The organism is Vreelandella maris, from assembly GCF_013371085.1.
Lineage (GTDB): Bacteria > Pseudomonadota > Gammaproteobacteria > Pseudomonadales > Halomonadaceae > Vreelandella > Vreelandella maris.
Genome location: NZ_JABWCV010000005.1, coordinates 57672 through 115342, shown reverse-complemented (window position 1 = coordinate 115342; position 57671 = coordinate 57672). Strand labels below are relative to the sequence as shown.

Below are 57671 nucleotides of genomic sequence, written 5' to 3'. Positions count from 1 at the left end.
ACATCAAATATAGCGACGCCATTTTTAACCTCATCGCCTTGGCCATCAGCCACAATCAAATAAGTAGAATAACCGTGATTGGCAAGAGAACTACATTCCTTAAGGAAAATACGAGTATCAGTACGCTTATGGACTGAAGACAAATGTGCAATTTTAGTCATTTTTATAACAACAAGTTTTATTTAGATTAGACGAACGCCTAAATAGCATAACCATTAATAAACTAATAGCTAAGCCATGTGTAAGCATAGTGGTTAATAGGTCAGATGAAATTAAAGCTGCCCGAAGTGGAACAATTGTCATACACAATGCCAACCATATAGGAACATCTGATTTAATTACTAAAGAGTCCAACACTTTTAGGAAGTAAGAAAAAATGAATGTATATATAGCAACACCTATCAAATTAGCATGTGCATACCCTGCTGAAATGAAGCCATTATTTGCCGAGAACCCACTCCCATTATATTCACCAATCACTTTACTTATTGTCAGATCATAAGGATATTCTATAAATCTAGATAGAACCGAGTTACTCCACCAGACAAGCTCATTCGCTGAAAAAAAAGAAAAATAGTCTAATGTTAATTTAGCTGGTACAAAAAAAACTCGCCTAATGAAAAGTGACCCTGCGATCAAATGATCAAATGCTAAGTAACTTAATAAGCAACCAATGAAAATCACCGAGAAACCTAAAGGTACTACAGAAATTGCTCTAGTATATCTAAAGTAAAACCAAATGACTAAAATCATTACTGGATAGAGCAGCACAGACTTATGATTTGAAACCCCATAAAAAAACAGCTGTATTAAAAAAAGAATCAAAAACCCAATATAGCTTTTCCTATACAAACAATAGCTCATTAAAAACACTGAAAAAACACCAAAAACCCAATTATTAAAATAGCTAAAAAAGCCAACATTTGCCAGCTGCGCACTCTGGGATCTAAAATCATAAACTTTAAAAATATTCAAGTTGAAAAACTGAAATGCTCCAGAATAAAAATACCAAAAGATGAGAATACACACTGAAACAGTTGAAAATATCAATAAGAAAGCACGCCCTTCTGAGACTTTCATAACACCAGGAACAGGCATTAGCTTTGACAGTAAACTACCATGTTGGAAAAGTCTGAAAAATAAAAATACAAATGCAGTAATAAACAGTGAAAATTGGTCAAGGTTTGATAAACCTACAAGACTACTTAAAGGAGCTATAATAGTTAAAAGAAAAGATGTTATAAAGTAATCCGAGACTTTATTAAGAAGGTGTGGAGACAGCATTAAACAGAATAAATAAACCAACCAGGACAAAGAATAGCTATAAAAAGAAAAACTGAGAGGAAATCCAGAATACTCATACAAAGGGTATACAAATAAAACATAAGAAAAGTCAACAACGATTCTAAAAATCAAGCAAACACTTAAAAAAAACATTCTATTAGACAATAACTTTATCATCATTACAATCTCATGTGAGTCTTCATTTACATAAAAAACGCGGTTTTAAATTAAACTTCTAACTAGATATCTAAGAATTTAGACAAAGCAAGAAAATTTGCTCAGACTATCATCAATGATATTATTATTTCAGAGATCGAGCTGACATTTTCTTAATTGTTAGAGAAATAACTAAGAAATAAACGATATAAGCCAAAACCATGCCACTTGACAGAACGTCTACGAAGTTTATCAAATCAAGTTTATTTTCTCTCGCTAAAAAAAATGCTACTAAGACAACACTTAAAGCAGAAGCATCATATAGAAGCTTCCATTGCTGCTTCTGGAGGACTGATAAGGCACGACTCATACTTCCCACAACTAATGACATAAACATCCAAGGAGCCATGTGAGCAACGATATCCCCCATGCCAGACCAATCCTTGCCGAATATATAAGGAACGAAACGAGGAGCTAAAAATATTGCTAGTAAAAGCGGGACCAATCCGACACAGGTCAATCGAATTGAGAATTTATAGAATAATTTTTCACCTTTTTTATAGTCACCCTCTCGAACGAGGCTTCCAAGTTCCATTTGAAAGACATCACCTGCAGTTTTCCCGATCTGCCCGTTAGGTATAGCGTAAAGTAGTCTCGCTAATCCAAACCAACCAGCAGCACTAGCTCCATAAAGCATACCAACAATCGGAACAGGCAGAGCTATAGCCATTTGGTTTACTACCGCTGATGGCATCTCATACTGAGCAAATTTCTTGTAGCGTATAGCAGCTTGTTTTAAGCTGCCTAAACTCCAAATTGGAATTGGTGTTTTGAGTAACTTCTTAGTTTTCTTTCTTACAGCACCTAAAGCTGACCATGAGCCAAGTACTTCGGCAATAAATAGACCATACATACCAAAACTTAAGCCACCTAAAGCTATCCTAGCCCCAGCGTTAGCACCTGCACGAGCGATAGTTGACATAGTGATAATTCGAACTTCTTGTAATCTCAACAACCAACACCGATAAAGCATGAACCAACCGTAGCCTAATAATGACATAAACAATACTAAAGGTGCCCATGGCGGTAAAACTTCAAACCCCAGCGTTCCAGTGTATTGCAGCCCACTTAAAACAGGAATAGCCAAAAGAGCTGTTATAAGCGCTAAAATGGCTCCCAGCCTAAAAATATGATGTGACTCTTGCTCATCTTCTGCAATTAGTAGAGCGCTTTCATATCGCCAAGTTAAAAGCGTTAACCAAAAGTTAAAAAAAGATAGGTACACAGAGATTACACCTATCATTTCAGGCGTATAAAGTCTCGTGACAATAGGCATAGATACTGCTGTCATTGCCTGTGCTACAGCTGTGCCACTCATTAATACAGCAATACTACGCCCAATACGGCTTTTAGGAAGAAGTCGATAAACATGACGCTTCATAAAAAAATAAAAATCAGTCTGTGTTGATAGATCATCATTTATCTTAATGTTGTATTTTGAAGTTTAGATTCGAGGCGCCAATCAACGTAACTACTAAATATTCAATCTGACTTTCCTCTATATAAGGATGCATCGGTAAACTTACGACCTGGTCAGCCATTTTATCCCCAACGGGTAATTGCACTAAATCATCAGCTACGGCAGGCTGCCTATTTAGTGGTATAGGGTAATGAACAGTCGTCGGAATTCCGAGCTCTTTCATCTTCATTTGAAGTTTGTCTCGATTTTCCACACGAATTGTGTACTGAGCCCAGGCTGAAACATTGTGTTTCTCAATGATGGGTGTTGTTGCAACGCCCGCCTCATTTAATAGGCGGGTATAACGCTTGGCTGCTTGATTACGAAGCTCGATCTCTTCCTTAAAGATTTCAAGCTTTGGAATCAAAATGGCTGCTTGTAGCGTATCCAAGCGACTGTTAACGCCGACTCGAATATGGTGGTAGCGTCGGTCTTGCCCGTGCCGGGCGATCTGGCGAAGGATGGTTGCCAGTTCTTCATCGTTAGTAAAGATTGCCCCACCGTCGCCATAACATCCCAATGGTTTTGAAGGAAAGAAACTCGTACAGCCGATAGTACTCAGGTTGCAGGATTTCTTGCCCTTGTAACTGGCACCAAAGCTTTGTGCGCCATCCTCAATGACTGGGATGCCATGCTTCTCTGCAATAGCATTAATGGCATCAAAATCTGCACACTGCCCGTATAGCGAGACAGGAATGATCGCCTTGGTACGCGGGGTAATGGCGGCTTCCAGCTTTGCCGGGTCCATGTTGTAAGTACGAGGATCTATGTCTATATAAACCGGTTTTGCACCCAGAAGAGCCGGAGTTTCTGCGGTGGCAATATAACTAAAACCAGGTACGATCACTTCGTCACTAGGCCCTATGCCAAGTGCCATTTGGGCGATCTGAAGAGCGTCGGTGCCATTGGCTACGGTTATGCAGTATTTTGCGCCAGTAAATTCAACTAGCTTCTCTTCTAGCTCTGCCACTTCCGGACCTAAAATATATTTTCCGTGCGCCAGCACCTTCTGGATATTGGCATCGATCTTGTCTTTGATTCTGGCTTGCTGGGCGGCTAGGTCGATAAACTGCATGCTTGGTTAACCTTCGAATAAAGTGATATGCAAGGGCTATCTACTGTTCAAGCTTTGGAGAGCTGCCCGTTTTTGAGCTGATACTTTGTACCAGTGTGAGCGCAAACCGTTTCGCCTTCTCCGCTAACAGGCAAGTTCAGCTGTTCACCAAACTCGCTCATCCAGCCAATCTGTTTGGCTGGCACGCCTACCACCAAAGCATAATCGGGTACATCTTTGTTAACGACTGCACCTGCGCCGATAAAGGCATAACGGCCGATGGTTACGCCGCATACGATAGTACAATTGGCACCTAAGCTGGCCCCTCGGCGAACAATGGTATTGAGGTATTCGTCCTTGCGCTCAATCAGCGAGCGGGGGTTATAGACGTTAGTGAACACCATGCTGGGGCCACAAAATACACCTTCTTCCAGGTGGACGTTGTCATAAACCGAGACGTTATTTTGAATTTTACAATTATCACCAATGGTGACTTTGTTACCCACAAACACGCCTTGGCCCATGGAAACGTTTTTGCCTATTTTGGCGCCGCCACATACGTGTACAAAGTGCCACACGCGGGAGCCTTCACCAATTTGGGCGCCTTCGTCGACAATTGCGCTAGGGTGAATCGTTACAGGCATTTTTAATAGTGCTCCATTTTTATTTTATGAGTCTATTTAAAAAAGGGTGGCCTTCATTTGGCTCAGGCTTTTGCGGCATTGCGTTGCGAATAACATTAACTGTTTCGACACAATGACGGGCATCTTCTATTCCGTAACCCCGACCTGCCAGGATTTCTTGGTAGCTGATGGTATGTAAATCAGTAAAGCCACCGGAGAACTCAATCTGGTCACCCTCGCAGGTAATAGAACGATAGGTAGGTTGTTTGCCTTTTACGCTGTCGGGTAAGTCATCTGCATCAATAGAGAGAAACCAAGGCACTCTGGCTTTTTCGTACTCTAAGTAACCTGCGGCTTTATAGTCATTGGCATAGTGCAGTACATTCTTTTGCAGCTTGCCGAAGATAAAGTGCAGCATATCGAAAAAGTGAACGCCGATATTGGTGGCTACGCCGAATGACTTGCGTGGGTCGCCTTTCCAGCTTTCCATGTACCACTTACCGCGTGAAGTAATGTAGGTGAGTTCCACCTCATACTTCTCCTGGCGGTTTTCACTGGCAACTTTTTCCTTCAGATCCAGGATGGCCTGGTGGTGCCGTAACTGCAGAATGTTGTATACCCGTTTGCCCGTTTCTTTCTCGATCAGCGCTAGTTCGTCCAGTAGCTCCGGCGTTGGTACCAGAGGCTTTTCACAAATTACATCACACCCCAGGCGTAGACCCGCCGCGATGTGGGCATGGTGAAGGTAGTTGGGTGAGCAAACGGCCACATAGTTTAGGGCGGTTTCAGGGTTGCGCTTAAGCTGCCAAGCGTGCTCCTGAAAGCGTTCAAACTCGGTGAAAAATTCACTGGCTGGAGAAATACTGTCGATAATTCCCACCGAATCATTAGTATCGTACGCGATGCTTAGATGATTCTCGGTTTCTTTGATAGCCTTCATGTGGCGAGGGGCGATATAGCCCGCTGCGCCGATCAATGCAAAATTCTTCATGTCTTTTTCCAATTTGGATCAGGCTTTGATGACGTTGGCGGCGGGTTCGCGATACTTGCCGCGGCTATCAATGATCAGCTGTGCCTTTGACTTGATCAGGTCATAGTCGAAGCGTTCGTGATCGGTAGCCAGCACAACAGCGTCATACTCTGCCAACGAATGCTCCGTTAGCTCAACGCTGGAGAGATCAAAATGGTGTTCGCGCATCTTGGGGAAAATGGGTACGTGCGGGTCACTGTAGGCGACCAATGCACCCTTGGCCTGCAACAGCTCCATAATGGTGACTGATGGCGACTCTCGCATATCATCTACGTTCTTTTTGTAAGCGATGCCTAGCACAAGAACTTTGCTGTTCTTGAGAGGTTTACCTGCGTCGTTAAGCCCATCCATGAGTTTATTCACCACGTATTCAGGCATCGCTTGATTAACTTCGCCCGACAGTTCGATGAAACGCGTATGAAGGCCATACTCACGCGCCTTCCATGTCAGGTAAAACGGATCAATCGGAATACAGTGACCGCCAAGACCTGGCCCTGGATAATAAGCTGTAAAACCGAACGGCTTGGTAGCGGCAGCATCAATGACTTCGAACAAATCAATGCCCATACGATCCGCTACGATTTTCATCTCGTTGACTAAACCGATGTTGACTGCACGGTGAATATTTTCCAGCAGTTTAGTCATTTCCGCCGCTTTAGTGGTGCTTACAGTTACGACTTGATCAATGGCTTGTTCGTAAAGTGCCTTTCCAGCCTCAAGACAATTAGGAGTATGCCCGCCCAAAACCTTGGGTATAGTGCGGGTCTCAAAATCAGGATTGCCTGGGTCTTCACGCTCGGGCGAGTAGATCAAGAAGATATTTACCCCCACGGTAAGAGTATCATTCTGAATGCGTGGAAGTAGTTCCTCTTCGGTAGTACCTGGGTAGGTGGTACTTTCTAGTGACACCACCTGTCCTTCGCGGAAGTAGGGTTGAAGTGCCTCGGTTGTATTAACCACGAAACTGATATCTGGCTCGCGGTATTTATTCAGCGGCGTGGGCACGCAAAGAATAAGAGCGTCGCACTCACTGGCCCGCCCAAAATCAGTGGTAGCTTCAAAGCCGGTTTCTCGAGCTTTCGCTAACTTATCACTTGAAATGTGCTCAATATAGCTTTTTCCCGCATTCAGGCTATTGACCTTTCCAGCGTCAATATCAATCCCTAAAACGCGGAAGCCTATCTCGTTATAACGAAGCATAAGCGGCAAACCAACATAGCCTAAACCTACTATACCAATTATAGCTTTTTTACTGTTTAGCTTACTTACTAATAAATTTTTAGGATCTGACATTTTTCTCACACTTTATTAGATGTAATTATAAGCAGAAGATATTGAGCAATCATTCACTCCGTATAACATCTAACTTCATACTCCCTCTAACCCTTACAACAAACTCAACAAAAAATGCAGCAATGACACCAGCGACACCACCAAATATAATTCCGAGAACAATTATCATACTACTGCTTAACGTGGGTTCTAGAACATCTCCACTAACGGCATATTCAAGCACTTCTCCTTTCGCTAGGTCATCAAGCTCACTTTCAAGCTTAAAAAGCCTATCAGCATAGTTAACAGCCATCTCAACAGCGGTATATGAATCTCCACTCTCAACACGCTCCATCAAAGTAGAAGTTAGCTCAATGTTGCCTTCCAGCTTGAATTTTAGCTTTTCCAGTGAATTCTCATCGTGTAATACCACACTATTTAATATAGCTTCATGCAAGCTAATCACTTGCCCCTGAACTTCCTCTTCTGCAATGCTGCGCAACGTAATTAGAATAGTATTGCCTGGATTACTTACTTCCAAGTCAAATGGTAAGACGCTAACATTATTTTCTTCTTTATAGCTACGCTGATAATTAGGCCAATATAGATTCTCAACTTGCTGAACAAGAGACTCTGAGTCATTTAAAGGTATACTAGGTTTTTTTTCAGCTTGCTGATAAATAGAAGTATATTGATAAAGCGCCCCATCTTGAAGAAGTAATGTGGACATCACCGCCAATAGAAAAACAATCACACTTGTACCGATCAACCACCAACGGCGGCGTATAAGAATTTTGGCTAGATCAACTAATGAAACTTCATCGTCTTGGTAAGTACTGCGTGGGGGTTGCTCCATGCTCACTGCTTTAACCTCACTAGATTACGTTTAGGCACGCTACCGCCCTGAGATGTTCCGGACGCTTTCCCATGCCCTTTTTAGGTATATGCTTCATGCTTCAATTTCGCTAGCTAACTAGTTATTGGCGCATGAGGCAGTTGTAAATTAACCGGCATGATACATTTTCTTAATAGCAGGCACCACGTGGACAAAGGCTAGGCTCTGTGCTGCTGCGGGTGAATATCTGTAGATAGAGTGGGCGGCAGCGATGACCAGTCCTTGAATCGCAACAATTTTTGCCTTGCCGCACTTTACAGCTGAGTAAAAATAGCCGCGCCCCCCATAGCTCTGCGCCTTAAAAATCTTTCAGGCACGCTACCGCCCAGGGATTGTTCCGGACATTTCCCTTGCCCTAGTCTTATTTAGCATTTGGCGTGCCGACGGCGCCCTTAATGCATCGTTTGCTGCGCTCGGTCACTGCGATTTTGTTACAATGCGCGCTTACCCTGAGCTTAGTCAGCCTCCTGGGTTAACTCATTCTACCGCAAGGAGCGACATGGGCCTTTACGATAGCCAAGCCAGCGCAGAGTGCGCGCAATGGTACCTTATCCAATGTAAGGGGGGCGAGTCTTTCCGCGCGGCGAGCCATTTGGAAAACCAGGGCTATCATGTTTTTCACCCAGTGTTGGCGGTGCAGCGTAAACGGCGCAACAAGCTGGTGTGGCTCACCGAACCACTCTTCCCACATTACTTATTTATTGAGCTTGATCAGGTGGCCAGTAACTGGCGGCCGATCCGTTCTACACGGGGTGTATTGCGCCTTGTGACCTTTGGCAACCAGCCCGCTGCCGTACCCACTTACATCATGGAAACCTTGCTCCAGAATAGCGTTCAGGATGAAGCATCAAAAGAGGTGTATTTCCACGTTGGCGATGCCGTGGAAGTCACCGAAGGACCGTTCAAAGGTCAGCTTGCACAGCTCACCGAACTAAAAGGCCAAGACCGCGCCCTTCTCCTACTCACGTTATTAAACCGCCCCCAGCAGGTGGAAGTTCCCATTGCGCATTTGCAGAAGCCATAAACGACAAAGCCGCCGAAGATGATTATCTTTCGACGGCTTTATCGAACGCTAGGCTAGCGACTTACAGCAAGCGTCGCTTATTTGTAAACCGGTAGGCGCGCGCAAATCTCAGCTACTTTATCCAGCACCTTCGCTTCAATGGCGCTGGTGTCTTCGCCTTTGGCCAGCACGTCCAGAATGTCACAGATCCAGCCAGCGAGCTGGGTACACTCTTCTTCGCCGAAACCGCGCGTGGTGACTGCCGGGGTGCCAATGCGCAGGCCAGAGGTGACGAACGGGCTTTGCGGGTCGTTAGGCACGGCGTTCTTGTTCACGGTGATGTGGGCACGGCCAAGCGCCGCATCAGCATCTTTACCGGTTACGCCTTGCTTGATCAGCGAGAGCAGGAAGAGGTGGTCTTCGGTGCCACCGGAAACGATGTCGTAACCGCGGTCGATAAACACCTTGGCCATGGCTTTGGCGTTCTTCACTACCTGCTGTTGGTAGGTTTTGAACTCGGGCGACATGGCTTCTTTGAAGCAGACTGCCTTGGCCGCGATCACGTGCATCAAGGGGCCGCCTTGGCCGCCGGGGAATACCGCTGATTGCAGCTTCTTCTCGATATCGGCGTCGTTTTCAGCAGAAAGAATTACACCACTACGCGGGCCGCGCAGCGTTTTGTGGGTGGTAGAGGTGACCACGTGCGCATGGGGCAAGGGGCTCGGGTAAACACCCGCCGCTACCAGACCCGAGACGTGGGCCATATCAACCAGTAAGTAAGCGCCTACTTCATCGGCGATTTCACGGAACTTGGCCCAATCCACAATTTGTGAATAGGCTGAGAAACCGGCAATGATCATTTTGGGCTTGTGCTCACGAGCCAGCTGAGCCACTTGGTCGTAATCGATCAGCTCTTGATCATTCAATCCGTACTGAATGGCATTATAGTGCTTGCCCGAAAAGCTCGGCTTGGCACCGTGGGTCAGGTGACCGCCAGCATCCAGGCTCATGCCTAAAATGGTGTCGCCTGGCTTGACCAATGCCTGGAAAACGGCGCTGTTGGCTTGCGAGCCCGAATGGGGCTGCACGTTGACGTAGGTAGCGCCGAACAGCTCTTTGGCGTAATCGATCGCTAGGTTTTCAGCGATATCGACGAATTCACAGCCGCCGTAGTAACGCTTGCCGGGGTAACCTTCGGCGTATTTATTGGTCAGCTGGCTGCCCTGGGCTTCGAGTACGCGGGGGCTGGCGTAGTTTTCTGAAGCAATCAGTTCGATGTGGGCTTCCTGGCGCGCCACTTCTTTCTGCATGGCATCAAACAGCACATCATCGAATCCGGCAATTGACATATCACGGCTGAACATCGGCGGGAACCTCGTAACGAGAAAGGGTCATCATGGAAGAAGCGAGGCCGGTATCATAACGCAGCCTGACACTACTTTCATCGCATCCGTGTCAGGTCGTGCATGAGCGTGCTTCATGTTGTGTTGGTCATTAAATGCTGACCGAATGGGCAATAACGCTTTTCGGTGTCATTCCGAATAGCCTCTTCTTTGTCATTGCGAATGACTTCCTCTTTGTCATTGCGAACGCAGTGAAGCAATCTCGGGGTTTGGTGCTTTGTCCTCGCGAGCGGAGCGCGGCGATCTCGGGTTGGAGTGCCGCCGATGGTTGAGATTGCCGCGTCGCTGCGCTCCTCGCAATGACATGGGGAACGCAATGGCATGTGGGCGGTGTCATTGCGAATGACTTCCTCTTTGTCATTGCGAACGCAGTGAAGCAATCTTGGGGTTGCCCTTGTTTGTCATCGCGTATAGGGACTCCTCCTCGGTTGCAAGCGACGATGATGGAAAAACATAAGCCGATGCGTGCGTATAGTCGGTCTCTTGATGGGGACGCTATCCCCTGACCCTGATGAACGTCGCGCACCTTCTCTCCTCAACGAGCGGGAGGCTTCTTCAGCCATCGCGATGATCAGGTTTTGAGAAGGTCGGTCTGACCTGTTTTTCATCAATCGTTGCCCGGCAACAAGGTAGTCGCCTCTCGGCGCTTAGGCGCTGGTGGTGCTACCGCTTAGCTCGCCATCAGCGCTGAACCTTCGTTAAACTCTCTACAATAGGACTGTCCGCTGTGCAGAACCGCCCAGGCGGTTCGCACTGTCTTGTTCGCTAACGCGACAGCCGCTTTGTTCTTGCCAACGCGTGCGACCAGCGCGCGTAGCCAACGGCTTTTGGCATCCTGCTTGTCACCCACGGTGTTGATGGCCGAGTGTGCGCCGCGTATCAGGGCGGCTTTCAGCGAGATTTGCCCCGTTCGGCCAATGCCCTTGATCTTCGCGATGCCACCACTGCTGTGTTGTGTCGGCGTTAACCCCAGATAGGCTGATGCTTGGCGACCTTTCTTGAAGGCGTCGCCGTTACCGAGGGCGCTATAGAGCTGGGTGGCGACCACCGGTCCCACTCCCTCAATCGCCAACAGTTGGCGACAAGGCATCACCGCACGGCTCATCTGCTCCACCCGTTTATCCAGTGACTGAATACGCTCGTTGAGTCGATCCAGCTCCGCCATTTGCTCGGCAATCAAGTCACGCATCAGCATCGAAAGCTCGTTATCGGCATCTTCCAGGGCGAGCCAGACACGTTGCTTTAACGCTTTCTGTCCCCGACCGCTGATCACTCCATATTCCTGCAATAACCCATGAACCTGATTGATCAACTGGGTGCGTTGATGAATATACCTTTCCCGAATGCGGTGCAGGCTCTGAATATCCTGTTGCTCGACGCTTTTGAGCGGCACGAAGCGCATATCAGGGCGCAACCCGGCCTCAACGATCGCGAGCGCGTCATTGGCATCGGTCTTGTGCCCCTTGCGAAAGGGCGTCACAAACTGGGGTGAAATGAGCGCAACGCTATGGCCGAGGGCCTGCAGCTGTCGGGCCCAATAATGCGATCCACCGCACGCTTCCATGAACACCCGACAGGCCGGTTGGCGGCGCATAAAATCCAAGACCTGATGCCGTTTAAACTCTTTGTTGACCTGAGCACGCGGGCGGCGGGTGTCGACAACACACACTTGGAAAACACGCTTTGCCAGATCAATACCTATTGTCTTATGCTTGTTCATGACTCTTCCCCTCCGCATTGAAGTGGTTCAACTATCAATGTAGCTCTTTGAAGCTTCGAGAGGGGAGGAGTCCCTTTCATTGAGCGGAGCGCGGCGGTCTCGGGTTGGAGTGCCGCCGATGGTTGAGATTGCCGCGTCGCTGCGCTCCTCGCAATGACATGGGGAAAAATAGAGTTCTTTGCAATGACATGGGAGTAATAGAGCTCCTCGCGATGGCATGTGGCGGTGTCATTGCGAATGCCCCTTCTTTGTCATTGCGAACTCAGTTAAGCAATCTCAGCACTGCCCGCCTATTTGCATTTTCCTTCACTCTGAAAAATACTGTATATTCATACAACACTTTAAGAGTCAGGATGCCGACAATGCCGGGCCAGTCTTTTCATTTTACCCCCGCCTTGCCGTTAAGCGCCCAGCCGCTGCCGTATTTAACCTTTTTGGGCCGTGCTGGTTTTAGTGGTTTTCCTTCGCCTGCGCAGGATTACGAGCCGTGTACGCTGGATCTCAACATCCGGCTGGTTAAAAACCCTACCCAGACGTTTTATGTCACCGCTACCGGTAACAGCATGGAGGGGTGGGGGATTTTTGAGGGTGACCTGCTTATCGTCGACCGCGGTATCGAGCCTCGCTTGGGCCACATTCTGGTCGCTATGCTGGAGGGCGAAGCGTTGATCAAACGCTACGCGCTTTACCAGGGAACGCCCCACCTCTGCTCCACCCATCCCCATTACCCGCCCTTGCCTCTTGAGGGCAGCGACTGCCAACTATGGGGTGTGGTGCGCGCCGTCATCCATGAGTACGTGCGATGATTGGCCTGGTCGACGCCAATAACTTCTATGTCAGCTGCGAGCGGGTATTTCAGCCTAAGCTGGAAGGTAAACCCGTTGGGGTGATGTCCAACAACGACGGTTGTGTGATCGCGCGTTCCGCAGAGTTGAAGGCGCTGGATATTCCCATGGGTACGCCCGCCTTCAAACTCGAATGGCTGCGCCAGCGTGGCGAGATTCACCTGCTATCTTCCAATTACGAGCTTTATGGTGATATGTCGGCACGGCTGGCCCAACTGCTGCGCGATGCCTGCCCAGAGATTGCGCCCTACTCCATTGATGAAATGTTCGTCTATTTAGAAGGTTTCACCACCGAGCAGTGTGAAGCACTGGGACGAAAGCTGCGTCAGCGTATTCGTCGTCATTTAGGATTGCCGGTGTGCGTGGGACTTGCCCCTACCCATACACTTGCCAAACTGGCTAATCACCTTGCCAAGCAAGACCCTCACTACGAAGGTGTTTGCTTATTAAGCGGGCAGGATCACACCACCGAGGCGCTGCTAAAGCGCACCCCGGTGGGCAGTGTGTGGGGCGTTGGGCGTCGGCTTGCCGAGCGTTTGGCGATTGGCGATATCAACACCGCCTGGGATTTGCGCGAAAGCGATGAAAAATGGCTGCGCAAGCGCTTTTCAGTAGTGCTGGCCCGCACGGCGCTTGAGCTGCGCGGCACCTCTTGCCTGGAAATGAATGCGTTGGACCAGCCGCGCCAGCGCATTATGACCTCGCGCTCGTTCGGCCAACCGACCGGCGTGTTTACCGAGGTGCACAACGCGCTGCGCCGTCACGCCCAGCGTAGTGCTGAAAAACTGCGTGAACAGGGCAGCATGGCCCGAGCGGTGATGGTGTTTCTAAACACCAACCGTCACCGCCGCGACCAGCCGCAATATTTTCCTCAAGCGCTGATCCCGCTCCCCTCGCCCAGCGACGATACGCGTGTGATTCTTGATGCCGTACGCCAGGGGCTGGAGCAGATTCATCGCCCCCGCTTTCGTTTTATGAAGGCGGGCGTGATGCTGCTTGATTTGGTGGACGCCAAAGAGCACCAGCTTTCGCTGCTGCATCCCCCGGCCCGTGATCGCCACCCGTTCTTGATGGCCACGGTCGATCAGATTAATCAGCGTATGGGGCAAGGCACCATCAACTTTGGCATGACCGACGCGCCTGCTGCCTGGCAGCTACGCTGTGCTCACCGTTCCAACCGCTTTACCACGCGCTGGGATGAGCTGATGAAAGTGGGCACTCACCCCGGCGCGGTGGCAGCGGCCGAGGCGAAGGAGCAACAGCGCAAGCAGCAAACGCTAGCCAGCGCGAAGCGCGTGACGCAGCCGCGGGCTTAGGGTTTCCCCAAGCGCCGCCATGACCACCAGTATCGCCAGCAGCCAGGGCCAGTGCGCTGCAAAAGAGACCTGATAAACACCCAGCGCATCGACAAAAATCACCACAATGCCGAGCGGGCTAACGTAGCGCACCATGGCCAGCCACAGCGCATACGGCAGCGGAGCCAGCCCCAGCTCTTCGCGGAAGGTGTCACTCTTCAATACAAAGCCTGCCAATATCACCATGCCCAGGCCGCCCAGCGGCATCATCCAGCGTGAGGTCAGGTAATCCAGCCAGTCGAAAAAGGTCTTGCCTGCCAGCGTCCAATCCGCGCCCAGATTGAATGACAGCATCGCCAGGGTGCTGATCAACCACAGCACAATGCCCGTGCCCCAAGCAGCTGCCGGGCGCGAAATGCCTTTGTTATCGCACAGCCAGGAAACCGTCGCCTCGACCATGGAAATGGCAGAGGTCAACGCGGCCATGGAGAGCATGAGGAAGAACAAAATGCCAAACAGCGTGCCCAGCGGCATCGCCTGGAAGGCCAGGGGCAGGCTCATGAAAATAAGCCCGGGGCCTTCGCCGGGGTCCATGCCGTTGGCGAAGATCACCGGAAAGATCGCCAGCCCCGCCATCAGCGCCACTACCGTATCCGCCACGGCAACACTGACCGTGGTCCGGCCAATCGAGGCACCTTTGGGCAGGTAGCTACCGTAGGTAAGAATCGCCCCGGAGGCCAGTGAGAGGGTAAAGAAGGCATGCCCCAGCGCTGCCAGCAGCCCTTCGCTGGAGAGGCTGCCCGCGTTGAACGAAAACAGGAAGTTAACCGCCGCGCCAAAGCCACCGGAAAACAGGCCAAAGCCAATCAGGATCACCAGCATGATGACCAAGCCGGGCATCATCCAACTGACACTCTTCTCGATTCCCTTCTGTACGCCCTTGCCCACAATCAGCATGGTGAGCAGCGTCACTAAGGTACTCCAGAAACCGAGATTCAGCGGATTAGCGTTGTTGGCCCCAAACACAGCAGCCATATCGTTAACGCTGCTGCCGGACAGGCCACCGGTCAGCATCTTCCACAGATACGAGAACGACCAGCCCGCCACGACGACGTAAAATGACAGCACCATAAAGCCGCAGAGCATGGCCATCCAGCCAATCAGCGACCACACCGACGAGCGGCCTGATTCATTGACCACGCGGCGAATGGCATCCACTGGGCTGCCCTGGCCGCGCCGTCCAAAGGCGATCTCGGTCATCATGACCGGCACACCCACGGCAAAAATACAGGCCAGGTACACCAGCACGAAGGCACCGCCGCCGAACTCCCCGGTGATATAGGGGAATTTCCAGATATTGCCCAGCCCAACCGCCGAGCCGGTTGCTGCCAACATAAACCCCCAGCGGCCTAGCCACTGGGTGCGAGGTTGCCCAGAAGAGGTCATTTGCCCAGTTACCCTGTCAGAAAAAGGCGCTCATCCTATAGGATTTCACGGGCAATGCCCAACAGCATCTAGGCGTATACGGCGGCCTTGGCGGCAGCATCCAGGCGCTGGGCGGTTTGATCCACACGGCGTAAACAGGCCAGCAGCACAGCGCCCAGGGCCACAAAGCCGCCTGCCAACCAAAGCCCTAGGCTGTAATTGCCAGAGGCTTCGGCCAGCATGCCGGTCAAGGCCGGGGCGCATATCTGGGCAACGCCGTAGGCCAGGGTCATCTGCCCCATTAACCGCGCTGGGCTTGAAGGATAAAGCCGCCCCGCCATGGTTAACACCAGGCTGACGCAGCCGAGGAAGGTACCGCCGTAAAGCACGGCGCTGAGCAACACCGCCGCCGCGTTCGCGGTAATCGCAGGCAGTACGATGCCCACTACCTGAATGCACATGGCAATAATCAGCGCCCCCAGGTACCCGACTCGGCGGGCGACTAAATCCCACAGCATCACCGCGGGGGCTGCGGCTAAACCGGCCAGGGCGAAGGTCCAGTTGCCCATTCCCGCCAGCAGCGGCTCACGCTCGACAATCGCGACGAGAAAGGTAGCGCTGATCACATAGCCGTAACCGGCGCAAAAATAGGCAGCCAGCATCCAGCGCATAAAGGTGCGCGTGGGCGGCATCGCGGGTTGGCTATTCGCCGTGTGCGCCGCGCCACCTTGCTTTTCCGGGCGCGGCAGCCAGTACCAGGCAGGTACCAACAACGCGGCCCCCAGCAAGCTAAAGCCCCACCACTGGGTCTGCCAGCTAAACGAAAGCTGCAGCATCATTTCAACCGCGACGGAGACCACCACCATACCAATGCCCAAACCAGCAAAGTGAATGCCCAGCTCGCCGCGCTGGCGGTGTTGCATTAGCCAGTGAAGAATCAACCCGGACGCTAGCAACATTGAGCCACTGCTGGAAAGACCCGCCAGAAAACGCAGCCCCGCCCATACCCAGAAGTGCTCGGTGAGTGCCATGCCCGCGGTAGTAAGCACGGCCAGGATTAACCCACAGCGAAATAGGAGGTCTTTGATATAGAGACTGCGGATAGTGGCGGCCAACACCGCCCCCAGCATATAGCCCGCGTAGTTGAGCGCCGCCAGCCAGCCACCATCGGCGTCGCCCATCCAGGTTTGCTGCTGCATGACCGGCAGCAGCGGCGTATAAGCGAAACGGGCGATACCCACACACAATATCTGGCTGAACACGCCCGCCAATAGCACTCTAAAGCGCTGGGAACCTAGCGTTGCTGCGGTCATCGGGCTGCTCCTTAAACACCACTTTTATTATGTTAGCTATCGCTATATTGATTAGCTCGCATGCAAGTTCACGCATAGTAGGGTGTTTTGAGCAGCACGTCATGACCACCTAGGTCGAGTGCGTGGTTAAAAAATGGCTAGAGGTGAACCTCCAGGCTTAACAACAAAAACGACAGCGTTTTGCCATGGCCATCCAGATTGAGTGCCCCGTTAACGCCGCCTTGAAGCACATCATCGATCACGAAGTTCATGCCTGCCAAGTTAGGTAGAGGGTAGCGCCGCACCCGGCTAGCGCCGCGATGGGAGAAGAGCGCCAGCACTCGTTCTTCGGTGACCTGTTCCAGCAAGGTGGCGTAGTGATCCGCCTCATAGGCAAACAGCGCCACGTTGAGGCGTTCGCCTTTATCCCCCGCACGGGCGTGCGCCAATTGGTGAAGAGAGATCGAGGCGGGCGCACGCATTGACGTTTGTGTGGGTTCAGCTTGCAGCATAGCGTTCGCTCCTGTGGGCTTCCTGGGTCGGCGACTCAAATAGCGTGGCATGGGCATAAATGTCGCTGCGTTTTACCAAGTACGAGGCGGTAAATACCCGCCGTTGAAACTGACGTCGCACCCCGCCTCCCCCGGCAGGCCCGGCACAGTAAAGCGCCAAAAGCTCTTGCGTGGCACGCGCCACCCAGCGCCGCTCGCTGTGCTCGGCCGCCAGCCGCAGCCGGTAATCACCGCTGGTAGAAGGCGCGGCGCTACGCTGTAGCTCACCGCTATCGCTATCGAACACGCTGGCCAGGCCGATGATGTCCAAACGCGTTCGCAGCTCAGCCGGGGCGCGAAATACCAGCCGTTCGCGCAGCACCTGGGCGGCCAATTGCGCCCTTGCCAGCGCATTGGGTCCGGCATAGGAAATTTCCGCCTCGCCCTGCCAGCCACCCTCGTAGCATACGGTCGTCTTTAACCGTTCAGGTGCGGGCTTGCCGCGAATGCCGGTAACCGCCACTCGATTGGGCGCCAGTTGGCGTACTTCGGCGTGGGTAAGATCCACCGTGACATCCGGGGTCAGGTAATTGGCGGGGTCATGCACCTCATAGAGCAGTTGCTCTTTCACCGTTTGCTCGGTAACGCAGCCGCCGGTATTGGCGGGCTTGGTGATGATCAGGTTGCCATCCTGCTCTACTTCGATGATTGGGTAGCCCACCGTGGCAAGGCCAGGCACGTCTTTAAAGCCTGGGTCGGCAAAGTAGCCGCCACTTACCTGGGCACCACACTCGGCCAGGTGACCGGCCATCATGCCGCAAGCGAGGCGGTCCCAGTCGTCCCAAGGCCAATCGAAGTGGTGCATCAGCGGGGCTAAAAACAGCGCCGGATCGGCTACCCGCCCGGTGACTACCACGTCTGCCTGCATGGCTAACGCTTCGGCCAGTGCCTTGGCACCCAGGTAGACATTGGCGGAAATCAAGGCGTCATCGTCCGGCATCTCCAGCCGTTCGGCCTCCCAACGCTGCAAGTCCAGGCCATGCAGTTGCTGGCGGATATCATCGCCGTGCACCTGGGCAATCCGCACCTCTGGACGACCAAGCTGGGCGGCTAGCTCCGCAATGACCTGGCACGCGCCACCAGGGTTGGCGGCACCGAAGTTGCCTAGAATTTTAATGCCGTGATCCAGGCAATCGCGAAGCACTGGCGCCAGCAGCTCGTCCAGCAGCGGTTCAAACCCGCTTTCGGGGTCCTCACGCATCGCCCGGTGGGCGGCCGCCAATGTCCGCTCACCCAGGGTTTCGAATACCAAGGCAGAGGGTTGCTGTCGCTTGATCAACTCTGCTACCACCGCCACGGCCGCATCGGTACGGTCACCGGAAAAGCCTGCCCCGCTGCCCAGTAAAAAACTCATAAATGTGTCTCCTTGGCCTGAAGGGAGTGGTGGTCGCCGGAGGCAACTATCGGCTCGTCATCCAGCAGCGAGCGGCGGCGTATAAATAGCCCAATGATCAGAGCTAGCGCTGCCAGCGTGGTCAGCCAGCCTGGCGTCAGCGCCAGCCCAATCACCGCGATCAGCGCCACCACATCAATCACGCGCTTACCCGTCATGGCTACCCGAGACATCAGCGCGGCGAAGGCCATCACAAACACGACGCCCTGGCAACTGGCCAAAACGATCTCCAGAGCAGAGCCAAAGCCCGCCAGCGCTGGGTAGATCAATAGCAAGAAAGGAATGACATAGATCGCCGCCGCCAAGCGTACCGATTCAACCGCCGCAGGCAGCCAGTTGGTATCGGCGATGCCTGAGGCCACGAATACCGCAATGCAGACAGGCGGGGTGATGACTGAGAGTGTCGCAAAGTAGAAAACGAACAGGTGGGCAATCAGGGGCTCGACACCGATGGTGGTGAGTGCGGGAGCCAGTACTGAGGCCACCAGCACATACGCCGCCGTGGTAGGTATCCCCATGCCCAAAATCAGACACACACCGCCAACGATAAAGGCCACCAGGAAGAGCGATTCGCCACCGACTGTGACAATCAAGCTGGCCAGCGTTATGCCAATGCCGGTCATGCCGATCATCGCCACCAGTATCTGCGCCCCGGCCAGCAACACGCCGATAATCACCATGCCTTTGCCTGCATCGACCAGGCCTGCCACCAGCTTGCCGAGAATCTCGCGCAGCGGCATTTTAGAAAGCAGCGCAAACGGCACAAAGGTGAGCACCGTCATCAGGATGCCGTAAAAAGCGGACATCTGAATCGAACGGCCGCTCAGCACGCCGTAAAATAGCCCACCCAACGCCGCCAGAATGGGAATGATGCGTTCAGGGCGTATCACGTCTGCCCAGCTGGGCAGCTCATCATCGGGCACCACCTGTAGCTGACGGCGTTTGGCCACCAAGTGGATAGTGACAAATACGCCCAGGTAGAAAAGGATGGCGGGCAGCAAGGCCGCCAAGGCGATACGCAGGTAACTTTCACCCAGAATTTCCGCCATGATAAAGGCCGCCGCGCCCAGGATCGGCGGTGCGATTTGACCGCCGGTGGAGGCGACCGCTTCTACCCCCGCCGCGAACGGACGTGGGTAGTTCAAGCGCTTCATCATAGGAATGGTGAAATTGCCGGTGGTGGCGACATTGGCCACCGCGCTACCGCTGACCATGCCAAACAGCCCGGACGCGACCGTGGCCACTTTGGCCGCACCGCCCGGCGAACGGCCGCTGATACGCAGCGCCAAATCCATGAAGGTATTGCCGCCCCCGGTGTGCAGGAGTAAACAGCCGAACAGCACGAAAGCGGCAATGGTCGTGGCGGCAACGCCCACCAGCATGCCCCACACGCCAAGATCACCCAGGTAAATGGTTTCGGTCATGTAGTAGAGGTCAAACCCCCGGTGGCCGAGCGGCCCGGGGATGGCCGCGCCGAACCACGCGTAAGCTAATCCCGCTAACACCAGCAGGGGGAAAATAGCCCCAATGGCGCGGCGCGAAAGCTCCAGAATCGCCACCAGCAGTACGCCGGTCAGCAGCATATCGCGGGGCGTTGCCCAGGGGAGTTCGACCAGAATTTGTTCGTGGTTAAGCGCCACATAGCCGCAGGCGCCTACCACACCGACTGCCAGTACGACATCGATAGCGATGCCCAGCGGGCGCCAGCGCTTGCCCTCCCCTAATGGGTAGACGGCAAGCCCCAGCAGGATGACCAGCGCGAGAAAGATACTCCGCTGAATCAAGCTCTCGAACGGCCCAGTGGCGGAGGTATAAAGGATTAGCCCGCCCAACAGCAGCGCCAAGCCTTTGGTGACTGTCTCACGCATGATCATCTTCTCCGAATGGCCTTACTGGACAGGCTGCAAGGCATCGGGGATGTCGTACCCCTGCTCTTCGAAATAGCGCGCCGCACCGGCATGCAGCGGCACGGTGCCAACCTCCAGGGTCATCTTCGCCATATCGGCATCTTTCATCGCGGCAAAGGCGTTAACCTGCGGTTCGGGGTTTTCCATCACGGCTTTGACGATTTGATAGGCGGTCTCTTCATCCATATCTGGGTGCGCGTGAACGGCAACCCCAAACGCCCAGGTGGTATAAGCGGGGATACCGTCTGCAGCGCCTTCGGGCACATCGACAATCGCCACATCGGGCATTTCGCTGCGCAGCGTATCGGCCTGCGCGTCATCGAGAGAGAGCACGCTAATGGGAGTGAACGTTGCGATATCCATAGAGGAGCCATCCAAACGCTCGCCGACCCCTGACTTCACCGAGCCCATCACCCGGCCATCCTTCATGGCATCCACCATATCGGTGGTGGAACCACGCACGTAATCCGGCTCGATGCCGAGGGTACGCATGACCGCTTCGGTGGTTTTCTCAGTGGCTGAGCCGGTGATACCGGGGTTGAAACGCACACCCTCCAGGTCGGCGAAGGTCGCTACGTCGGCATCCTGACGCATCACCGCGTTTTGTGGCGCGACGGTATAGACCCACAGCAGACGGTTATCGACCGGACGGCCCTCAAAATCTTCCTCACCGGCATAGGCGTGGTAGCCGGTATTGGTGGTCACCAGCCCCATATCGATCTGGTCGCGCCCCAAACGACGCAGGTTATCAACCGTAGCGCCGGTTTCAGCGACAGAAGAACTCACACCTTCGACCTGGTTGTTGATGATCTGGTTAACCGCGACAAAATAGCTGTAGTGGCTGGAGGAGCTTGAGGTAGAACCAATCAGCAGGCGCTCATCGGCATGGGAAGTGGCAGCAGCCAGCACCGCGGCGCTTGCCACCATGGCGGTAAGTAGCGTTTTCATTGTCTCTCCGAAGCTCGCTGTACGAGCCTTTGTTATTGTAGAACGGGTTGTTGTAAATACGGTTATTGTAAAACGGGTTGTTGTAAAACATGACCGCGACGCACGAATCGCGATAAGCCAAGCATGGTGGGCTGGTTTCATTTTGTATATTGAATAGTTTTTAATTTATGTTTTACTTTCTAAATGAATCCAAGCATCCAGCAGTTGCGCGTTTTTGTTGCCGTTGCCCACTCGCGCAGCCTTGCGGAGGCCAGCGAGCGCGTCCATCTTTCCCAACCGGCGATTTCGATTGCGCTACGTAAGCTGGAAGAGAACGTCGGCGGTGCGCTATTTGCCCGCACATCACGTCAGCTTGCCTTGACCCCGGAAGGCGACGCTTTCCTACCGGTTGCCGTGCGGCTATTGAATGACTGGAATGAAGCCTTTGAGGATCTCAACGACCAGTTTTCCAAACAGCGCGGCAAGGTGACCGTGGCGGCGCTGCCGACGCTGGCGGCTGGGTTATTCCCCCGGGTGATTAAGCTTTTTCATGAAGCCTACCCGAGGATTAATTTAAGCCTGCACGATGTGCTGGCCGAGCAGATCAATCAAATGGTGCGTGAAGGTCGCGCTGATTTGGGGCTTTCCGTGCCGCCGAGCGACGCGGACGATCTCACCTTTGAACCCGTGCTTGAAGATAGCTATGTGGCGGTTTGCCCGTGTGGGCACCCGCTGCTGGCGCAGTCGGCCGTGGCGTGGAGCCAGTTGGCTGCCTATCCGTTTATTGGTATCAATCGGCTTTCCAGTTCACGCCAAGATATTGACCGCATCATGCAGAGCGTGGGGGAGCGGCTGGATATTTTGTGCGATGCACGCCAGATCGCCACGGTTGGCCGCATGGTGGCAGCGGGCTTGGGTATTAGCGTGCTGCCCTCGCTCAGCTTTCGCCAGATTGCCACCGATGGCATCGAACACCGCCCGCTGGTCGAACCGACGATCCGTCGCGAGCTGGGCATGATATTGAGCCGACGCCACCCCCCTTCCGCCAGCGCCCTGTGCCAACTGATTCGTGATCACGCATAAGGTCTTTTCATGAATAAGCGTTTTCGGTACGGCTTTCTCTACACCTGGGGTGGGAATCTGGCAGACTAGAGGCGATGAACATCCACCTTACTAAGTGAGCGATACGATGAGCGATACAGCAAAACCCTGGACACAACCCATGCCCGACGCGCAGTTCAAACTGATGCGCGATATTCTTGCTGCGCCTAGCCCTGTGGGCCTTGAAGCCGCAATGACCTACGGGGTGCTCAAGCCGCATTTTGAAAGCTTTGCACCTAAAGGCTGGCACCTGCACCAGTTCAAGGGCAACGCCGGTGTTGTGCTGGACACCCACCCCGGCCGTGACGATATGTTCAAGGTCATGCTGATCGGCCATGCGGATAAAATCCGTATGCAGGTGCGCTCGATTGGCGAAGACGGCAAGATCTGGATCAACACCGATTCCTTCCTGCCTACCGTACTGATCGGCCATGAAGTGAAGCTATTCAGCGAAGACCCGGATGCCCCTGGCAGCTATCGCTGCATTGAAGGCGGCACGGTTGAAGCACTGGGCGCCATTCACTTTTCTGACCCCGGCCAGCGTGATGGCAGCAAAGGGATCAAGAAAGAGCAGATCTACCTGGATCTACAGATTCACGGCGACAACAAGAAACAGCAGGTGTTGAACCTGGGCGTGCGCCCGGGTGATTCGATTATCTTTGACCGCCCTATCCGCCCCGGCTTCAGCCCTAATACGTTCTATGGCGCTTACCTGGATAACGGGCTGGGCTGCTTTGTGGCCGCCGAAGTGGCGCGCTTGATCGCTGAAGCAGGCGGTACGAAAAATGTACGCGTGCTGTTTGCGATTGCCAGCTATGAGGAAATTGGCCGCTTCGGCAGCCGCGTGATGGCTGGTGAAATGAAGCCGGATGCGCTGATTGGCGTGGACGTTAACCACGACTACGTGGGCGCGCCAGGCATCGGCGACAAGCGCATGCAGCCGCTGGAAATGGGCAAGGGCTTCACCATGGCGGTGGGTTCGATTGCCAGCGAACAGCTCAATCGGATTATCGCGACAGCCGCTAAAGCGCAGGATATTCCGCTGCAGCGCGATATCGTGGGCGTGGACACCGGTACCGATGGTATGGCGGGTGTACTGGCCTCTATCGATAGTGCTGCTACCTCGATCGGCTTCCCTATCCGCAATATGCACACGATCTCGGAAACCGGCCATACCCAGGATGTGCTGGCGGCTATTCACGCCCTCACCCATACCCTGCAAGCCATGGATGCTCTGCCTGATTTAGAGCGTGAGTTCCTGGATAACCACCCACGCCTTGACCAAGCCAGCCCGCTTCCTCACCAGGGCAGCGACAAGCCGGATAGCGACGGTGATGAAGGCAAAAAGAGTGACGGCAAAGAGAGCAAGGCCGAAAGCAAAGCAGGAAGCAAGGCAAGCAGCACCAACGCCCCTGCCGCCAGCAATAAAACCAAGAAAAAAGCGAAAAAATAAAACACGCGTATAAAAAGAAGCCCCAGCCATTCCTTGGCCGGGGCTTTATCAAACCTTCCCTGATTTTCTTCACAAACATCCTGTTTGTGCTTCCCTGAGAGCGTTTAGCCTTCCTGGCGTTGCCTTCCCTGTTTCCACTTCCTTGTGGTGTGTGCTCACAATGGACGTGATAGCGCTGTGTTTATCTATCCCAGGTTATTAAATCAAAAAAATATTGCTTTAATATTAAAAAAGCCTTGTTGCGTCGATTTAATGCACGATTGCAATACGTTTCACATGGCGGATATATGAATTGACACTTATAATTAAAACGTGTCGGTAACGATACAGAGCAACAGGGAGGTTACCACGCCTGAACCATCATCAACCCTAATGGTAGGAGGTCAGCGTGCGCGACATTATAATTAGCAATAAAGTCAATGAATTAGATGTTATCTGTCGTCATTGCGGCAATTCAGAGACAGCCAAGTCACCATTTTTTAATCGCTTTCGTTTAGAAGGCACAGGGAAAAACACGGCGACGGTGCGCTGCCTTAACTGCCAAACAGCAGTTGAAGTGCCCTTGAATGAACTAAGCACACTCTATTATCACCATGCGTGTTAATGGGCAGGCTGGTTAATAAAAATGAAGGGGGAGATGGCTAACGCATCTGCCCTTTTTCTTAGCAAGTTAATTACTATAAATGAAAAATTCACAAGACTGTCACTTTCACGTCATTTATTACAGAATAAAAAGCCCCAGCCATTCCCTGGCTAGGGCTTTATTACCGCGTCTTTCTTCCTCACAAACATCCTGTTTGCGCATCCATGAGAGTTTAAGCCGTCCTGGCACTGTCTTCCTTGTCACCACATCCTTGTGCTTGATGATTAGGATGCACCTTTTAACGACGACCTTAACTAACCTAGGTTAGTAAATGAGAAAATAATCGTTACACTAAGCTAAGTGTTTGTTTAGTGACGACTACGCGTTTTAAGGCAATGCTTAACCTGTCATCGTTATATTAAAAAAATGCCATATAGCTCTCTAACATAAGTCATCTTTATTAAAGTGCCCAATCGAAACTGGCCTTACCTCAAGTAAATCAAACTTTAGATAAAAAGCAAATCTGTCATTTACTTAAGCTTTCATATCGACCACCCAGCATGTTAACTTATTGATAAAAATAGAAAAACAACCAAGCCCACCAACCTAGCCAGCCAGCTATCAATGAAAAACTAAACAATCAATTGATTAATTTTTGACTATCTTCAGCAAAAAATAAAGCTCAACCATTTTTGGTTGAGCCTTATTAGGTCCTCCATAACCGCACACTACAAATATCCTATTTGTGCATCCTTGTGCTACTTAAGCAATCCTTGTCTAACCTTCCTTTTCGCGAGTTCCTTTCGCTGAGCACACAATGCGCTTTATAGAAGTATGTTTATTTAACCTGTGTTAGTTAATAGAAAATAAATTATTATTAAACGCTCGTTTGCCATTTTATCAAGCGGCTTGCCAAGCTTCCAAGCAAGCACATACAATCATGAACGTTTGCTTAATTCTTCTTAAAATGAGTGCGATCACGATTTCAAAATACTGGTGGCCAGCCGCTGCGCTTAGCCTCGCGATAGCTCCTCAAGCATGGGCCCAGCAATGGGAAGGTAGTCTCGGCGCGGGTGTCCTGTATGCGCCCGATTATCTGGGCAGCGACGATTACGATACCCAGCTTTGGCCCTCTATCGACCTAAACTATGGTGATGCCCTTTCAATCAGCCCACGCAGTGGCATTGAATGGCACGCGATTCGCAATGGGGATTGGACCGTATCGCCTTTTATTGGCTATACCTTTGGCCGCGATAATGAAGGTGATATTTCGGCATTCGAGAAAGTGGATGGCGGTGCTACGCTCGGTTTACGGCTAGCGCTGGAGCAAGGGCAGTGGAAATATAGCTTGGCGGGAAGCACGCCGGTAACGGGCGATGTGGATGGCGCAGAGCTGGAAGCATCGGCTGCTTGGCGATTGCCTCTCAATGAGCGTACGTTCTTTACCTTTACCCCGAATGTGGCCTATGCCGACGAAGAGTGGACGGAGTCGATGTTCGCGGTTTCGACACGTGACAGCCTGCGTAGCGGCATTGCCAGCTATCATCCTGATGGCGGCTCCTGGCGTTTAGGGATTAGCACCAGCCTAACTTACACTTTGACACCTCAATGGTCTGCCACCGGTTTTGTTGGCACCGGCTACCTGACCGGTGATGCTTCTGACAGCCCTATCGTTGACGATTTAGGCAGTGAATGGCAGACCGTGACGGGTGTGTCGCTCAATTATAATTTTTAGCAGTATTAAGACGCTAAAAAGCCTGGGTAAAAATAAAAGCGCCCTTCACGTTTAGGGCGCTTTTGCGTTTAGTGGCTGGTTCTTGGGAATGGTTCTTGCGAATGGTTCTATTGGTGCTGCTCTGGTAGTTCTGCTCAAAACCACATTTTAAGCGGCATCCATAGCCCCATCAGTATCATTACGATATTTTCCGTTAACGATACAAACCCTAGTGGCACATTGCTGCTTCCGCCAACACACGCGCATTTCAATTCACGCTTATCGATGTACACGGCTTTAAACACCGACACCGCCCCCACCGTACCGATAAACAGTGCCAACGGCGCCGCCAGCCAAATCAAAGCGCCTGCCAGCATTAAGATCCCGGCCAGGGTTTCAGCGTAAGGATATACATAACTATAGGGCACATAGCGCTGAGCCAGCAGGTCGTAGTTAAGGAACATAGAGCTGAAGCTCTCTACATCTTGAAGTTTCTGTAATCCCAACAGCACCATGGCCGTCGCCACTGCGTATTCAGGCATCCGCGCGGCCATCAAGGTACCGTTGGCGACCCAACTAACCGCCAACCCGACCAGCAAGGCGGTAACAAAAATCGCGATCACCGGTCGATATGTGGTCTCTTTCGCATTCGGCACGCTCATCCCAAGATACTTACGCACCTCTTCATAACCACCAATACGCTTATTGCCGATATAAGTTTGCGGCGTGGTGTCGACATTTTCCCGAGCCTTGAACGCTTCTATTTCATCTCGGGAGGTTAGCGGGTGATCGTCAACCTCATATCCCTTACGCTTTAACAAATCGACCGTTTTCATACCAAACGGGCAAAGGTGCTCTGCCGTTTTCATCCGATAAATATGCGCCGTCTCCATGTTGACCACCTCCTTGATGCGTGCTGAAAACTACCTATTTTAAACAACCCCCTCGCTACCTTATAAAGGTAGTCAGAATATGGTCAGTGACCAAAATAGAAACGGCGAGGATAGCCTCGCCGTTATCATTGAGCCTGCTTACCCCCTAGCGGTTATTTCTCCAGCCACGCCATCAGCGTTTTAGCCGTTAGCGCTGAAGAAGGCGGGTTTTGCCCGGTAATCAACTGGCCATCTTCACACACGTAAGGGGTGAAATCTTCCGCCTTGGTGTAGATACCACCACACTGTTGCAGCGCATCTTCGACCAGATGCGGCACGATGTCAGTCAGGCCAACCGCATTTTCTTCGCCATTGGTGAAGCCTGTTACTTGGCGGCCTTTGACGAGCGGCTCGCCTGCGCTGTTCTTGGCATTCACTAAGACAATCGGCGCATGGCAAACGGTAGCGACCGGCTTGCCTTGAGCAATAAACGTTTCGATCAGGCGAATGGAGTCTTTATCGTCAACAAGATCCCATAACGGACCATGACCGCCAGGGTAGAACACCGCATCAAAGTCATCGGCCTTCATATCGCCCAAACGATGGGTCGCTGCAAGCTCAGCATTAGCCTTTTCATCTTGCTTGAAGCGGCGCGTTTCATCGGTTTGGCTATCCTCAGCGTCGCTCTTGGGGTCCAGCGGCGGCTGACCACCTTGAGGCGATGCCAGGGTTACCTCGGCCCCCGCGTCTTTGAAGACATAGTAAGGGGCGGCCAACTCTTCCAGCCAAAAGCCGGTTTTATTACCGGTGTCGCCCAACTGATCGTGAGATGTCAGTACAATCAAAATGCGCTTGCTCATATCTTTCTCCTAGCGGTGAAAAATGAGGCTATTAAAAGGCCTTGTTGCTACTTAGTGGGGGCCTCTGAGGTGGAATGCAAGGAGATATCCAAGTCACCAGTAGTGTCAATCTGTTAGTGGCGCTTTATCATGGCGTCATTCAGTCATCGTTCAGGTGAAGCGACCAGTGAGTATTGAAGCGCGGGATTTTTACCGCAGCGGCCCTGACCACCGCCAGAGGCAAGCCAGCAGTTTTGCCTTGATCCGACGCCAGTTTGATTTTCGCTCTATCGAGATTGGCCGCTGGGTCACCAGCGCTGAGCGCGACCGTGCCGCCGAGCTGTTTCATGATGCGCTGTGCGATCTCATGTTGATTCTACAGGGGCCAGAGGCGCTAATTTCATTACGCGGCACAATCGCACTGCAGTACGGCAGCGGTGGCCGACCTGGCGTTTCTGCCCATTACGACCCCAGCCAACGCAGCTTTGCGCTAGCCAAAAACGCAGGCCCCGGCAGCATTGCCCACGAGTAATATATTCATGCTTTTGATCACTACATCGCCAGTAAGTGTTTTCGCGGCACACCTGCCGGTGTATTCGCCTCTACCGCTTGGCTCGCCGATGCAACGCCCATTGCCCACCCTCTGAATCAATTGCTGATGCGCTGCTTCAAAGCCGTACTACTGCAGCCCGAAGGCGACCAGCCTAGCGATCTGTTTCAAAGCTCGGTGCAGATGGATAAAAAGCTTGGCCAGCTCTATTACAGCAAACCCGAAGAGCTGTGCGCACGCGCCTTTGAGGCATTTGTACAGGACGCAGCCATCACCAATCACTTTCTGGTCAAAGGCACCAAGGCTTCTCTTGAAGCGGAAAAAGGGCTCTACCCACAGGGCGCACAGCGGGAACAGATCAATGCCGCGTTTAGCGACTATTTTGGCGGGCTGGGAAAGGCGCTGCGGGAAGCCGGGTAAGCATGACAGCGTGCAAAATGGTGCAATCGTGCCTAAGCTGTAGCAACGCTCACTACTCAAAGGAAGAGAACATGCCCTCTACTACCACTATCGTCGTTATCGTTGTTGTTATCGTTGCCGTGCTTGGCATTGGCTTCGGCGGTGTGCTGCCTTTTTAATCGCTCGTAGAAGTGGTTAACGTAGGGCGCCTAGCCGCGCATCACACCCATGCCCAGCTCGAAATGCTTTAACAAATATTAAAATATTGAAAGTTTAAAAAATCAGACAAGCTAGCCTGCAAAAGGCTAGCTTTAATTTATCTTAAAAAATTATAAAATAATCTTTATTTTCAGAAAGATATAATTATCCAATTTATATGATTAATTTTTCCTAAGCCCTCTAGTTAGCAGGGTAGTTTCTTCATCTTCTAAAACAATTTAAACAATCTTTTTATAGGGTCGATTTTGATTTATCATCATAAAAAATTCGGTTATATACCTAAACATTGTTTTTATTAAAACTTAAGCAGGGACACTGTCGCTAAGGCTTCATTCCTGCTAAACATGGAGCCAAGCAGCATGTCTAGCGCCCTGCCTCCTCATACTTATCTTATGATCCGCAAGTTAGAAAGTAATTTCACCCTTACCGCCGATGAAAAGCGGGCACTTCAGGAATTACCGGTACAAACACAAGATGTAAAGGCTAACCAAGTTATCGTTAAAATGGGTGACCAGCCTAGTCAAAGCTGCTTACTGCTGGAAGGCTTTTCATGTGTCTACAAATTAACACTTGCGGGTAAACGGCAAATAATGGCGCTGCATATTCCTGGTGATATGCCTGATCTCCAAAGCCTGCACTTGCAAGTTATTGATATCAACATTGCTTCAATCAGCCCCTGTAAGCTCGGTTACATACAGCACCACGACTTATCGCTTTTATTTGAGCACCACCCTCGCCTCACTGCAGCTTTCTGGCATGAGACATTGGTGGATGCTTCCATTTTCCGAGAATGGTTGTTGAATGTAGGTCAACGCGAAGGCTATTCACGGATCGCTCATATTATTTGTGAGCTATTGCTGCGCCTGGAGGCGGTGGGGCTGGTACAGAATGAGAACACTTTTGATATGCCTATCACCCAAGCAGAGCTGGCAGATGCAACAGGAATGACCCCAGTGCACGTAAACCGAGTGCTGCAGGCCCTTCGTAACGATGGTTTGATAATTATGAACAAAAAAAAGGTAACCATACCTGACTGGCAAAAATTAAAGGAGGCTGGTGAATTTGATTCGCTTTACCTTCATCTTGAGAAAAAAGTCATAGGGTAAAGTATTTTTTACTTTTGATGTAACAGCCCTGAAAGGCGGACTCAAGAGTTAAACCTGACCTGCAAACCTTTTCGTTAGTAGCTATAGCGCCAGGGCCGAATACCTCACCTTAAAAGCCGTTCTACCGTCTGTACGCATATAATAGCGGCATCATCAGGTAGGTAAAAAGAAGCTCCTCTTTCCAACTGGTGGGTTGGTCTTGATCAAAAGGTTACCCAAAAAATATTTTACTATCCAAGGTAGAAGCCCATTTGATCAAGCCCTTTCCCTTACAAACCCCTTCCATTAATTGCTTGAGACGGGTGTCAGAGGTTCGTCATCAATATCGGGATCATGATGGAAGGTAGCGGCCAGTGTATTAGTCTGTTCTTCTAACCCAGCCGCCGTTTTTGCATCGAGAAGAGGCGAATCGACTTCCACAATATTCGTCTCGACAGTTGCGTTGACCACCAGCTCAAATCTGGGATCGTCATAGCGATAGACGAATTCATGTCGGATTTCATCATCATCGAGAATACGTAAGCCAGCGTGTGCCAAATTAAGGTCTTGGCCTTGCACGACAACCTCTTCCTCCACAGGCCCCAAGATGCGTAGCGTCACTTGACCAGTCCATTGCAATGGCATGCTCCTTCTCCCTAACTGTGCGTGTATCAAAAAGCATAAGCCGTGACTGCCCAAGATGAAAGCGCGCATCACTCCTTTCAGCTATCGACCTGTTTCATCGAGAAGCGATCTAACCTTGTACCGAAAATCGATGGTGCTTAAGAAAAGAATGGCCAAGCTGGAGACGATGCAATTCAGCAATTAGCTTATTTCCAGAAAAAGCTTCGCCTACTTCTCCGTAGGGGTACAACCATACTTTCTATATTAAACACTTGATCGAGCGCATGGAGCCCCCTCACGCCATCCTGCGAGTTATCCGAAGAGCGGGCGGATCATTCCCTATTGTTCTTGTGTACATAGCAGAAAAACCCGCTGACTGTGAACCCGGCCCGCTGCAGAAGGCGCCTCGATTAGCTGCTGGCCAAGCCTTCAACGGTCAAGAAGGTGACCCACCGCCCTGCCTCAATCTTCGGCTATAGCCCACCGTGCTTGAGCCAACAGCCCGCGTCTCGGGGTGAGACAACGGGGATAAGCTCAGGCCGATAGCGAACTCTGTGGCTGAATGATGGTGGGCAGATGCTCAGTCAGATGGGCACGCAGATCGGTGTCGCTCAAGTGGGCGAGATCCTTGTCCAGTTCCAGCAGCAGGCACTCAGCGACCCGCTTTGGCAACGCCTCCCGTATTAGCCCCAACAGCTTCGGCGGAGCACAAAGAACCAAGCGCTGGAAGCTATCTCGACGGTGGTGATCGGCCAGCAGCGTCGCTATCTCCTGGGCGAAGCGAATCTCCTGCTGCTCCGTCGCCGGATGGCGTGTTCCCATGGCATGCCGCCCCCGCCCCATGCTATCGAAGGCCCTTCCTGGCCGATCGGACTCAATGTCGCGCTCATGCAGCCGGCCCTCGGGATTGGCCAATCTCGCCAACTCCTCAAAGGGGGCTTTCGGCAGATTGATCGTGAACAGGCGAGCACTCGTCTGATCCGAAACTAATACCCCGGTCATCTTCATGATGTAGTCCTCGGCGTACGGCGCGGGAAGCGATATTCCCGCGCCTCTCACGCCATGATGTTTAACTCTTGATGTCCAACTTGCGACGGTGCGCCTCTTTGATCTTGGGCAGGGTCAGCTCCAGTACGCCGTTTCGGAAGTTGGCCTCTGCCTTGTCGGCATCAATATCGCAAGGTAGTTCCACTGTACGCAATACACTGCCACTAGAGATCTCACAGCGATAGTACTCGCCTTCCTCCTCACGAGATTCCTTATGACTCTCACCCTTGATGGTCACCGCCCTTTCAGTTACCGAGACATCGAGATCCTCACGCTCGATACCGGGAAGCTCGGCGCGAACCACTACTTCAGTATCCCTGTCGAGAACATCGACTCTGGGTAGACGCGGCGCAAGGGCAGACAGACGATCCCAGCGCAGGGGGTGCATCCAATCCCGAGCCAGAAGGCTGTCGAACATGCGATCCAGCTCACGGAAAGGGCTCGGGTAGCGTGACGTCGAAGCCTCAGCTTCGGTGATTGTGGCGGGCTGTGTGGAGGAAGGAGAAGCCTCCTTGAATTTCTTGTTGGTCATGATGAGTCACCTCACGGGAAAGGCGGAAAAAATCCAATGAGGCAAGTTACCCGGCCCCACAGGAGATGTGCGATCCACCAATACGATCACATGGAAAAGTATAGGAGGGTCCCATCGGACAGCCATGACGCGGATCAAGGTTTATGACACCTTTTCCCCATGGCAAGACTCGACAATGGCGCTGGCCATTCTCGAGTACATGCCAAACTGCAAACGGGGCTTCACCCCCCTCGCCACCCCAGGTATACCGACGCTTACGGACGAGCCAGCCGTCAGGATTCCTTGGGTGTGGTGACTGTTGAGGAGCCCGCATCGCATAGTGCCAGCCGTGTAGCGTCCTCGACATGCTCGATCCAATGGAAGGTCAGACGTTCACGGGTCTTCTCAGGAATCTCCTCCCAGTCCTTGCGGTTGCGCGCTGGCAGCAACACGGTGCGGATGCCAGCCCGTTGGGCCGCGAGTACCTTCTCCTTGATGCCGCCCACTGGCAGCACCAGACCCCGCAGGGTGATCTCCCCGGTCATGGCGACGTCCTCACGGACGCAGCGACCACTTAGCAGCGAAACCAACGCCGTATAGATGGCCGTGCCGGCACTGGGGCCATCCTTAGGGATCGCTCCTGCCGGAACATGGACATGGATGTCGGTCCTGGCCAGGCGCCGGGCCTCCAGACCCAGTTCGTCGGCATGGGCCTTGATCAGACTCAAGGCCGCCTGGGCGCTCTCCTTCATCACCTCGCCGAGCTGGCCAGTGAGAATCAGCCGACCGTTACCCGGTGATTGGCTCGCCTCGATGAAGAGGATATCGCCACCCACTGGGGTCCAGGCCAAGCCCGTGGCGACACCAGGCACGCTGGTGCGCATCGCCATTTCGTTCTCGAAACGCGGTGGGCCAAGGGACTCCGTCAGGTCGATGGTATCCACATCTGCTCGCTCCAGGGCACCTTCTGCAATGCGCACGGCTACGTGTCGCACTACCTGGCCGATCAGCCGCTCAAGCTGGCGCACCCCCGCTTCGCGGGTGTAGTCCGCCACGATGGCATGCAAGGCGGCATCGGAGAGTGTCAGCTGCTCCTCGGAGAGTCCTGCGGCCGCGCACTGGAGTGGCACGAGATATCGCCGAGCAATCTCGACCTTCTCGTCTTCCGTATAGCCGGCCAGCTCGATGACCTCCATCCGGTCACGCAACGGGCCAGGAATCTGGTCGAGCACGTTGGCAGTGCCGATGAACATTACCCGACTGAGGTCGAAAGGCACGCCGAGGTAGTTATCCCGAAAGGCACTATTCTGCGCCGGATCAAGCACTTCGAGCAGCGCCGCCGAAGGATCCCCTTGGATACCGGCGCCGAGCTTGTCCATTTCGTCCAGCATGAACACCGGGTTGCGAGTGCCGGCCTTGCGCAATCCCTGGATGATATTGCCCGGCAGCGCGCCGATGTAGGTGCGTCGGTGGCCGCGGATCTCGGCCTCGTCGTGGACCCCGCCAAGGCTTGCACGCACAAACTCGCGGCCCATGGCCCTCGCGATACTCTGCCCCAGCGAGGTCTTGCCAACCCCCGGCGGGCCGACAAAGCACAGGATCGGACTCTTGCCCTCCGGGTTGAGCTTGTGAACCGCCAGATGCTCGATAATGCGCTTCTTGATGCGCTCGAGGCCATAGTGATCGGCATCGAGAATCTCCCGAGCGCGGGCAATATCGAGGTGTTCCTCGCTAAGTTTCGACCAGGGCAGCTCCAGCAACCACTCCATGAAGGTGCGCGCCATGGAGTACTCCCCGGCGCCCTCAGGCATGCGCTCAAGACGCTTGAGCTCCTTGCGGGCAAAGGTTTCTACCTCCTCGGGCATGCCAGCACTGTTGATGCGCTCTTCCAGTTCGCGAATCTCCTCGGCTTTCTCGTCTCCCTCGCCAAGTTCCTGCTGGATAGATCGCAGTTGCTCGCGCAGCACTGCCTCGCGCTGACGCTCAGTCATGGTCTCATGGGTGCGCTCGCTGATCTTTTGCGACAGCTTGAGCACCTCCACTCGATAGTCGAGGCGCGCTAGCACCTTGTCCATCCGCGCCTTGAGATCAGTGAGCTCCAGAATCTCTTGCTTCTCATCGGGCAAAAGATCCAAGTAACCGGCGATGGTGTCGGCCATCAGGCCGGGTTGATCGATGGCCCGCACCGCACGGATCAACTCGTCAGGGATCTGCGGCAACAGATGAAGTGCCTCAAGGGCCCGCTTGCGCAGCGTCAACAACCGCGCCTCGACATCCGGACTACGCCCCTCTCGCGCCCGGATCAGTTCCACTCTCGCCAGCAAAAAGGGATACCCATCGATGAAGTCCAGTATCCGGAAACGCATCTGGCCCTGGCAGACTAGTTGGTGTCTGCCCTCCTCGCTCGACACGAAGCGAAGGATATTGGCCATGGTGCCGACCCGGTAGAGGTCAGAAGGCCCAGGATCGACGGCGTCGGGATTCCTCTGCAGTATGACGCCCACCGGACGATCATTCTTCAGCGCCTCCTCGATACCTGCCAGGGACTTGGGTCGACCCACGGTGATCGGCAGTACCAACGCCGGGAATAGGACCAAGTTACGAACAGGCAGGAGTATCAGCACGTCCTCCGGCATCTTGATACCGACTTCGTGCGAAGTCGAATTCGGCTGAGTATATGCCTCGCTCATAGTCTCCCCTCCATCAGGTAAGACGAACGCCCAGGTAAAGGCAACCATCACACCATTCCCGCTTATGCAGGCGAAAAGTAACTGTCGACAGCCCCAAGCGACGCTCGAAGCGACCGAAAGGAATTTCCAGGCGATGCGGGTCACGTGACGGCATGGCTCCTCCCGGCGACGAACACGCCCTGGCACACCGATCCTTATTGAAGATTAGCCGGTCCGCGACCAGCGCGCCAAAGCTCTCCCGCGGTAACCGTCGCTTTACATAGCTCGTTGTCAGTGTTCACCCGCGAAGGGCGGAACTCGGGAGATCAAGATTCTCACCGCAGCCCTAAGTAATATCAGGAGCATGCAAAATAACTCTACATAGGAAAAAGATGAGTCAGCAGCAAGTAAGGAGGCAGGCGTCGCTTGCACATTGTGGTCACGCTGGCTTCTTCAAGACAGGTGTCGATCAGTTCGGGAGAGAGTACTTCGGAGAGAGCACTTCGGAGAGACTGGAGAAATCATAGGGGCTGCCTTGGCGATGGCATCAATGGCGTCGCTGAACTGCATGGATCTTACCGAGTCAGTGTGCCTGACATGGGAAGGTCTCATGGTCAACTTATAAGGAATAGGCTCAACTGCCTGGCATTAGGGACAGAGCCTGGTCTTGGAGGAGGATCGTGATGCCGTAGAGATACATATTGTCCAGCGGCATATTGAGCGAGCCCATGGAAACCAGCTGCTATGTGTGGATCAATATCTTTCAGGAAAAGAAAAAGCCGCTGAAAATCAGCGGCTTAATCTAAATTCTGTGGCGGAGGGGGAGGGATTCGAACCCTCGAAGCCTTGCGGCTTACACACTTTCCAGGCGTGCTCCTTCGACCACTCGGACACCCCTCCGCGTTTTGGCGCTGTAGAAAGGCTTTACCTTTCGCGACAGAACGGCGCACATACTATGGGCTAAGCCTCGAAATAGCAAGCCTTTTCAGGCCGATTACCGCTTCGGTTAGCGTGACGGCAACACCGCGTAATTGCCACTGGCTTCCAGACAAAGCATCTCGCCACAATAAAGCTGATGGGTTAACGCAATGCGTCCTTTCCCACGCTCCTCAAGCTGCTGGGCTAGTTGAGAAGAGCCTTCAGGTTCAGCAGGTGTGCATACCAAACGGTAATTATCGGTGACCGGTGCTAGAAAGCGTTGGGTGGCCTCGGCAACCACCACATCGCGGGCGATGCCCTGTTCGCGCAGCCATAAGGTGACCCAACACCAGCCTTGTAACGTGGTTTGCGCGGATAGCGCCCCACCAAACCCGGTGCCTTTGTCGTTAAGGCTAGGCTCCAGCGCTAACTGCCAGGTCAGCTGATCGCTTTGGCGCAACATTTCGCTAATGCCTAGCGAACTTACCATGGGAATGGCGTCACTCAGCCACTGCTGAAAGACGGCTAAGTCTTCCTGCTGGCCTTCCGGTAGTGGCAGACGTGGGTGCGGGATGCCTGGCTTACGGGGCAGATTCATAGCTAGTCCCAACGCTCCACAAAGTCAGCAACGTTATGTTGTGCCACGGGCTTATGCCGTCCGCCCAAGGTGCCCAAGTAGATAAAGGCGACGACTTCATCATCTTCATCCAGGCTTAATCCTTTGCGTACCACCGGGTCAAACGCGTACTTGCCACTGCGCCACATGGCGCCAAGACCCAGCGCATGGGCGGCAAGCAGAATACCGTGGGCGGCGCAGCCAGCGGAAATTACTTGCTCCATTTTGGGCACTTTTTCGAGTCCAGGCGTGACCTTGGCAATCACGGCGATAATCATCGGCGCCCGCAGCGGCTTTTTGCGCGCCGAGTTGAGCGTATCGTCGTCGGCGCTAGGATTTTCCTGGAACTCCGCCTCGGCAAATAGTTCGCCCAGGCGCTCACGCCCTTCCCCGCTGAACTCTATAAAGCGCCAGGGGCGCAGCTCTTTATGGTCAGGCGCCCGCAAAGCGGCTTGATAGATGTCGCTTAGCTGTTCGCTGCTAGGCGCTGGCTCAATCAGCTTGCCCATCGAGCTGCGTTCGTGAAGTAGCGTGAGTGCGTCCATTAATAACTCCAAATCCAATCGGTGGGCTACTGAGTACCGCCATTGATAGCATCGTCATTTATAACATTGTCACTTATAACATTGCCGTTTACTGCCTTGCTAGGCGCAGCGGCGTGGGCGGCGTTAGACCAGGCGTTGCGCGCCAGGGGCTAATGTCTAATCCACCACGACGCACGTAACGCGCCAGCACCAGCAGTTGCGTTGGTTTTGCATGGGTCATTAGGTCGGTGAAGATGTGCTCAACGCAGTGTTCGTGAAAATCCTGATGCTGACGAAACCCAATCAGGTAACGCAGTAACCCTTCGCGATCGATTTTGGGCCCTTGATAGCGAATCAACACGCTTCCCCAATCCGGCTGGCCAGTAACGGGGCAGTTAGATTTCAGCAGATGCGAGTAGAGGGTCTCCTCGACGACCGCTTCCCCTACCGTTAGGTGGGCACTGCTGGGTATGTAATCGCTTACTGCGATATCTAAATCGTCCAAGCATTCACCCGGCAACTGCTGTGGTGAAAGCTCTGAGGCATCCACATCAAACAGCTCGACACTCACCTCAGCCCCCGCCGCCACGGCAAGGTCATTGGCCATCGTTTCCATCACTTCCTGACGGCTATAAAACCGGGATTGATTAAAGCTGTTGAGGTAGAGCTTCCACGATTTGGATTCAATCAGGTTGGGCGAACTTGCGGGTAATCGAAAGCGCGCCACGGCGACAATGGGCTTGCCGCGGCTATTCAGCCAGGAGACTTCAAAGGCGTGCCACTCGTCCTCGCCTTCAAACGGCAGAGCGCCTTCTTCAATCCCCAGTGGTGTGCGGTTGGCTGCGCGGGGGATGGGGTAGAGAAGTCCCACGTCGTACTGCTCGGGGTAAGCGGAGTCACGCCCCAGGGGGGCGTGTTCTAACGTGTCTGGACGATGCGCCATTAATAATTACTCTCTCTTACAGTGCTGTATTACCACTAGCTGCGAATACCTTTACCACGCTCTAGCATGGTTAACGCCACCACAAATAACACGATGATAAAGGCAAAAATAGCAGCCAGCGCCCAACCAACGGGGATATCCGAGACACCCAGAAAGCCGTAGCGGAAGACGTTAACCATGTACAGAATGGGGTTGAGCATGGAAACGCCCTGCCAGAAGTCTGGCAGCATCGAGATAGAGTAAAACACCCCACCCAGATAAGTCAGCGGCGTGAGAATAAAGGTCGGCACGATAGAAATGTCATCGAACTTGTTCGCCAGCAAGGCGTTGATAAAGCCACCAATGGAGAACAGCGCCGAGGTGAGCACCACCACTAATACCGTGAGCAGCGGATGCTCCATGGTCAAACGCGTAAAGAACAGCGAAACGACGGTAACGATCAACCCAACGCCTAAACCTCGGGCCATGCCGCCCAGGATAAAGCCGGCCAAAATCACCCAGTTGGGCATTGGCGAGACCATCATCTCTTCAATCGAACGCTGAAACTTGTTCGAGAAAAAGCTCGATGCCACGTTGGAGTAGCTGTTGGTAATCACCGACATCATGATCAGCCCCGGGACGATAAAGTCCATGTAGCTGAAGCCATCCATGTCGCCAATCCGCGAACCAATGAGATTACCGAAGATGATGAAGTACATGGCCATGGTGATCGAAGGTGGCAGCAGCGTTTGCGGCCAAATGCGCGTGAAGCGTTTGATCTCTTTGAGCACCAGCGTCCATAGCGCGATCAATGTTTGCGTAGCGTTCATACGCGTTCCTCCTTCTTCTCGACGCGCTGGTCTATTGCCCCTTGGCCGCTACCTTCTACCATCGACACAAACATCTCCTCCAGGCGATTGGCCCGGTTACGCATGGATACGACTTCGATGCCCTGCTCGCTCAACGCTTTGAATACATCGTTCAAGCGCTGCCCACGATGAACCAACAACGAAAGCTGTGTGGGCTCTATCTGGTGTAATTCAAACCCTTCGATGTGAGGCACTTCTGCGACTGGCTCAGCCAAATCGATCAGGAAAGTCTCGGTATCAAGCTCGGCCAGTAGCTCCCGCACGCTGGTATTGCGCACGATGTCGCCATTGTTGATGATCGCCACATTGCGACACAGGCTCTCGGCCTCTTCCAAGTAGTGCGTCGTCAGAATGATGGTGGTACCTTCATCCTGATTGATCCGCCGCATGTACTCCCACATGCTGCGCCGCAGTTCGATATCCACGCCCGCGGTTGGCTCATCGAGAATCAGCAGCTTGGGGCGATGCATCAGCGCCCGGGCAATCATCAGGCGGCGCTTCATGCCACCGGAGAGCATGCGCGCACTGCCGTTACGCTTTTCCCATAGGCCAAGGTCGGTCAGCAGCTGTTTAGCACGAGGCAAGGCTTCGCGACTGGTCATGCCGTAATAGCCCGCTTGGGCCAGCACGATATCGAGCACCTTTTCGAACTGGTTGAAATTGAACTCCTGAGGCACCACACCTAGCTGGTATTTAGCCTTGGCGAAGTCTTTATCAACATCGATGCCAAAGATGGACACTTGGCCCGCAGTTTTTTGCACCAGCGAGCAGACCACACCTAACGTGGTGGATTTACCGGCCCCATTGGGGCCCAACAAAGCAAAAAAATCGCCCTGCTGGACGTCGAGATCAATACCTTTGAGTGCCTGAAAGCCGTTGCCATACACTTTGGTAAGGCCACGGATCGACAATGCCGGTTCGGCCATGAACATGTCCTGTCAGCAAAATAAGAAGAGAAGGTAAAACATTAGGGCGCAAACGACTTTTTTCAAGTCGGGCAATCGAGCCGAGCGCCAGACACGCAAAAAATGACGCCCAGCAAGTAGCTAGCGCATCAACAATACAGAGGGATAAAAAATTAAAACTAGAAGCGCTTGGAGCGGGAAAGGCGATTCGGTGGGGCGGCCTTCCGCCGGGCTGGCGCACCAGATCACGACCCTCGCCGTGGCAAGGCAATACTCTTAACCACACATCCAAATTGGAGCGGGAAAGGAGATTCGAACTCCCGACCCTCGCCTTGGCAAGGCGATGCTCTACCACTGAGCTATTCCCGCAACGCAAACAAAACGATGTGTAACACTAGATGGCGTCCCATAGGGGGTTCGAACCCCTGTTACCGCCGTGAAAGGGCGGTGTCCTAGGCCACTAGACGAATGGGACTATATATCAAAACTGGAGCGGGAAAGTAGATACGACGGGGCTGCCCCCAGCCGGGCTGGCGTTCCAGCTCCCGACCTCGCCTGACTAACCACACACCTAAACTGGAGCGGGAAAGGAGATTCGAACTCCCGACCCTCGCCTTGGCAAGGCGATGCTCTACCACTGAGCTATTCCCGCTTATAGAACACTTGCTTAGCTTTTTACCTAACTTATCGGAAGTGGCGTCCCATAGGGGGTTCGAACCCCTGTTACCGCCGTGAAAGGGCGGTGTCCTAGACCACTAGACGAATGGGACACTGTAATTACTTCAACTACGTGGAGCGGGAAAGTAGATACGACGGGGCTGGCGTTCCAGCTCCCGACCTCGCCTGACTTACCACACACCTAATTGGAGCGGGAAAGGAGATTCGAACTCCCGACCCTCGCCTTGGCAAGGCGATGCTCTACCACTGAGCTATTCCCGCATTCCGATAACCCTGACGACCGCTTATTCTTGCTCTAAAAATACACAAAAATAAGTGGCGTCCCATAGGGGGTTCGAACCCCTGTTACCGCCGTGAAAGGGCGGTGTCCTAGACCACTAGACGAATGGGACGTTGCTTGCCTCGTCGAGGTGGCGCGTATGTTACTCAGACCTTATTGAGCTGTCAAGCACTCTGCCTCACTCGCTTAACTGGCCTGCTTTCAACTACCTACTCCTCAAACCAGCCCTCAACTCAGCCCTTAACCCAGTCGCCGGGGAAAAGCGCTGTTTCGCCCGCACAGAGCAAAGGTGCACGCTGGCAGTGCTCTTAGCGAAATTTAGGCGTCATTAAGGTGCAAATACTTAATCGACTTAGTGACCTACCTTTTGGACTCGACCTACAAACTCCTTAAAAATCTTTTATTTATAATAAAATCGATTTTTATGGCACACCCCTTGCTACCTCATTGTGTTCCTGTGCCGACCTGCTTCCCAATCAACGAGGTGTGCTATGTCCTTATCCCGTCGAAAGTTTCTCACTACGGCTGCGGTTTCTTCCACCGCTGGTTTAGTCTTAGGTGCGCCGTCAATCGCTCGTGCCCAGTCAGCGGAAAGCTTTAACTGGCGCATGACCAATGCCTACAGCCCTGGTTCGCCCTTTTACGTGGAAGGCCCAGGCAGCCCTACGGATGTGATCGCCAAGATCAACGCGATGTCCGGCGGACGCCTCAATATTCAGCACTTCTCTTCCGGTGAGCTGATTCCTGCCTTTGAAGGCTTTGAAGCCGTTCAAAGCGGCACCATCGAAATGAATGCTGCTAATAGCTATTTCTGGTCGGGCACCACCTTTGCGGCCCAATACTTTACGACGGTGCCGTTTGGGATGAGCTTTATGGGCCATATGGCGTGGCTTTATCACGGCGGCGGCCTGGAGCTCTGGCACGAAGTGTATGAGCCCTATGGCATGGTGGCGTTCCCGCTTAACAATACCGGCGTGCAGATGACGGGCTGGTTCCGCGAGCCTATCGAGGATATTAGCCAGCTCAACGGTTTACGCATGCGCGTTCCCGGCTTGGCGGGCCAGGTGTACTCCTCGCTAGGTGTCGATGCCCGCGTGCTGCCCGGTGGCGAAATTTTCCCCGCGCTGGAACGGGGGGTGATCGATGCCGCCGAATTCGTTGGCCCCTTCCAAGACCGCCGCATGGGGCTGCACAACGCCGCCAAGTTCTACCACACCACCGGTTGGCACGAACCCTCCACCACCGGCGAGCTGCTGATCTCGAAAACGCACTGGGATAGCTTGCCGGAAGACCTGCAAATGATCGTCAAAACGGCCTGTATGGCGGCCTGCTTGGAGAGTGTCACTTGGTCCGAAGCGGTGAACGGTGAAGCCATGACTGATCTGGTCGAAAACGAAGGCGTGACAGCCAGCATGCTGCCCACTCCCGTTGTCGATGCGCTGCGTGAAGCCACCCAAGACACGCTGGCCACAGAGGCCAACGCTGACCCACTAGTACGCAAAGTGCACGATAGCTACATGGCGTTTAAAGCCAACCACGACCGCTGGGCGGGTGCCAGTGAGCGTGCCTGGTTAAACGATATTATCGGAGTCTGATATGCGCGCCGTGGAATTTTTTGTCCACGGAGTTGAGGCGGTGGTTCGGCTATTTGGCTGGATCGCCGCCTGGACCTGCGTGGTATTAGTCGGGCTTGTCGCTGGCGATGTGTTGATGCGCTACGCGTTTAGCGTTGGCTCGGTATGGCTGCAGGAGTTGCAGTGGCACTTAATCTCGCCTATCGCGCTGTTTGGCATGTCGTATTTGCTGTTGATGGGCGAACAGGTACGCGTCGACGTCTTTTATGAGCGTTTCCCGGCGGGGCTACAACGGGTGATCGAGGTGACCGGCGGGCTGTTGCTGCTGGTGATGGGCCTGTACATCGCCTGGCTGACGCTGCCCTGGATAGCGCAGTCGTACGCCCGTGGTGAGGCGTCGCCAAACCCAGGCGGCATGCCTCTTCGCTGGTTGCTTAAATCACTGATCCCATTTGGCTTTGTCCTTCTCGCGCTGCAAGGGTTGGCCCACGCGCTGCGTCAGGTGTTTGCCCTACCCACACGAGGTGAATAACGCATGTCTCCTAATGAGTGGCTAGCGATCGGTATGATCGTGGCTTTTTTTGTGTTTCTGCTGATCGGCATTCCGGTGGGCATCAGTATTGCGGCAACGGCCTTTTTCTTTGGTTATATCGGCTTTGGCCCGATGCTATTTAACCTGCTGCCATCGCGTATTTATGGGGTGGTCACTAACTACACCTTTATGGCCATACCGCTGTTTGTGTTTATGGGGGTGATGCTGGAGAAATCGAAGCTGGCCGAAGAGCTGATCGATGTGATTGGCCACCTTTTTGGCGGCTTACCGGGCGGCATGGGCGTGGCGATTATTTTAGTCGGCGTTTTATTGGGCGCCGCCACCGGCATTGTCGGCGCCACCATCGTGACGCTGGGCCTTCTCACGCTGCCAACGCTTCTGCGTCGTGGCTATCCTAAAACGCTGGCCACCGGGATGATCTGCGCATCCGGCACCTTGGGTCAGATTATTCCACCCAGCCTGGTGCTCATCCTGCTGGCAGAAATACTCGGCGAGTCCGTCGGCACGATGTTTGCAGCCGCCATGGTGCCGGGGCTAACGCTCGCGGCGGTGTATATCATTGCCATTTTGGTCATCGCCAAACTCTACCCCCACCTGATGCCCCCCATCCCCATTGAGGAGCGTAAAGCGATGGGGCGCCGCCAACTGCTGATGAAAGTGATCACCGTGGTGGGCCCGCCAGTGGGTTTGGTATTTGCTGTGCTGGGTTCGATTATTGGCGGCATTGCGGCCCCTACCGAGGCCGCCGCAATGGGGGCACTGGGGGCGCTGGTGTTTGTTGCCTGCTCGGGGCGGTTGACCTTCACGCTACTCAAGGAGGTCGCCAAGGCCACGCTGGTGATTTCGGCGATGGTGTTCTTTATCTTGATCAGTGCGCAGGTATTTGGGCTGGCATTTCGTGGCCTGGGTGGAGAGCACCTTGTCGCCCGGATGTTTGATTGGGTGCCGGGCGGTGAATTCGGCGCGCTGCTGTTTATGCTATTGCTGATGTTCGTGCTGGGCTTCTTCCTCGAGTGGATTGAGATCAGCTATATTGCCCTGCCGCTATTTTTACCGTTCTTCGTTCAGATGGGCGTCGATATGGTATGGCTGGGCATTCTGGTGGGGTTGGTGCTGCAAACCTCGTTTCTTACCCCACCCTTTGGCTGGTCACTGTTTTTCCTCAAGGGCGTGGCCCCCAAAGAGGTCACCACGCTGGATATCTACAAAGGCGCCCTGCCGTTTATCGGGCTGCAGTTTTTAGCCGTTGCGCTGGTGTTTATTTTTCCCAGCATTGCCACTTGGCTGCCGAACGCCATTGGCTGGTAACCATGATCAATAACAAAGGAATTTAAGATGCTTCACACCCAACGTAGTTACGGCGGCAGCTGCGTCGCCCCGCATCACCTGGCGGCCAGCGCCGGGCGAGATGTGTTAAAACAGGGCGGCAACGCGGTGGAAGCCATGGTGGCAGCCGCCGCGGCCATTGCGGTGGTTTATCCGCATATGAACGCCCTGGGCGGCGACGGTTTTTGGTTAATTCATGAGCCCGGTAAAGCCCCCGTTGCCATCGATGCCTGCGGCCCGACAGCGGACCTCGCCAATGCGGATTTCTACGCCGGTGAGACGCAGATTCCCGAGCGCGGCCCCAAAGCCGCGCTGACCATGGCGGGCACGATTGGCGGTTGGCATGAAGCGCTGAACGTGGCATCAAGCTGGGGGCAACAGCTGCCTCTGACCACCCTACTGGCAGACGCCATTCATCATGCCGAGGCGGGTATTTCGGTCACTCAAAGCCAGGAGGCCCTCACTGCCAAACACGTTGAGCGCCTGTCTCAAAGCCCTGGCTTTAGTGATTCCCTGCTGCTTAACGGCCAGGTACCCCAGGAGGGTGAGCGGCTGCGCCAGCCACGCTTAGCGGCCACCCTCAAGCGCTTGGCAGAAGCCGGATTAGATGATTTCTATCGCGGCGAACTGGCCGCTAGCATGGCGAAAGATTTGGAAGCAGTGGGCAGCCCCCTGCGCTTGGCTGACTTTCACGCCTACCGTGCCCAGCGCGTCACGCCGCTGGAAGTCACCCTCCAAGATGCCACGCTGTATAACCTGCCTGCACCGACCCAGGGCATGGCCTCGTTAATGATTTTGGCCATTTACGAGCGCTTGAAAGCCGACGAGCCCAACGGTTTCGATCACCTGCACGGGCTGTTTGAAGCGACCAAGCGCGCCTTTATCCTACGTGACCAAAATGTGACTGATCCGGGCCGTGTTCCCACACCACTGCAGGCGTTACTCAGCGAGGAAAATATTGGTCGGGAAGCGGCTCAAATTGACCCACAACGCGCTCTGCCCTGGCCACACGAGCCAGCCCCTGGCGACACCATTTGGATGGGCACCGTCGATAGCGAAGGGCGTGCGGTAAGCTTTATTCAGAGTATCTATTGGGAGTTCGGCAGTGGCGTGGTACTGCCGGAAAGCGGCGTACTGTGGCAAAACCGCGGCATCAGCTTTTCGCTCAACCCCGACGACCTGCGCGGCTTAGCCCCTGGCCGCAAACCTTTCCATACGCTCAACCCAGCGCTGGCCAAGTTTAACGATGGCCGCACCATGGTCTACGGCACCATGGGCGGCGAAGGCCAGCCGCAAACCCAGGCGGCGGTATTTTCGCGCTATGCGCTGCACGGCATGCCGCTTCAGCAGGCGATCACCGCGCCGCGCTGGTTGCTCGGGCGCACTTGGGGGGAAACCAGCACCAACCTTAAACTCGAAGCACGTTTTGACGACGCCTTGGTGACGGCCCTAGCTACCGCCGGACACGATGTGGAAGTGTTGCCTGAAGCCTTCAGCGACACCATGGGCCATGCGGGCGGCATGGTGTGTCACCCGGACGGCCTGATCGAGAGCGCCCACGACCCAAGAAGTAACGGCGGCGCGGCCAGCGTATAAACACATCTTAGGGAGTTTCATCCATGCTGAACTTGAGCAGGCGACTCACTGTCACTCAGGAGAGTGTTAAGCTAGCCTGCTTAATAAGCCTCTGAAGAGTGGCCAACCAGCGGGAAGGAGAACCCCATGGCGAAAATAGAAAAATCCCCCGACGAGTGGCAAAAGCAGTTAACGCCAGAGCAGTACCGTGTGGCACGCGAGAAAGGCACTGAACGCCCGTTCACCGGGGATTATCAGGTGCGCGATGCTCAGGGTATTTACCACTGTGTGTGCTGTAATGCGCCACTGTTTGAGAATGAGCACAAGTTTGATGCTGGCTGCGGCTGGCCCAGCTTTGACCGGCCGCTGGGTAGCCGCTGCGTTGAAGAGCATACGGATACCACTCACGGCATGCAGCGCACCGAGGTCGTCTGTTCTCACTGTGATGCACACCTGGGCCACGTTTTCCCCGACGGGCCACCCGAGACCACCGGCTTGCGCTACTGCATCAACTCGGTGTCGTTGGAGTTTCACCCTGACGAGTAATCCTTGCTAAAAGGAAGCACAGCAAGGCGGGCGCCATCTGTTAGAATGGTTGCCCGCTTTTTTGTGCCTCTATTTTTTGTACTTTCAGGAGAGACCCATGCTCGGCTGGTTCCCCGGACATATGAACAAGGCCCGCCGCCAGATTAAGGAGGTGCTGCCTGAAATTGACGTGGTGATCGAGGTCCTCGACGCGCGTCTGCCCTACTCCAGCGCCAACCCAATGCTGGCCGAGCTAACCCGCCATAAGCCGGTGCTAAAAATTCTCTCCCGCGCCGATCTTGCCGACCCTGAGCGGACGGCCGAGTGGGTCGAATTTTTCGATGCCCAAGAGAACATGCGCGCCTTAGCCGTTACCACGACCAATACCCGTGAGCTGAAGAAAATCCCCAAGCTGTGCCATGAGCTGGCCGGTGCCGTGCGCGCCGACAGGGATGTGCGCGTGATGGTGATGGGTATACCGAATGTCGGGAAATCCACGCTGATTAATGGCCTGGCCGGGCGCAAAATCGCCAAGACCGGTAACGAGCCTGCGGTCACCAAGCGTCAACAGAAGGTGCGTATTGATGGCCGTGTAGCCCTTACCGACACCCCAGGCGTGCTGTGGCCCAAAATTGAAGACCAGGCCAGCGCCTATCGCCTTGCCGCCACCGGTGCCATTCGCGATACGGCCATCGAGTATACCGATGTGGCGATCGTCACCAGCGCAGAGCTTGCCAAGCGTTACCCTGAAGCGCTCACCGAGCGCTATAAGCTCAAAGCGCTGCCGCCTTACACCGCGCCGGACCTCCCCCACGATATTGATGCGGACGGTCCGAAAAAGCCTGATTTTCTCGCTATTGCTGGCTTCGACGGTAACGCCATCTTAAAAGATATCGCTGCCCGCCGTGGCGGCCTGCGCCCCGGCGGCGCGGTTGATCTGCACCGCGGCGCCGAAGTACTGCTTCACGAACTTCGCGACGGCAAGCTGGGCAGGCTAACGCTTGAAACCCCTGCAGATATTCCGCCACCCCCGGTGCAAAACGACGAAGACAATCAAGGCCTTTCCGACGCATAATGAGCCGAGCACTGCTAAGTCACCCTTTGACCTAGTAAACACATAATGACGTTGGATACTTTTGGGCTTCTAGCTACTTTTGGACAAACACCTCATGGATACCCCGCAGTCGCACGAATCACAACCGCTTAAGAAATCTCATAAACTGCACAATGTCTGCTACGACATTCGCGGCCCGGTACTCGACCACGCCAAGCGCTTGGAAGAGGAAGGTCAACGAATTCTCAAGCTGAATATCGGCAACCCCGCGCCCTTCGGCTTCGAGGCGCCGGAAGAGATTCTCCAGGATGTGATGCGTAACCTGCCCACTGCCCAGGGCTACTGCGACTCCAAAGGCCTCTATTCCGCCCGTAAAGCCATTATGCAGGAGTGCCAGCGCAAGCAGATTCCCGGCGTGGGGATTGAGGATATCTTCATCGGCAACGGTGTGTCTGAGCTGATCGTGATGGCCATGCAGGCGCTGCTCAACGACGGCGATGAAGTATTGATTCCCGCGCCGGACTACCCGCTATGGACCGCGGCCGCTCACCTTTCCGGTGGCCATGCGGTGCACTACCTGTGCGACGAGCAGGCCGACTGGACGCCCGACATGGCGGATATTCGCGCTAAAATCACCAGCCACACGCGCGCCATTGTGCTGATCAACCCCAATAACCCGACCGGTGCAGTCTATCCGCCCGCAGTGGTCAAAGAGGTACTGGCGATCGCCAAGCAGCACAACCTGGTGGTGTTCTCTGACGAGATCTACGACAAGATTCTGTACGACGGCGTCGAGCACACCGCCACGGGCGCGCTGGCGGATGATGACCAATTAGTCATCACCATGAACGGGCTCTCCAAAAGCTATCGCTGTGCGGGCTTTCGCTCAGGCTGGATGATTATCTCCGGCACCTTGGCCAAATTGAACGCTCAGGACTATATCCAGGGGCTGAATATGCTGGCTTCCATGCGTCTGTGCGCCAACGTGCCCGCCCAGCACGCGATTCAAACCGCGCTGGGGGGCTATCAGTCGATTAACGATTTAATCCTGCCTGGCGGGCGGCTGTTGGCCCAGCGTGACATCACGGTAGAAAAGCTGAACGCGATCCCCGGCGTCTCCTGCGTGAAGCCAAAAGGCGCGCTCTATGCGTTTCCGCGTCTGGACCCAAAAGTTTTCAACATCAAAGACGATCAGCAGATGGTGCTTGATCTGTTGCTGCAGGAAAAAATATTGCTGGTACAAGGGACCGCCTTTAACTGGCCAGAGCCGGATCATGTGCGCATTGTGACCCTGCCCTGGGCAGACCAACTCGGTGATGCATTGGACCGTTTTGCCAACTTCCTATCCCGCTACCGGCAGTGAGCCTAGCTAGGTGAATATGCCGATTAAAACAGCTATTTGACGCAGCGTGACTTGAAACTGCCACGAACAGTACGTATTTAAGCAACTATTCTGTGACCATTTCACTGGCTGTGTATGAACCGGTTTCTAAACGTTGAGGGAGAACCTGCACCATGATGCGAATTCTGCTGTTTTTAGCGACCAATATAGCGGTCTTGCTGGTCGCCAGTATCACCTTGCGCTTGCTCGGTGTAGAGGGCTACCTGCGCGGCCAGGGCATCAACTTCACCAGCCTGCTGATCTTCTGCTTTGTGTTCGGCATGGCGGGTTCCATCATCTCGCTCTTCATTTCCAAATGGATGGCCAAGCGCAGCACCGGCACGGTGATCATCGAAACGCCCTCCAACTCGACCGAACGGTGGTTGCTGGACACGGTCGCGGAGCTCTCCCGTGAAGCGGGTATTAAAACCCCGGAAGTGGGCATCTTTCCGGCACAGCAATCCAACGCCTTTGCTACGGGCTGGAACAAGGACGATGCACTGGTGGCCGTCTCGGCAGGCTTGATGAATCGCATGCGACCGGAAGAAGTGCGGGCGGTACTGGCTCACGAAATTGGCCACGTTGCCAATGGCGACATGGTAACACTGGCGCTGATTCAAGGCGTGGTGAATACCTTCGTGATGTTCTTTGCCCGGGTAGTGGCACACTTGGTCGATAACTTCCTGCGCAGCCGTAGCGATGGTGAAGGCGGGCTCGGCTTTATGGGTTACTTCGCAGTAGTCATGGTCGCTGAGATTGTGTTCGGCATTTTGGCCTCGGCCATCGTCGCCTGGTTCTCGCGCTATCGCGAATACCGCGCCGATGAAGCCGGTGCACGCTTAGCGGGCACCAATGCGATGGTCAGCGCGTTGGCACGCTTGAAAACCGAAACGGAAATGCCCGATCAAATGCCAGACACACTGCGCGCCATGGCCATCACCAAAGGCCAAACGCGCTCGCTTGTGGAAAAGCTGTTTGCCAGCCACCCGCCGCTGGATGAGCGCATCCGTGCGCTGAAAGAAGCCGCTTATCGTCAGTAAGTCGCTTGGGGCCACCGCAGACCGGTGGCTCTTTCACGTCGTTGCGAACTCCGCTAAGTAGTCTGGAGTCGCTTTTTCTGTCATTGCGAGCGTAGCGAAGCAATCTCGGGGTCGCCTTTTCTGTCATTGCGAGCGCAGCGAAGCAATCTGGGGATGTGCCTCCGCGGGTACAGATTGCCGCGTCGCTTCGCTCCTCGCAATGACAATGCTGGAGCAACTCGTTATGACAAGAGACAAGCGTCTCCAATGACAATAGTCAGAAATCCTCACTATGACTGCAGGGAAACCCCGCCCCACGCAATAAGCCTTCCAGCGCTATCGCCTCCCCTGACAACTGCACGTTGAGCGTGGCGAATTCGCGCCGCAGCGGGTAGTTGGCGCGGCAGTCATCAAAGCCTTTGTGCATGCCGTGATGCTGCGTTTGGCGCTGGAGAGCGTCGTGGTCGCGGCGTACGTCGTACACCGCTCTCATGCAGAGCCTTAGCGCATCTTCTGGCGGTAGCGCGTGCTGCAAATGCAGCGATGCCAGTGCGGGCGGTGGGCAAATATCGGCGAACGTAAATTCACTGGGCTGGCCGCAGTGACGCGCTAGCGCCTGCTGAATCATCCAGGTGCCGCGCAGCTTGCCGTCCAGGCTGTGTCCGGCAATATGCGGTGTCGCCAGTGCCACCAGATCACGCAGGCCGGCATCGATGGCCGGCTCCGCCTCCCAGACATCCAACACCGCCGTTATGTCCCCTTTACCTGATAACCGGCTGCGCAGCGCCAAACCATCCACGCAGTCGCCCCGCCCAGCATTAAGCAGCACACTGCCCGGCGCTAACTCACCGATACGTTGAGCATTGAGTAGTTGATACGTCGCGTGCGGACCTTCCCGGGTTAGTGGGGTATGCAGGCAGAGCACATCACAGCGCTCGATCAGAGCATCTAACGAGTGAAAGCCTGCCTGGCCCTCCTCGTCGGCTCTGGGCGGATCACAGGCCAGCGTTGCCACGCCCATGGCGGTTAGTCGCACCTGCAGTCTGCTGCCGACATTGCCCACCCCCACAATACCCACGGTACGCTCGCGAAGCAGCCAGCCATCGCGCTCCGCCAGGGTCAGCAGGCTGCTTAGCACATAATCAACCACCGCTTCGGCGTTGCAGCCTGGCGCACTGGCGAAGTCGATATTGCGCTGGGCAAGCGCTGCCTGGTCGATATGATCGGTGCCGATGGTGCAGGTGCCCACAAAACGTACGGGGCTATCGGCAAGCAGCTTATCGTTGACCTGGGTAATCGAGCGCACGATTAGCGCGTCGGCGTCGCGAAGGTGGGCGGCGTTTATCTCCCGCCCTGGCACACGGGTGAGCGTACCGAAATGGCCGAAGCAGTGCTCGGCAGCGGGGATATTGGCGTCGATGACAAGTTTCATAGGCGTTTGGGTATCCGGGCTTTACAATACCGCCCGCGACGGCTTGATGGGCAGGCGTGTTTAAAGGCTATCTTTTAAAGGCTATCTTTTAAAAGCTAAGTAAGGAGAGTGTTGTGATCGTACGCTGGGAAACCAACCATGACTATGTGTTGGTTCATATTCACCAGGATATGTTTGGTGACTGGATTTTCAGCCGCGCCTGGGGGCAAATCGGCACTCAGTTTGGCGGTCTAAAGCACCAGCTAGCCGACACGCTGGAGCAGGCCCAGATGTGGCTTGAGGACGAAACCACCATCCAGTCCTCGCGGGGTTTTCGCAAGGTATTGGACGTGGCCGATCATACTCCCGAGGGCCAGGAGGCCATGCGCCAACTATCGCTACTGGATGCACTTTAGGGCCGCTAGGGGTTAGCCCAGAAAGCGCCGCCCGTCACGCTCATGTGCCCCTTTGGGGGCGGAGGTATCGGGTGGTGCGGTAAACGCTTCCAGGGCCGCTTCATCCAGCCAGCCGCGTTCACGCAACCAATCGCTTAAGCGTTCTAGCTCAAAGCCACGATCCAACTCATTGCCATCGCTATCCACCAGCACCGGTATCCGCACGCCGTAGCGCTCGACAAGCGCATCGTCATCACTGATTTCGATATGGTGCAGCCACACCTTCTGATTGGCGAGTGTCGCCACCAGCCCTTCCAATTGAGTGCATAGGTGGCAACCCAGCGTGGTGTAAAGCGATAGATGAATCATGCAAAGACTCTTTTCATACGATGGCTCTCTTACGCCGCTTTGTGGCGCAGTATAAACACATGGTGAAGATTCGTACGCCGCTGGAAATCGGGGTCGAAGCTACGCCCGGTGATGTCCTCGACCGCATACTGCTGGTAAAGCGCTTCATCGAGTTTAAAACGCCGTTGATTATTCGAAAACACTAACGTGCCACCCGGTGCCAAGCGCGCCATGGCGAGTTCCACCAGTCGCGGATGGTCACGCTGCACATCAAGGGTATCGCGCATTTTCTTGGAGTTGGAAAAGGTCGGCGGATCCATAAAGATCAGGTCGAACTCGGCGTTGGCCGTTTCCAGCCAGCGGAAACAGTCGTCGCGAATCACACGATGCAGCCGTGTATCGAGTTTGTTCAGCGCAAAGTTGTCCTTGGCCCACTCCAGGTAGGTGTTGGACATATCCACGCTCACACTGTCACTGGCTCCACCCAAGGCCGCCTGTACGGTCGCGGTGGCGGTATAACAGAACAGATTTAAAAAGCGCTTACCGCTGGCCATTTCGCCCAGCATGCGCCGAACCGGCCGATGGTCAAGGAACAGCCCGGTATCCAGATAGTCACGCAGGTTGACCCATAGCCGTGCTGCGCCCTCCTGCACCTCAAAGCGTTCACCGCTGGCGGCCCGCTTCTGGTACTGGGCGCTGCCGGTTTGGCGTTCGCGGCGTTTGATATAGATTTTGCTGGCATCAACGTTAAGCGCCTCGGGCATGACTTCCAAGGCATCGTACAAGCGCTTTTGCGCCTGGGCTGGGTTGATCGAGCTAGGTGCCGCGTACTCTTGTACATGTACCCGATCACCATAACGATCCACCGCCAGGGCGTATTCCGGCATATCGGCATCATAAACGCGATAGCTGGTTTCACCGCTCTGCTTCAGCCATTTCTTCAAGCGCTTCTGATTTTTAATCAGTCGATTGGCGAACATCTGCGCATTGTCTTGATTTTTGTGGGCGGCTTGCTCTTCGCTCACCTTATCACTAGGCGTCGCCACTGCACTACTCTCGCTCTGAACAGGCTTTGTATCGCTCGCGGCAGGCGCATGCTCAGTGCCACCAATCTCCATAAGCAGTAGCTTGGCATCTAGCGCGCCGTTTTTAAGCGCGTACTGCTTGTGCGCACGCATGCCCAGCCGGTGGCCTAGATCCGGGTTACCGGTAAATACCGCCAGGATCCAGCCGGGGAATAGCGCTTTGGCTTTCTCACCAAGCTGGGCGTATAGACGCACCAGTTCTGGTAATTCACCCAACCGCTCGCCGTAAGGGGGATTGGTGATCAGCAGGCCGCTCTCAGCCGTCAGTGTTTCGGGTCGCGTCAACTGGACAAGGCTTTGACCATGCAGGCTTATCAAGGCTGGAATACCCGCGCGCATGGCATTGGATTTCGCTGCCGTCAGCGCTGCAGGGCTCTGATCAAAGCCGAGTAGCTGGGCTTTACAGCGCTTGCGACCAATCGACGCGCGCGCATCGGCTTCGCGCTTCTGTTCCTGCCAAGTGAGATCATCGTGGCCTGCCCAGCCGTGAAAGCCGAACCGCTCACGGTTCAGGTTAGGCGCTTGGTCAGCGGCCATCATGGCGGCTTCGATCAGCAGCGTGCCTGCACCGCACAGCGGATCAATCAACGGCTCTCCCGCTTTTAAGCGCTCGGGCCAGCCTGCGCGCACCAGCAGTGCCGCCGCCAGATTCTCTTTTAGCGGTGCATGGCCTACGTCACGGCGATAACCACGGCGGTGGAGACTCTCACCTGAGAGATCCAGCCCAATGGTTAAATTCATCCGGTGCAGGTGAGCATAGACGCGCAAATGTGGGGTTTTGGTATCCACATTGGGGCGTTCCTGCCCGGCCAGTTGTAGCGCATCGACAATGCCGTCTTTAACGGTTTGCGCGCCAAAGCGGGTGTGGCGAATGTGTTCGCTGCGGCCATGGAAATCGACGGCCAGCGTTTTGCCCGGTGCCAGATGCTGTGTCCAGGCAATGCGGGCGACCACATCGCGCACTTGCTCGGCGGTATCAATCATCGATTCGCGTACCAGGGTCAAAATGACCCGGTTGGCTAACCGGGACCACAGGCAGACACGATAAGCGATCGCTTGGCTGGCAGTGAAATAGACGCCTGCCACGGTGGTTTTACCCGGCGTGGCGCCCAGCGCTATGAGTTCGTCGTGGAGCAGGCCTTCGATGCCTTTGGGGCAAGTGGCGAGCAAGTTCAGGGCAGCGGTTTGGTTCGACTCGGTCATGATAATAGCGGCGCGTAAAGGCGCGATATCCCTGTATATAGCAAATGAGTTTACGTTTTATGACAATTTGATAGTCGACAGATGACCCCATCATGGTCTAACAATAAGAGAGTAGCTACTGAAAAACGCATGCGTTTCTTGTCAGGGTCGGTTCAGAACTAGGCCTATGGCATATGAGTGTTCTTTGTAAGAGATAGCCGCTCGGCTCGTTCAGCCCGTGAGTGCCAAACAACAGGGTTGGAGCGGCGTCTCGCTCTTGAAGCAAGCTCTCGGAATAGCGGTTGTTTTCGTTTTCGATAACACCCTATTTCTTATCAAAGGCTTTCGTGAAAAGAGGTTAGCCAATGAAACGGCAAAAACGTGATCGCTTCCAGCGGGCTTATGTCCACGGCTACAAAGCGGGTGTATCGGGTCGTTCTCGCGACGATTGTCCCAGTCAAGATATCAATTTACGCGAATACTGGATGAGCGGTTGGCGTGAAGGCCGCGGTGACCAGTGGGATGGGATGACAGGCATCTCGGGCATCCACAAAAACCCCTTAGTCATGGCCTAACGTTTTTATTTTTCAAGATTCTAAAAGAAAGATTTTAAGCGAGAGGTTTTCAGTGAGCCCACTTTTTCAAGTGGGCTTTTTAGTGCGCATTGATACCCACACTGCTTTGCTAATCATCTGCACGCTCAACCGTTAGCTTTCAGTGCCCTTGCACACTCACCGACCAGTTTAGGCCCTTGATAGATCAACCCCGAGTAGAGTTGCACTAAATCTGCGCCCGCCGCGATTTTGGCCCGGGCAGCAGCGGCACTATCGATTCCACCGACACCGATGATAGGTAGCGATGGTAGATGCTCACGTAACTGGCGAATAACGCGATTTGATGCCTCGAAGACAGGTTTTCCAGAAAGCCCACCCGCCTCCTCCGCTTGTGAGTCACCCTCTACTCCCGCGCGGGAAACCGTCGTATTGGTAGCAATCACGCCATCAAGTTCATTGCGCTGAACACTTTCTGCCATCAACGCCACTTCTTCCGCGCTCATATCCGGGGCGATCTTAATCAGTAATGGAATTTTTCGGCCCGCTTGAGCATCAAGCTCGTTGGCGCGAGCGCGAATAGGCCCCAGCAACGCGTCCAGCTGTTCACCAAACTGTAAGGTACGCAGCCCAGGGGTATTCGGCGAGGAGACGTTAACGGCAATGTAATCCGCATAAGGGTGCACCGCATCTAGACATACTAGGTAGTCATCCAGTGCGTTCTCTACTGACGTCGTCAGGTTTTTACCAATATTGATGCCCACAATGCCACCGTAGTGACGCTGTTTAACCTGCTGGATCAGATGCGCAACCCCTTTGTTGTTAAAACCAAAGCGGTTGATGATCGCTTCATGCTGCGCTAAGCGAAACAGCCGAGGCTTAGGATTGCCTGGCTGCGGCTTAGGCGTCACTGTTCCGACCTCGACAAAACCAAACCCCAGCGCGCCCAGCGCATTCAGGTGGTCGGCGTTCTTGTCCAACCCCGCGGCGAGACCTACTCGATTGGCAAAGCGCAGCCCCATCAGTTCGACGGGATCCTCGACCGGCTGGCCAAATAGCCGTATAACGCCCCCTACCCGATGCAGTGCATCCAACGCACCCAGCGCAATACCGTGAGAGGTTTCTGGGTCAACGCGAAAGAACAGTGAGCGGGCGAGGTTGTACATAGCGGATCTCTTGAAGCGGGGGCTGAAAACGGGCATTAGTATAACGCAATAAAGCGCGCCCTGGTGGAGAACCAGGACGCGCTTTTGTAGAGCAGGATCACTAGGTAAATTTAGGCTTCGCTATCGCTTTCAGCCAGATCGACCAGTTCGCGTACCGCCACGGCGAAGAGCGCAAAGCCCCCTTCACTACCGCCGCGCACCTCTTCAATCAAACGACACCAGCGGCGATGCAGATCGGCGTGCTGATCCAACCACTGCGCCACCCGCTCTTGGGTATCGCGGCTTCCGGCATCAAGCTTCAGTACGCTGGTGGTCAGTGCCAACTGCTGTCGCTCGATGTCGTCGCGGAAGGTTTCCCGCGCCTGCGCCTGCCAAGCGTCGCGCACTTCCAGCTGAGTTACCTGCTGAATCATCCACGGCAGCTCCAGGCGGCTGCCAATTTCGTATAGCACTTCCGCCACCCGTTGGGGTTTTTCGTTGGTCAGGCGCGCCGCCTGGATAATGCCCAGCCCCGCATAAAGGCTTGATGACGCCGCCACGGTGGATGCCAGTGCATCCGGCACGCCCGCCTCCAACAGCTCGTCTCGACGCGAGTTCCAGGCGCTAAGCTCTTCACCGCTGAGCAACTCACCAATACCTTCCTGTAACTGCGCCAGGCGAGGAGCAAAATACTCGATAGTGTCCAGCGTCGAGAGTCCTAAATGCTGACGCACAAACCAGCGCGTGGCGCGACGGATCAGGCGCATCAGGTCAAGCATCATTGAGTACTGGATACGATTCGGTACTTGATTATCGAGCGCTTCTATTTGCGCCCATAGACCGGGCAAGTTAAAGCTATCGCGGGCCACAATATAAGCGCGAGCGATGTCGGCACGCCCAGCGCCGGTGGAGTCCATTAGGCGGCGTACAAAGACAATACCCATATGGTCGACCAGATCGTTGGCCACCTGCGTTGCCACGATTTCACGCTTAAGACGGTGTTCGTACATTTCGTCTTTAAAGCGCTCCACCAGCACCGAGGGGAACAACCGCTCCAGATGACGGTGAATATACGGGTCATCCGGCACGTCAGAGGTGATCAAGTCGCCCTTCAAGGTACTCTTGGCGTAAGAGATCAGTACCGATAGCTCGGGCAGACGCATCCCTTGATCGTTGCTGGCTCGCTCTTTGAGCACATCATCGGCAGGCAGGAACTCCAGCTCGCGGTCAATCTGCCCGGTGGCCTCCAGCTCGCTGATAAAGCGGCGGTAAGGGCCCATCGACTGGTCAGAAAGGATAGCCGATAGATCCAGCGCCTGGCTTTGGCGGTAATTATCGAGAATTACCAGCTCTGACACTTCATCGGTCATTTCCGCCAGCAGCTGATTACGCTGCTTGTCGGTCATATCGCCGCGTTTGACCACTTCATCGATCAAAATCTTGATATTGACCTCATGGTCGGAGCAGTTCACTCCGCCTGCGTTGTCAATGAAGTCGGTATAGACACGCACGCCTTTGGCGGCGGCTTCCATACGCCCACGCTGGGTTAAACCGAGGTTGCCGCCTTCCCCCACC

The 57671-nt window shown here is 54.1% G+C and carries 51 protein-coding genes, 7 tRNA genes and 2 pseudogenes (2 of these 60 cut by a window edge); 19 read left to right on the top strand and 41 right to left on the bottom strand.

The window, feature by feature from the left end:
• The 8 genes from HUO07_RS05675 to HUO07_RS05640 all read right to left on the bottom strand — a co-directional run.
• On the bottom strand, positions 1-161 hold the start of the coding sequence (locus tag HUO07_RS05675; protein WP_176302746.1) for a glycosyltransferase family 4 protein. 952 nt of this gene lie to the left of the window's left edge; only the first 161 of its 1113 coding nucleotides appear in the window; it begins with the start codon at positions 159-161; its stop codon lies beyond the left edge, outside the window.
• On the bottom strand, positions 154-1464 hold the full coding sequence (locus HUO07_RS05670) for a hypothetical protein (protein ID WP_176302745.1): 1311 nt from the start codon (positions 1462-1464) through the stop codon (positions 154-156). The genes HUO07_RS05675 and HUO07_RS05670 overlap by 8 nt, the downstream gene beginning before the upstream one ends.
• Positions 1465-1585: 121 nt before the next feature.
• A complete protein-coding gene (locus HUO07_RS05665; protein WP_176302744.1) occupies positions 1586-2881 on the bottom strand; it encodes a lipopolysaccharide biosynthesis protein in 1296 nt (431 codons plus the stop codon).
• Positions 2882-2924: 43 nt separating this feature from the next.
• Complete coding sequence (locus HUO07_RS05660; protein ID WP_176302743.1) at positions 2925-4034, bottom strand: DegT/DnrJ/EryC1/StrS family aminotransferase; 1110 nt, start codon at positions 4032-4034, stop codon at positions 2925-2927.
• 47 nt (positions 4035-4081) lie between these two features.
• Positions 4082-4657, bottom strand: a complete 576-nt coding sequence (locus HUO07_RS05655; protein ID WP_176302742.1) for an acyltransferase — start codon at positions 4655-4657, stop codon at positions 4082-4084.
• A gap of 19 nt (positions 4658-4676) precedes the next feature.
• Entirely contained in the window at positions 4677-5627 is a 951-nt protein-coding gene (locus tag HUO07_RS05650; protein WP_176302741.1) for a Gfo/Idh/MocA family oxidoreductase, read from the bottom strand.
• Between the two features lie 18 nt (positions 5628-5645).
• On the bottom strand, positions 5646-6959 hold the full coding sequence (wbpA, locus tag HUO07_RS05645) for a UDP-N-acetyl-D-glucosamine 6-dehydrogenase (RefSeq protein ID WP_176302740.1): 1314 nt from the start codon (positions 6957-6959) through the stop codon (positions 5646-5648).
• Positions 6960-7008: 49 nt separating this feature from the next.
• Positions 7009-7794, bottom strand: coding sequence for a YveK family protein (locus HUO07_RS05640; protein ID WP_176302739.1), 786 nt, complete (start codon positions 7792-7794; stop codon positions 7009-7011).
• Positions 7795-8332: 538 nt separating this feature from the next.
• Here HUO07_RS05640 and rfaH point away from each other — a divergent pair.
• A complete protein-coding gene (gene rfaH / locus HUO07_RS05635; RefSeq protein WP_176302738.1) occupies positions 8333-8857 on the top strand; it encodes a transcription/translation regulatory transformer protein RfaH in 525 nt (174 codons plus the stop codon).
• 77 nt (positions 8858-8934) lie between these two features.
• Here the strand turns inward: rfaH and glyA are convergent, their stop codons facing one another.
• Positions 8935-10200, bottom strand: coding sequence for a serine hydroxymethyltransferase (gene glyA / locus HUO07_RS05630; RefSeq protein WP_176302737.1), 1266 nt, complete (start codon positions 10198-10200; stop codon positions 8935-8937).
• Positions 10201-10909: 709 nt separating this feature from the next.
• Complete coding sequence (locus HUO07_RS05625; protein ID WP_176302736.1) at positions 10910-11959, bottom strand: IS110 family RNA-guided transposase; 1050 nt, start codon at positions 11957-11959, stop codon at positions 10910-10912.
• Positions 11960-12321: 362 nt separating this feature from the next.
• Between HUO07_RS05625 and HUO07_RS05620 the strand changes: the two genes are divergently transcribed.
• Both HUO07_RS05620 and HUO07_RS05615 read left to right on the top strand, forming a co-directional pair.
• The gene (locus HUO07_RS05620) at positions 12322-12765 is read left to right on the top strand and encodes a LexA family protein (RefSeq protein WP_176302860.1); all 444 of its coding nucleotides are present in this window, start codon (positions 12322-12324) and stop codon (positions 12763-12765) included.
• Positions 12762-14120, top strand: coding sequence for a Y-family DNA polymerase (locus HUO07_RS05615; RefSeq protein ID WP_176302735.1), 1359 nt, complete (start codon positions 12762-12764; stop codon positions 14118-14120). Before HUO07_RS05620 ends, HUO07_RS05615 begins: the two co-directional genes overlap by 4 nt.
• On the opposite strand, the gene HUO07_RS05610 is transcribed toward HUO07_RS05615, so the two are convergent.
• The 6 genes from HUO07_RS05610 to HUO07_RS05585 form a co-directional block, all read right to left on the bottom strand.
• Positions 14082-15545: a sodium-dependent transporter gene (locus HUO07_RS05610; RefSeq protein WP_176302734.1), complete on the bottom strand. Its 1464-nt coding sequence runs from the start codon at positions 15543-15545 to the stop codon at positions 14082-14084. The two genes, HUO07_RS05615 and HUO07_RS05610, sit on opposite strands and share 39 nt — an antisense overlap.
• 68 nt (positions 15546-15613) lie before the next feature.
• On the bottom strand, positions 15614-16837 hold the full coding sequence (locus tag HUO07_RS05605) for a YbfB/YjiJ family MFS transporter (protein WP_176302733.1): 1224 nt from the start codon (positions 16835-16837) through the stop codon (positions 15614-15616).
• Between the two features lie 137 nt (positions 16838-16974).
• Positions 16975-17328 carry an AtuA-related protein gene (locus tag HUO07_RS05600; protein ID WP_008957250.1) on the bottom strand — a complete coding sequence of 118 codons (354 nt, stop codon included), beginning with the start codon at positions 17326-17328 and terminating at the stop codon, positions 16975-16977.
• The gene (locus tag HUO07_RS05595) at positions 17315-18721 is read right to left on the bottom strand and encodes an acyclic terpene utilization AtuA family protein (RefSeq protein ID WP_176302732.1); all 1407 of its coding nucleotides are present in this window, start codon (positions 18719-18721) and stop codon (positions 17315-17317) included. The genes HUO07_RS05600 and HUO07_RS05595 overlap by 14 nt, the downstream gene beginning before the upstream one ends.
• A complete protein-coding gene (locus HUO07_RS05590; protein WP_246286480.1) occupies positions 18718-20628 on the bottom strand; it encodes a TRAP transporter permease in 1911 nt (636 codons plus the stop codon). Before HUO07_RS05590 ends, HUO07_RS05595 begins: the two co-directional genes overlap by 4 nt.
• 21 nt (positions 20629-20649) lie before the next feature.
• Complete coding sequence (locus tag HUO07_RS05585; RefSeq protein ID WP_176302730.1) at positions 20650-21615, bottom strand: TAXI family TRAP transporter solute-binding subunit; 966 nt, start codon at positions 21613-21615, stop codon at positions 20650-20652.
• Between the two features lie 183 nt (positions 21616-21798).
• Between HUO07_RS05585 and HUO07_RS05580 the strand changes: the two genes are divergently transcribed.
• From HUO07_RS05580 to HUO07_RS05570, 3 genes are all read left to right on the top strand, one after another.
• Positions 21799-22677, top strand: coding sequence for a LysR family transcriptional regulator (locus HUO07_RS05580; protein ID WP_176302729.1), 879 nt, complete (start codon positions 21799-21801; stop codon positions 22675-22677).
• A gap of 106 nt (positions 22678-22783) precedes the next feature.
• Positions 22784-24148, top strand: coding sequence for a M20/M25/M40 family metallo-hydrolase (locus HUO07_RS05575; protein ID WP_246286473.1), 1365 nt, complete (start codon positions 22784-22786; stop codon positions 24146-24148).
• A 1523-nt stretch (positions 24149-25671) separates the two neighbouring features.
• A complete protein-coding gene (locus HUO07_RS05570; RefSeq protein ID WP_246286471.1) occupies positions 25672-26466 on the top strand; it encodes a MipA/OmpV family protein in 795 nt (264 codons plus the stop codon).
• 134 nt (positions 26467-26600) lie between these two features.
• Here HUO07_RS05570 and HUO07_RS05565 read toward each other — a convergent pair whose 3' ends face one another.
• Both HUO07_RS05565 and HUO07_RS05560 read right to left on the bottom strand, forming a co-directional pair.
• Positions 26601-27338, bottom strand: a complete 738-nt coding sequence (locus tag HUO07_RS05565) for a MauE/DoxX family redox-associated membrane protein (protein ID WP_176302728.1) — start codon at positions 27336-27338, stop codon at positions 26601-26603.
• 152 nt (positions 27339-27490) lie between these two features.
• On the bottom strand, positions 27491-28177 hold the full coding sequence (locus HUO07_RS05560; RefSeq protein WP_176302727.1) for a type 1 glutamine amidotransferase domain-containing protein: 687 nt from the start codon (positions 28175-28177) through the stop codon (positions 27491-27493).
• 166 nt (positions 28178-28343) lie between these two features.
• Here HUO07_RS05560 and HUO07_RS05555 point away from each other — a divergent pair.
• From HUO07_RS05555 to HUO07_RS05545, 3 genes and pseudogenes are all read left to right on the top strand, one after another.
• Positions 28344-29126, top strand: a pseudogene (locus HUO07_RS05555) (CLCA_X family protein).
• A gap of 2 nt (positions 29127-29128) precedes the next feature.
• The gene (locus tag HUO07_RS05550) at positions 29129-29284 is read left to right on the top strand and encodes a hypothetical protein (protein WP_176302726.1); all 156 of its coding nucleotides are present in this window, start codon (positions 29129-29131) and stop codon (positions 29282-29284) included.
• 399 nt (positions 29285-29683) lie between these two features.
• Positions 29684-30430 carry a Crp/Fnr family transcriptional regulator gene (locus tag HUO07_RS05545; protein WP_176302725.1) on the top strand — a complete coding sequence of 249 codons (747 nt, stop codon included), beginning with the start codon at positions 29684-29686 and terminating at the stop codon, positions 30428-30430.
• A 285-nt stretch (positions 30431-30715) separates the two neighbouring features.
• On the opposite strand, the gene HUO07_RS05540 is transcribed toward HUO07_RS05545, so the two are convergent.
• From HUO07_RS05540 to HUO07_RS05455, 18 genes and pseudogenes are all read right to left on the bottom strand, one after another.
• The gene (locus tag HUO07_RS05540; protein WP_176302724.1) at positions 30716-31054 is read right to left on the bottom strand and encodes a hypothetical protein; all 339 of its coding nucleotides are present in this window, start codon (positions 31052-31054) and stop codon (positions 30716-30718) included.
• A gap of 513 nt (positions 31055-31567) precedes the next feature.
• The gene (locus tag HUO07_RS05535; protein WP_176302723.1) at positions 31568-32035 is read right to left on the bottom strand and encodes a host attachment protein; all 468 of its coding nucleotides are present in this window, start codon (positions 32033-32035) and stop codon (positions 31568-31570) included.
• Positions 32036-32102: 67 nt separating this feature from the next.
• On the bottom strand, positions 32103-32612 hold the full coding sequence (locus HUO07_RS05530) for an Hsp20/alpha crystallin family protein (protein WP_176302722.1): 510 nt from the start codon (positions 32610-32612) through the stop codon (positions 32103-32105).
• 272 nt (positions 32613-32884) lie between these two features.
• Positions 32885-35281: an endopeptidase La gene (lon, locus tag HUO07_RS05525; RefSeq protein WP_176302721.1), complete on the bottom strand. Its 2397-nt coding sequence runs from the start codon at positions 35279-35281 to the stop codon at positions 32885-32887.
• A gap of 13 nt (positions 35282-35294) precedes the next feature.
• Positions 35295-35435 (bottom strand): hypothetical protein, encoded by a 141-nt coding sequence (locus tag HUO07_RS05520; protein ID WP_176302720.1) that lies wholly within the window; start codon positions 35433-35435, stop codon positions 35295-35297.
• Positions 35436-35637: 202 nt separating this feature from the next.
• Positions 35638-35751 (bottom strand): annotated as a pseudogene (locus tag HUO07_RS22360) (hypothetical protein); the annotation flags it as partial.
• Between the two features lie 321 nt (positions 35752-36072).
• Positions 36073-36160 (bottom strand) — tRNA-Ser (locus HUO07_RS05510).
• 106 nt (positions 36161-36266) lie between these two features.
• Positions 36267-36776 (bottom strand): YiiD C-terminal domain-containing protein, encoded by a 510-nt coding sequence (locus tag HUO07_RS05505; RefSeq protein ID WP_176302719.1) that lies wholly within the window; start codon positions 36774-36776, stop codon positions 36267-36269.
• Positions 36777-36778: 2 nt separating this feature from the next.
• Positions 36779-37339 carry a nitroreductase family protein gene (locus tag HUO07_RS05500; RefSeq protein ID WP_101146123.1) on the bottom strand — a complete coding sequence of 187 codons (561 nt, stop codon included), beginning with the start codon at positions 37337-37339 and terminating at the stop codon, positions 36779-36781.
• A gap of 88 nt (positions 37340-37427) precedes the next feature.
• Complete coding sequence (queF, locus tag HUO07_RS05495; protein WP_176302718.1) at positions 37428-38261, bottom strand: NADPH-dependent 7-cyano-7-deazaguanine reductase QueF; 834 nt, start codon at positions 38259-38261, stop codon at positions 37428-37430.
• Positions 38262-38296: 35 nt separating this feature from the next.
• Positions 38297-39070, bottom strand: a complete 774-nt coding sequence (locus tag HUO07_RS05490; protein WP_176302717.1) for an ABC transporter permease — start codon at positions 39068-39070, stop codon at positions 38297-38299.
• Positions 39067-40035 carry an ABC transporter ATP-binding protein gene (locus HUO07_RS05485; RefSeq protein WP_176302716.1) on the bottom strand — a complete coding sequence of 323 codons (969 nt, stop codon included), beginning with the start codon at positions 40033-40035 and terminating at the stop codon, positions 39067-39069. Before HUO07_RS05485 ends, HUO07_RS05490 begins: the two co-directional genes overlap by 4 nt.
• A gap of 273 nt (positions 40036-40308) precedes the next feature.
• Positions 40309-40383: transfer RNA gene (locus tag HUO07_RS05480), tRNA-Gly, on the bottom strand.
• A 30-nt stretch (positions 40384-40413) separates the two neighbouring features.
• Positions 40414-40489: transfer RNA gene (locus HUO07_RS05475), tRNA-Glu, on the bottom strand.
• Positions 40490-40591: 102 nt separating this feature from the next.
• Positions 40592-40666 (bottom strand) — tRNA-Gly (locus tag HUO07_RS05470).
• Positions 40667-40708: 42 nt separating this feature from the next.
• Positions 40709-40784, bottom strand: a tRNA-Glu gene (locus tag HUO07_RS05465).
• A 94-nt stretch (positions 40785-40878) separates the two neighbouring features.
• Positions 40879-40953 (bottom strand) — tRNA-Gly (locus tag HUO07_RS05460).
• Positions 40954-41008: 55 nt separating this feature from the next.
• A tRNA-Glu gene (locus tag HUO07_RS05455) sits at positions 41009-41084 on the bottom strand.
• 379 nt (positions 41085-41463) lie between these two features.
• Here HUO07_RS05455 and HUO07_RS05450 point away from each other — a divergent pair.
• The 8 genes from HUO07_RS05450 to htpX all read left to right on the top strand — a co-directional run bounded on the left by HUO07_RS05450 (position 41464) and on the right by htpX (position 50000).
• Positions 41464-42567 (top strand): TRAP transporter substrate-binding protein, encoded by a 1104-nt coding sequence (locus tag HUO07_RS05450; RefSeq protein ID WP_008958409.1) that lies wholly within the window; start codon positions 41464-41466, stop codon positions 42565-42567.
• Position 42568: 1 nt separating this feature from the next.
• Entirely contained in the window at positions 42569-43078 is a 510-nt protein-coding gene (locus HUO07_RS05445; protein WP_176302715.1) for a TRAP transporter small permease subunit, read from the top strand.
• Positions 43079-43081: 3 nt separating this feature from the next.
• A complete protein-coding gene (locus HUO07_RS05440) occupies positions 43082-44407 on the top strand; it encodes a TRAP transporter large permease (protein ID WP_176302714.1) in 1326 nt (441 codons plus the stop codon).
• Between the two features lie 27 nt (positions 44408-44434).
• A complete protein-coding gene (locus tag HUO07_RS05435) occupies positions 44435-46021 on the top strand; it encodes a gamma-glutamyltransferase family protein (RefSeq protein ID WP_176302713.1) in 1587 nt (528 codons plus the stop codon).
• Positions 46022-46147: 126 nt separating this feature from the next.
• Positions 46148-46546 carry a peptide-methionine (R)-S-oxide reductase MsrB gene (gene msrB / locus HUO07_RS05430; protein WP_101146118.1) on the top strand — a complete coding sequence of 133 codons (399 nt, stop codon included), beginning with the start codon at positions 46148-46150 and terminating at the stop codon, positions 46544-46546.
• Between the two features lie 97 nt (positions 46547-46643).
• Positions 46644-47600, top strand: coding sequence for a ribosome biogenesis GTPase YlqF (gene ylqF / locus HUO07_RS05425; RefSeq protein ID WP_008958414.1), 957 nt, complete (start codon positions 46644-46646; stop codon positions 47598-47600).
• A gap of 94 nt (positions 47601-47694) precedes the next feature.
• Entirely contained in the window at positions 47695-48942 is a 1248-nt protein-coding gene (locus HUO07_RS05420; RefSeq protein WP_008958415.1) for a pyridoxal phosphate-dependent aminotransferase, read from the top strand.
• A 152-nt stretch (positions 48943-49094) separates the two neighbouring features.
• Positions 49095-50000, top strand: a complete 906-nt coding sequence (gene htpX / locus HUO07_RS05415) for a protease HtpX (RefSeq protein WP_008958416.1) — start codon at positions 49095-49097, stop codon at positions 49998-50000.
• Between the two features lie 256 nt (positions 50001-50256).
• On the opposite strand, the gene pdxB is transcribed toward htpX, so the two are convergent.
• Positions 50257-51411: a 4-phosphoerythronate dehydrogenase PdxB gene (pdxB, locus tag HUO07_RS05410; protein WP_176302712.1), complete on the bottom strand. Its 1155-nt coding sequence runs from the start codon at positions 51409-51411 to the stop codon at positions 50257-50259.
• A gap of 113 nt (positions 51412-51524) precedes the next feature.
• Here pdxB and HUO07_RS05405 point away from each other — a divergent pair, with 113 nt between their 5' ends.
• Positions 51525-51806, top strand: a complete 282-nt coding sequence (locus tag HUO07_RS05405; RefSeq protein WP_176302711.1) for a WGR domain-containing protein — start codon at positions 51525-51527, stop codon at positions 51804-51806.
• A 12-nt stretch (positions 51807-51818) separates the two neighbouring features.
• On the opposite strand, the gene HUO07_RS05400 is transcribed toward HUO07_RS05405, so the two are convergent.
• Both HUO07_RS05400 and rlmKL read right to left on the bottom strand, forming a co-directional pair.
• Positions 51819-52154: a glutaredoxin family protein gene (locus HUO07_RS05400; RefSeq protein WP_008958420.1), complete on the bottom strand. Its 336-nt coding sequence runs from the start codon at positions 52152-52154 to the stop codon at positions 51819-51821.
• 29 nt (positions 52155-52183) lie between these two features.
• Positions 52184-54421, bottom strand: a complete 2238-nt coding sequence (gene rlmKL / locus HUO07_RS05395) for a bifunctional 23S rRNA (guanine(2069)-N(7))-methyltransferase RlmK/23S rRNA (guanine(2445)-N(2))-methyltransferase RlmL (RefSeq protein WP_176302710.1) — start codon at positions 54419-54421, stop codon at positions 52184-52186.
• A gap of 344 nt (positions 54422-54765) precedes the next feature.
• Between rlmKL and rmf the strand changes: the two genes are divergently transcribed.
• Positions 54766-54975 carry a ribosome modulation factor gene (gene rmf, locus HUO07_RS05390; RefSeq protein ID WP_007111057.1) on the top strand — a complete coding sequence of 70 codons (210 nt, stop codon included), beginning with the start codon at positions 54766-54768 and terminating at the stop codon, positions 54973-54975.
• Between the two features lie 125 nt (positions 54976-55100).
• Here the strand turns inward: rmf and HUO07_RS05385 are convergent, their stop codons facing one another.
• Both HUO07_RS05385 and HUO07_RS05380 read right to left on the bottom strand, forming a co-directional pair.
• The gene (locus HUO07_RS05385) at positions 55101-56117 is read right to left on the bottom strand and encodes a quinone-dependent dihydroorotate dehydrogenase (RefSeq protein ID WP_176302709.1); all 1017 of its coding nucleotides are present in this window, start codon (positions 56115-56117) and stop codon (positions 55101-55103) included.
• Positions 56118-56227: 110 nt separating this feature from the next.
• Positions 56228-57671: the 3' end of an NAD-glutamate dehydrogenase gene (locus HUO07_RS05380; RefSeq protein ID WP_176302708.1), read on the bottom strand. Its footprint extends 3380 nt past the window's final position; 1444 of the gene's 4824 nt are visible here — the last part of the coding sequence; its start codon lies beyond the right edge, outside the window — the gene reads right to left on this strand; it ends in the stop codon at positions 56228-56230.

Excerpts from the sequence above, each read along its gene's own strand:
- HUO07_RS05605 (WP_176302733.1), bottom strand. The coding sequence starts at position 16,837 with ATGACCGCAGCAACGCTAGGTTCCCAGCGCTTTAGAGTGCTATTGGCG.
- HUO07_RS05620 (WP_176302860.1), top strand. The coding sequence starts at position 12,322 with ATGCCGGGCCAGTCTTTTCATTTTACCCCCGCCTTGCCGTTAAGCGCC.
- HUO07_RS05385 (WP_176302709.1), bottom strand. The coding sequence starts at position 56,117 with ATGTACAACCTCGCCCGCTCACTGTTCTTTCGCGTTGACCCAGAAACC.
- rmf (WP_007111057.1), top strand. The coding sequence starts at position 54,766 with ATGAAACGGCAAAAACGTGATCGCTTCCAGCGGGCTTATGTCCACGGC.
- HUO07_RS05440 (WP_176302714.1), top strand. The coding sequence starts at position 43,082 with ATGTCTCCTAATGAGTGGCTAGCGATCGGTATGATCGTGGCTTTTTTT.
- HUO07_RS05640 (WP_176302739.1), bottom strand. The coding sequence starts at position 7,794 with ATGGAGCAACCCCCACGCAGTACTTACCAAGACGATGAAGTTTCATTA.
- rlmKL (WP_176302710.1), bottom strand. The coding sequence starts at position 54,421 with ATGACCGAGTCGAACCAAACCGCTGCCCTGAACTTGCTCGCCACTTGC.
- HUO07_RS05575 (WP_246286473.1), top strand. The coding sequence starts at position 22,784 with ATGAGCGATACAGCAAAACCCTGGACACAACCCATGCCCGACGCGCAG.
- HUO07_RS05585 (WP_176302730.1), bottom strand. The coding sequence starts at position 21,615 with ATGAAAACGCTACTTACCGCCATGGTGGCAAGCGCCGCGGTGCTGGCT.
- HUO07_RS05655 (WP_176302742.1), bottom strand. The coding sequence starts at position 4,657 with ATGCCTGTAACGATTCACCCTAGCGCAATTGTCGACGAAGGCGCCCAA.
- HUO07_RS05550 (WP_176302726.1), top strand. The coding sequence starts at position 29,129 with ATGACAGCGTGCAAAATGGTGCAATCGTGCCTAAGCTGTAGCAACGCT.
- HUO07_RS05490 (WP_176302717.1), bottom strand. The coding sequence starts at position 39,070 with ATGAACGCTACGCAAACATTGATCGCGCTATGGACGCTGGTGCTCAAA.
- HUO07_RS05485 (WP_176302716.1), bottom strand. The coding sequence starts at position 40,035 with ATGGCCGAACCGGCATTGTCGATCCGTGGCCTTACCAAAGTGTATGGC.
- pdxB (WP_176302712.1), bottom strand. The coding sequence starts at position 51,411 with ATGAAACTTGTCATCGACGCCAATATCCCCGCTGCCGAGCACTGCTTC.
- lon (WP_176302721.1), bottom strand. The coding sequence starts at position 35,281 with ATGAGCGAGGCATATACTCAGCCGAATTCGACTTCGCACGAAGTCGGT.
- msrB (WP_101146118.1), top strand. The coding sequence starts at position 46,148 with ATGGCGAAAATAGAAAAATCCCCCGACGAGTGGCAAAAGCAGTTAACG.
- HUO07_RS05565 (WP_176302728.1), bottom strand. The coding sequence starts at position 27,338 with ATGGAGACGGCGCATATTTATCGGATGAAAACGGCAGAGCACCTTTGC.
- HUO07_RS05545 (WP_176302725.1), top strand. The coding sequence starts at position 29,684 with ATGTCTAGCGCCCTGCCTCCTCATACTTATCTTATGATCCGCAAGTTA.
- HUO07_RS05615 (WP_176302735.1), top strand. The coding sequence starts at position 12,762 with ATGATTGGCCTGGTCGACGCCAATAACTTCTATGTCAGCTGCGAGCGG.
- HUO07_RS05625 (WP_176302736.1), bottom strand. The coding sequence starts at position 11,959 with ATGAACAAGCATAAGACAATAGGTATTGATCTGGCAAAGCGTGTTTTC.
- HUO07_RS05500 (WP_101146123.1), bottom strand. The coding sequence starts at position 37,339 with ATGGACGCACTCACGCTACTTCACGAACGCAGCTCGATGGGCAAGCTG.
- HUO07_RS05400 (WP_008958420.1), bottom strand. The coding sequence starts at position 52,154 with ATGATTCATCTATCGCTTTACACCACGCTGGGTTGCCACCTATGCACT.
- HUO07_RS05590 (WP_246286480.1), bottom strand. The coding sequence starts at position 20,628 with ATGCGTGAGACAGTCACCAAAGGCTTGGCGCTGCTGTTGGGCGGGCTA.
- HUO07_RS05560 (WP_176302727.1), bottom strand. The coding sequence starts at position 28,177 with ATGAGCAAGCGCATTTTGATTGTACTGACATCTCACGATCAGTTGGGC.
- HUO07_RS05610 (WP_176302734.1), bottom strand. The coding sequence starts at position 15,545 with ATGACCTCTTCTGGGCAACCTCGCACCCAGTGGCTAGGCCGCTGGGGG.
- HUO07_RS05535 (WP_176302723.1), bottom strand. The coding sequence starts at position 32,035 with ATGACCGGGGTATTAGTTTCGGATCAGACGAGTGCTCGCCTGTTCACG.
- HUO07_RS05530 (WP_176302722.1), bottom strand. The coding sequence starts at position 32,612 with ATGACCAACAAGAAATTCAAGGAGGCTTCTCCTTCCTCCACACAGCCC.
- HUO07_RS05540 (WP_176302724.1), bottom strand. The coding sequence starts at position 31,054 with ATGCCATTGCAATGGACTGGTCAAGTGACGCTACGCATCTTGGGGCCT.
- HUO07_RS05520 (WP_176302720.1), bottom strand. The coding sequence starts at position 35,435 with ATGCCGTCACGTGACCCGCATCGCCTGGAAATTCCTTTCGGTCGCTTC.
- HUO07_RS05660 (WP_176302743.1), bottom strand. The coding sequence starts at position 4,034 with ATGCAGTTTATCGACCTAGCCGCCCAGCAAGCCAGAATCAAAGACAAG.
- HUO07_RS05600 (WP_008957250.1), bottom strand. The coding sequence starts at position 17,328 with ATGCTGCAAGCTGAACCCACACAAACGTCAATGCGTGCGCCCGCCTCG.
- HUO07_RS05595 (WP_176302732.1), bottom strand. The coding sequence starts at position 18,721 with ATGAGTTTTTTACTGGGCAGCGGGGCAGGCTTTTCCGGTGACCGTACC.
- HUO07_RS05420 (WP_008958415.1), top strand. The coding sequence starts at position 47,695 with ATGGATACCCCGCAGTCGCACGAATCACAACCGCTTAAGAAATCTCAT.
- HUO07_RS05450 (WP_008958409.1), top strand. The coding sequence starts at position 41,464 with ATGTCCTTATCCCGTCGAAAGTTTCTCACTACGGCTGCGGTTTCTTCC.
- HUO07_RS05665 (WP_176302744.1), bottom strand. The coding sequence starts at position 2,881 with ATGAAGCGTCATGTTTATCGACTTCTTCCTAAAAGCCGTATTGGGCGT.
- HUO07_RS05670 (WP_176302745.1), bottom strand. The coding sequence starts at position 1,464 with ATGATGATAAAGTTATTGTCTAATAGAATGTTTTTTTTAAGTGTTTGC.
- HUO07_RS05505 (WP_176302719.1), bottom strand. The coding sequence starts at position 36,776 with ATGAATCTGCCCCGTAAGCCAGGCATCCCGCACCCACGTCTGCCACTA.
- ylqF (WP_008958414.1), top strand. The coding sequence starts at position 46,644 with ATGCTCGGCTGGTTCCCCGGACATATGAACAAGGCCCGCCGCCAGATT.
- queF (WP_176302718.1), bottom strand. The coding sequence starts at position 38,261 with ATGGCGCATCGTCCAGACACGTTAGAACACGCCCCCCTGGGGCGTGAC.
- HUO07_RS05435 (WP_176302713.1), top strand. The coding sequence starts at position 44,435 with ATGCTTCACACCCAACGTAGTTACGGCGGCAGCTGCGTCGCCCCGCAT.
- wbpA (WP_176302740.1), bottom strand. The coding sequence starts at position 6,959 with ATGTCAGATCCTAAAAATTTATTAGTAAGTAAGCTAAACAGTAAAAAA.
- rfaH (WP_176302738.1), top strand. The coding sequence starts at position 8,333 with ATGGGCCTTTACGATAGCCAAGCCAGCGCAGAGTGCGCGCAATGGTAC.
- HUO07_RS05445 (WP_176302715.1), top strand. The coding sequence starts at position 42,569 with ATGCGCGCCGTGGAATTTTTTGTCCACGGAGTTGAGGCGGTGGTTCGG.
- HUO07_RS05580 (WP_176302729.1), top strand. The coding sequence starts at position 21,799 with ATGAATCCAAGCATCCAGCAGTTGCGCGTTTTTGTTGCCGTTGCCCAC.
- HUO07_RS05650 (WP_176302741.1), bottom strand. The coding sequence starts at position 5,627 with ATGAAGAATTTTGCATTGATCGGCGCAGCGGGCTATATCGCCCCTCGC.
- htpX (WP_008958416.1), top strand. The coding sequence starts at position 49,095 with ATGATGCGAATTCTGCTGTTTTTAGCGACCAATATAGCGGTCTTGCTG.
- glyA (WP_176302737.1), bottom strand. The coding sequence starts at position 10,200 with ATGTTCAGCCGTGATATGTCAATTGCCGGATTCGATGATGTGCTGTTT.
- HUO07_RS05570 (WP_246286471.1), top strand. The coding sequence starts at position 25,672 with ATGAACGTTTGCTTAATTCTTCTTAAAATGAGTGCGATCACGATTTCA.